Raw genomic sequence first — 57,671 nt, 5'->3', positions numbered from 1 at the left:
AACCGGATCTTTTTCTGCTGTAAACGGCCCCTCTGGTTGCGGAGAAGTAGCCACCCCTATTTTAAAAAGCCCCTGTTTATCTTTTGCAGGGAAATAGAGATAGTAAGTACCCTGTGAAAAAGCCGCATCCGGCGCCCACAGCTGCTGTGAAGCCCAGGGCACATCTTCCACCCGCAAGGCAACACCATGATCTGTTACCTTACCCCCGATGGAATCCATAGAAAGGATATGATAGTCGGCCATCCTGAAGTGATCGCCATTATCATTCTCCACGGTTTTGGTAGCAGTATCGTGAGATGGATAGATAAATATTTTGCCGTTAAAATAATGGGCAGAAGGATCGGCAGTATAGATATGAGACACCAGCGGCTGGGATGCATATTTACCAGCAGCTCCTTCAGTGACCGCGCGTCCGGCATTGGGCGGGCTACAGGCAGCCATATAGAAAACAACGCCCGCTGACAACAGGTACTTAAACGATATTCTATACATATTCTTTGGTTTAGATGAATAATAAGTAGCTTATAAACCTGCATGCTCCTTTCTTCCGGAGATCTTATTGGTAAAAGAAAACCAGTTAACACCCGTTGCTTCCCCGGTAAACTTAAATGTCAGCTGATGTTTCCCCGTGAGCTTTTTAACAGGGATGCTAATGGTGGTGTATTCCTTAGTCAACGCAGCAGGCAGCGTTACAGACGCATAGGGGTTCAATGTATCTTTATCAGCATACACCACAACCTCCCCCTGCCCGGGAGCCACCCGTAACAGGAGATATTGATACCCATTCTCAAAATCCACCTGGTTAAACCTGATCCACGCACCATCGGTTAAATGGGTGATGTCCTGATCACCGGGATGGCTCAAATCCTTGCTGGCAGCTACACGTGCGAGATGGATATCATCATACATCTCTGCCTGAACCAATGAGGAAGCTTTAAAGAGATTAGGCGGCCCCTGACGGGTATTCATCCGGAACCAGTTAAAATCAACATAGCCGCCTGGCCCGACGGTGGCATAATTAAACAGCACAAACCTGTTTCCCGTAAACATCTTCAGGTCAAATTTCATGTTCAGCGTGTCCCCGACCGGAATAAATGCGCGGTTATCAAAACTATAATAAAAATGAGCCTGGTCCTTGATTGTGTTTACTGATGCTTTAAAGAAGATCTTACTCCTTTTCCCTAAAGCAACGCTATCAATGGTTTTCCCGGCATGCTTCATTACAATAAACTTTGCACCTTCCGCAGCCGTAACCCCTATTGAGGCATAAGGAATCTGCAATACAGCAAGACCCGCCATATCTCCCACCTGCATGTGGCTCACATCCAACTCCGTGGTAGCATCGGAAAACGGGCCAAACATCCGTTGCGTTAAAGAATTTCTTGCCTGGGGAAGATCTCCGGCAATACCGCTGGTAGTGAGCCGCAGGTAACCTTTGCGTTTAGTAAGCGACCAGGCGCTGTCGTCCGGATTATGATTCCACGCCCACTGAATGGCTAACTTACCGGCATTAAATTCGTCGCTGGTGGGGAGCACATGTACCGGCGAAACTATACCTGTATTGGGTTTGGCGTGGGTAACTACTGCCCTGCCATCTTTGCCTACCATTGGCCAGCCATCTACCCACTGAACCGGCTGCAGCGTGGGCACTCTTCCAACGCCGCCCCTGTCCTGGAAGATAACACTCCACCATTCTCCTTTTTGTGTTTCAATCAATGCCCCCTGGTGAACGCCCCTGCCATGAAGGTTCATATCGTCTTTCAATACAATCTTCTCCTCATAGGGACCATAAATGTTTTTTGACCGCAGGCAACACTGGTAACCATCTCCACCGCCATAAGTGGCGTAAATGTAGTAGTACCCGTTTATCTTGTAAACATGCGCTCCCTCCAGCCCGGGCCGTTGCACTTTGTCAAATACAACGCTATCCCTGCCTATTGGAGCGAGATTGGCGTCCACTTCTGTTACCGATATCTTAGAATAGCCATGCGCCACATAGGTGCGCCCATCGTCATCAAAAAAGAGCCCTGCATCATAATACGGCCTGGCCAGCTTTCGTATTTCCCAGGGGCCTTCGGCTTTTGTGGCAGTACATAAAAAGCCGCCTTCATTCAGGGTAAGGAAAAGGATGTGGAATTTTCCATTGTGATAACGGATACTACTGGCCCACTGGCCTTTCCCATACCGGTTACCGCCATTTAAATCATAGAAAGGGTGTTGTTTAAACTGCTGCACCGCATTGGAAGCATACTCCCAGTTCACCAGGTCCGTTGATTTAAGAACAGGAACACCCGGGAAAAAATACATGGTGGTGGTTACCATGTAATAGGTGTCTCCAACACGGATAACATCATTGTCCGGAAAATCAGCCCAAATGATAGGATTTGTAAAGGTACCATCTCCATTATCAGACTGCTGCGCCTGAAGAGAAGTACCAATAAACAAGAGGGCCATAACGAGGAATTTTTTCAAACCGTTCGTGGTTAGATCTTTAAGCATCTTCAAAGAATTATACTATCATCTTCTGCCGTTTTGTCCACACTAGACATTTCGTCACTTACGTTACATTCAGCAAAACAAAAATACCCGGACTACCCTTCCGCCAATAGCTCATTTGTTGAAATTGATAGCACAATTGTCTTACAGACAATCATTTTTAGTGGAAGAAACACTTAAGGGATAAGGACAACGCATATATAACACCAGGAACACTTTTAAGATTGCATTACAATACTTAAATTGGGAGATGAAATAGTTCCGGCAAAAGTTCCATGTACGAAAAGTTCAACCAACATCTTGTTTTTAACGACTGCCAAATATGTCTAAATATAAATTCACGTTTCTCTGTTTGTTACTATTCCTGGTGCAGATAAGTCGGGCTCAAACAAAGAAGATAAATTTCACCTCACTGGCCGCAAAAGACGGATTAGTGTCCAATGCGGTGAACTGCATCATCAAAGACCACTACGGCCTTATGTGGTTTGCCACCGACGATGGTCTGAACAAATTTGACGGTACCAACTTTACCGTCTACCGGCATAATCCTGGTGATTCTTCCAGCTTGAGGGCAAACGAGGTATTGGCGCTCCACGAAGACAAAAACGGTAACCTCTGGATAGGTACCAGTGATGGCGGTCTTAGCCTGTACGACCGCAAAAAGGACGCTTTTATTCACTTTCCCGTAAACGCCAACAGCCCCGAACTCCCCCCGAATGCGGTTATCATAGACCTCTGCAGCGATACGACAGGCAGGGTGTGGATAGCGCAGTTCGAAAACCTGTTCCTGCTCGACCCTGCCACCCGTCATATTTCCAGGGTTAAACTTGATACGGGGAAAGACAGCCAGGAAGCCACCAAAACGCTCGGTTGTGTTTTGGCAGATAGTAAACAACAAATCTGGATTGGTACCACGATTGGCCTTTACCGGTATTCCCCGTCAACAGGCAGCTTAAAGCTGATATTTAATACCTCGAAGTTCAGTCCCCTGGACAATGACGTAAATGCTATTGCAGCCGATAAAAGCGGCCAGATCTGGGTGGGCACCTCCACTGGGCTATGCATTATGCAACCCGATGGCTCCGGGTTTACTCCCTACACTCCATCAACCGGGAATGCTTTCATCAACAATGTGCAGGTGAACTGTATTGAGCCCGACGATGATGGCCAGCTGTGGATTGGCACACAGGAAGGGCTGATCGTGCTGAATACCCGGACAAAAGCCGTTGATCGCTATCTTCCGGATAATGGAAATATTTACAGTCTTACCAGTCAGGCTATAAGGTGCACTTATATCGACAGGCAGGGAATTTACTGGATTGGCACCTTTCGCGGCGGTATCGATAAATACGATAAAAACCTGAACCTCTTCAATTTCAAACCCGGTAGTATCTTTCATACATCCGACCGCAAATCATCGATAGTAAGTGCTTTTGCAGAAAAAAGCGAAGAAGAAATCCTGATTGGCACCGATGGCGGAGGTTTGTTCGAATTCAACCGTGCTACCGGGAAAGCCCAACCGGTTAATATTCCGCTGCCGGCAAACAATAACGTGTCTATCATGGCGCTTCAGTATACACGGAACAAAAAACTATACATCGGCACTTATGCTCATGGCCTGCTTATCTCCAACGGCCGTAATTATAAGCACCTGGTAAAAGGAACCGGCCGTGATAACCTGAATGCCAGTGATGTTTTTTGTATAAAGGAAGATAGTAAAGGTAATGTTTGGGTGGGTACCAATGGAGAGGGAGTGAATATATTAAGAAATGAAGAAGTGGTTGCCAGGTTTAGTCCGCACCCAAGACCCGGCATACCGGAAGAAAAAAAGCTCCCGTTTAATGGATACATCAGAACCATTGAAGAAGATGCAGCAGGAAACATCTGGATTGGTTCACACGGTGGCGGCGTTGGCGTGTATCAACCCGCTACCGGCAAATGGAATATCTATACCCAAGGCAACAGCCAGCTGTCGGGCGATAAAGTACAGGTGATATTACGCGACAGCCGCGGAAATATGTGGGTGGGCACCTATGGCGGAGGGCTGAGCCTTTTCGACAAAGCCACCGGGCGGTTTATCAACTACGGGGAAAAAGACGGGCTTCAGAACACCACCATCTACCAGATTATTGAAGATAAAGCCGGTATCCTCTGGCTGAGTACCAACACCGGTATCAGCAGCTTTAATTTCGCCACAAAAGAATTCCGGAACTATACCCATTACAATGGGGTGCAAAATAATAATTTCGTACATACATCCGGGTTACGGCTGTCTGACGGAGATGTTATGTTCGGCGGACTCGAAGGCTTTAATTATTTTACCCCTTCCGGCTTAACGGTTAACAGGAATGTACCTGTTATTCTCCTCACGGACTTAAAAGTATCCAACAAATCAGTGATCCCTGGGGAAGACAGTCCTATTAAAGATCACATTTCTGTTGCCAGTGAGATCAGGCTTGAATACAAACAGAATTTTGCGCTCAGCTTCGTAGCACTGAATTATACCATCCCCAGGAAAAATTACTACGCCTACAAACTGGAAGGATTTGATAAAGACTGGAACTATACCGGCACCATCAACACTGCTTCTTACACGAACCTCGATCCGGGAGAGTATATCTTTCATGTAAAAGCAAGTAATAACGACGGCGTATGGAATACAAAAGATACTACGATAAAGATCTATGTACGGCCGCCTTTCTGGCGAACCATTTATGCTTACCTGTTTTATTTATCCGTTATCTGCGCACTGCTGTTGTATAGCCGGTACCGTGGCATTACCAGGATAAGGAAGAAGTTCCTGGCAGAACAGGAGAAACAGGAGATAAAACGTGTCCGTGAGCTGGACCGGATGAAAATTAAATTCCTCACTAATCTCAGTCATGATTTCAGAACCCCTATTTCATTGATCCTGGGGCCGGTGGAACAGCTAATTACCGATGAAAAAACCGGGAACAGGCTTGAAAAACTGAACATGATCAAACGGAATTCCAGGCGGCTGCTCAATCTCGTTAATCAACTGCTGGATTTCAGGAAGATGGAAGAACACGAACTAAAGCTGCAACTGACCAAAGGAGAACTCGTAACCTTCATAAAGGAAGTGACTGATTCCTTCAGTGATTTTGCCGAAAGGAAAAAAATCCGCTTCACCTTCACCAGCGGTCCAAAATCCCTGTATGCTTTCTTCGACCACGATAAAATGGAACGTATTCTCTTTAATCTACTTTCAAACGCATTCAAATTTACCCTGGAAGAAGATGCGGTAACGGTTGAATTACAACTGCTGGAAAAGCCCGCTGATCCCGGTCTGCAATGGGTGCTCATCACGGTGAAAGATACCGGTATCGGTATCCCCAAAGATAAAAGAGAGAAGGTATTCGATCACTTCTTCCAAACCAACACCAGTTCTGCTATCCTTAACCAGGGCACAGGTATAGGATTGTCCATTACAAAGGAGTTTGTAAAAATGCATGGAGGCAGCATTGAAGTGGAAAGCGAATCCGGGCAAGGCGCTGCATTCTTTATACAACTTCCGTTAAAAATAGCCGAACAACATATTCCGCTCTCATCTCAACCGGAAGAAACCCAGCCCGGAATACCGGAGCAACAGGAGATATCCGGTGTATCTCCCGCGGTGCAAAGTTTCTCAGAGATGTCCACCATTTTACTGGTGGAAGATAACGAAGACTTCAGATTCTATCTTAAAGATAACCTCCGTAACAGCTACAAGGTAATAGAAGCCATCAACGGAAAAGATGGCTGGCAAAAGGCATTGGCGCTGCATCCACATCTGATTGTCAGCGATATTACCATGCCGCAAATGGATGGTATCAGCCTGCTGCAAAAACTGAAATCAGACAAAAGAACCAGCCACATACCGGTAATATTGCTTACCGCACTTACCAATGAAGCGCAACAGATATCAGGACTGGAAACCGGCGCCAACGATTACCTCATTAAACCGTTTAATTTTGAGATACTCCACGCGAAGATCCGGAACCTGCTGCACTTGAACCATACCTTAAAAAATACCTATACCAAACAAATAAAAATACATGCGCCCGAAGTGCAGAAGGAGTCGACAGACGAGAAACTACTAAACAAAATCGTTTGCCACCTTGAAGAGAAGCTGACCGATTCGCAGCTCTCCGTGGAGAGCCTTAGTAAAGAAGTTGGAATGAGCCGGAGCTCCTTATACAATAAATTGCTGGAGCTGACCGGCCAAACACCTGTTGAATACATCCGCTCCTACCGGCTCGAAAAAGCGATGACCCTGATGCAAAAAAGCGACATGACTATTGCCGAAATAGCTTACCAGGTAGGATTTTCCACGCCTAACTATTTCGCCAAGTCGTTTAAGAATAAATACAACATGCTCCCCTCTGAATTTATAGCACGGGTTAAAAAAGGCGATACCGGTGAATAAAACAAGTCCCCGGCTTACATAGCCGGGGACTTGTTATCAAAAATACGATAGGGTTTTACTGTTATTTTGCGTTTGCCTCAAGCGCCTTCGCCACGGCGGCGTAGGAGAGCTTCCGTACAAAAGCCTCTGTCCAAAGCCCTATTGGCTCACCTGGCCGCCAGGAGGAATTCACCCGGCTGTCTAAAGGGCTCCAGATAGTAATACCGTAGCGTTGCTTTGCAGGAATGAGTTCAAAATATTTATCAATTACGTACTTGTACATGTCTGCCTGTGCTTTATAATGTTCAGCAGTAGCCTCCGTTGTTTTTACGCCTACGCCAAGATCCAGTTCAGATACTTTTATCAGTTTACCTGTAGCAGCCAGCAGCTTAAACATCTCGGCTATATTTTCCTTACTGGTAGTAGTGCTGATATGCATTTGTGTGCCAATACCATCTACTTTGGCGCCTTTGCTTTCTATGTAGTTCACATATGCAATCAGGCCACGGCATTTGTCGAGGCTGTACTCCAAATTGTAGTCATTGATAAAATGGATATCCGTTGCGTTGCCATATTGCCGGGCCATTTTAAACGCGGTTACGGCATAGTCCTTACCCAGGTAATCCTGCCAGAAGAAGTCATCCGCTGCTGTACTCGGCCGGCCAGCAGCTGTTTTTAACTCATAAGGGTTATTATCATCCATTGGTTCATTTACAACATCCCATGCTTTCACCGTGGATTTTCCCGCTTCTACCATGCCGTTCATCCATTTATCAAGTGCGGCTGTGAGGATGTACTTTTTTTCTGCTGCAGTTTTTTCCACAATGGTGGTAGTGCCGCCTGTAGCTTTGGCGTTTTTCAGTACCACATCATCGATGTAAACAGTACCGGCAAATTCACCATAGCTGAAAACCAGCCGTGTTCTGTCGGCAGCAGTAGCCGTGGTAGCAACACTTACCTGCTTCCATTCGGTAGTAACCGTCACCTGGCCATATCCATTGGAGGAGTAGTTGGCGCTCTGCAGCTCCGGGCGGATTATTCCTTCGGCGGTTCCTTTTACCCAAAAGCTCAATTCATAAGTTTCCCCGTTATCCAGCGGGGCTGCAAAGTCATAGCTGGTTTGCACATCCCAGTAGTTTGCTGCTTTTGCGGGATTGGTTACATAAAAGGCTTTGCCTTTGTTGCCAACACCCATGCCATCGGCGGTTACGCCACGGGAGGAGCTGCCACCCCAGCCTCCCCAGCCGCTTCCGGATTCAAAATCACCATTGGCAACGAGGTTGTTCACTACCGGTGCGCCTTGCGTATCGTATACATACAAATTGTTTACATCGATGTAATAAGTTACGCCGGCTTTGTATCCGAGGTCGAAATGCAGCTTAATATTGTCTGTCGAGAAATCATCTATCGTAAAGCGGATCTCTTTCCATGAAATCCCCGTGGTAAAGGTGGCTGTGGGCGTGCCTGATTTGGTCCAGTCTACCGAAGGCGTATTATTATTCAATCCTTCAAAAGAGATCCTTCCTTCGCCGGGCACATCTGACTTTATATACATCACTACTTCATACTTATGTGTTTTGTTTATTGCAGCACGCGGAGTGATTAACTGTAAGTCTGTAGCTGCCGACGAGCCTCCTTTTGATACCAGTTTAATAGCTTTGTTTCCGGTACCCATACCTTCGCCATCTGCTACTGAAATACCGGCTCCGGGATTTGCCAGGGTCCAGCCGGCAAGGCTTTTGTCTTTCAGCCCTGCAAGGTTTAAGTCGTTCTGATAAGCCGGAGATGTTACCAGCAAAGGACTGAGCAATCCCTTCAGATAGCTGGCATTCTGATTGGCATGCCACATCAGGGTATGACCGTATACCTGCATCCCTGATTCGGCGGCAGTTTGAAGCAGTGATTTTACTTTCACCAGGTTTAAACTGCCATCGGCCTGCACTACGGCGCCATGTTTCATTTCATAACCCAAAACAATTTCATCGAAGTTCCTGTTGGCCAGGCGGTACATCACTCCTTTATCGAGATAATCCTGTAAACCAAGTGCCACGCCTAACTTAAATCCAGGCTGCGCCACGCGGTTAATGTAGCTTTTCAACGCAGGATAAGCGTCTATATCTTCCTGGGCAGCGATGCTTTCAGGCTTATCCACGTTGAAGTCGAGCGCTTTATATTTACTGCAGGACGTAATGACAACAAACGTAATAAAGCTGGCGGCTATTTTATGAAGTTGATTCATATTAATTACTTTAATTGTATCGGACAGAATAATTATTTACTTACCGGCGTAAATGTTTCCATTGTTACAGCCCGGTCCCTTGATACCAACGTATCTGTGGTAGCCACCTGCATACCCGGTAAGGTTACCTGGTAATTGAGATAAAGCGCATCACGGTCTTTGCTACCCCAGCTGTTCTTCTCTCCTTTTTTTACAAACTGGCCGCTTCCGGTGGCCGTGAAACTCCCATTGGCCGCGGAGATGGTACATTTGCCACTGTCGTCGAACGTAAGCAGCAGTGTACAATAAATATTAACGCCGTCTTTGTCTTTATAGACTACCGGGAATTCCAGTTCCTTCCGGGATCTGGTGTTCAGTTTATTTACCTCATCCGATTCAACATATTCCTTATGCCGCACAATCGTTTGATTTACGCTTCCGGACACCACATCTTTTCCCCTGCGCAGATAGTTTCCGTGCCAGGTGTTCACATATTTGATAGCGTAAAGGATAAAGTCTTTCCCGCTCAAAATGGAGTCCGCACCTGATTTGTTGGTGATACGCAGCGGGATCACATAGGTATTCCGGATGGCTTTTGGATCATTGAAGAATGCATCTGTCAGCTGTACCTCTACTCCTCCTGCGAGGCCGCCTTCCGGGATAACAATTTCGTTTGCTGCCAGTGAATAGTAGCTGGCGGGCATGGGTAAGATTTCGTCTTTACCGGCGCCAAACAGCAACCCGTTTCCCAACAGGGAATTATCTACCGCAATGCCAACATGCAGGTCCTTTTTGCTGTAGTAAACACCACCGGTTGTGGCCATGATCTTACATTTGCCCTGGTTGTCCAGTTCTGTACTGAACACATCTTCCCCGAAAGTAATCGTCCGCACCGGGTACTGGTAAGCAAAATACACCGTCTGGTATTCATAATCCGGGAATACTACCTCTTTGTTGCATGCTGCTGAAACAAAGAGCAGCATGATAGGTATTAAGAACTTTTTCATCTTTGTTAATTTCAAAAATCAAAGAAAAATTATTTAAGTATCAGGAGCATCCTGTTAGCGCCAGCCTTTGTTCTGTTCCAAAGATCCAAACTTGAGGATCTCCCCATACGGGATGGGACCATAGATCATGAACGGCTGGAACTGCCGGTTTTCCACGTTAATAAAGGAGTAATTATTATTGCGGATACTCACACCTTTGGCGGTTTCACTGAGAGGCGCCTTCCAACGGCGAAGGTCCCAGAAGCGAAAGCCTTCAAAGCACAGTTCTATTCTCCGTTCATTCCTGATCAGCGCTCTCATTTGTTCCTTGCTGCCTCTCATTTCTTCGAGATAGGCGTCTCCGTTAGTAGTTCCTACCCCGGCCCTGTTACGGATCGCTTTGATAACATCATAAGCGGAGAATCCGAAGGCGCCGGTGCCTGTTGGTCCCCAGGCTTCATTGGCAGCTTCTGCGTAGTTGAGAAAAATTTCGGTATACCGGATGTGTGGTTTATAATGCCGTTGATTGTTTGCTGAGTTGGGATTCAGGTTAACATCCTGGCGCAACAACTTACGCAGGTAGTAGCCGGTCCGGGTAGAAGTTTCTACCTTATTCAGCGCGTCATTGGTGGGCCCATCTGCCGCAGTGTTGATCACTGTATTATTCGGGCCAGCGGTGCCGCCGTTAACCAGGATAAACATACGCAGCCGGGGATCGCGGCCCACATAGGGATTGGCAGGATCATAACCGCTGGCAGCATCCGTAATCGGAAGCCCATTCGCCATTGGGAAAGCATCTACCAGGTTTTGTGTTGGATTGATGCGGCCATTGCCAAATAAGCTCGGTGGGAAATTAGCCTGCTCCAGATCACGGTTGTCGCCGTAGTTATTTCTCCAGAGTATTTCGGAAGGATTTGCCCCATCGGCCAACCCGGCAATTTCGGAAGCATTGGAATACCAGTTAAGACCATTTGCGGATAAAGCCCCCAGCCCGCCTTTCAGGGCAATTACTTCACCGGCGTAGTTTGCCGCGTCTGCCCAGGTGGTGGAGTTGCCCTCGCCGCTGAAAGCCGGGCTGGCAGCCAGTAATGCCGCTTTCGACCGGATGGCCTTCGCAATACGGCCTGTGAGGAATCCACGGAAAGCGGAACCAAAGGCGCGGTCATATTGTTCCTTCGTTACAGTACCATACTTTGCGGGAATAAGCGCGGCACTGGCAATGTTTTCGTAATCTGTTGGAAGCAGCTGATCGGCCTGGGCAAGGTCACTGTAAATCTGCTTCATACATGCGTCAAAATTGCTTCTGGGCTTGTTGAAATCAGCATTTGGCCCCTGCACTTCAAGATTAATGGGTACGCCAAGTACAGCACCACTTTCAGACATGCCGGCGTGCGCCTGCAGCAGGTGATAATAGAAAAGGGCGCGTAAGCCATGTGCTTCCCCTTTTACCCGCATAGCAAACAATTTGCTCACGGCAGGATCAGCCGCCCATTTCACGGTGTCAACATCCCGCAGCGTGATATTAAGATATTGAATAGCGGCATAAGCATTGGTCCACTGGTTAAGCGGATTATTATTGGCAGTCCACTGACCGTTCGCCATTTTCAGGAACGTATTGTTCTGATCATTGGTTACGGCATCGTCGGTAGCTACATCATTAAACGACCACGAATTTGTAGGGATACGGTTATAACCGTTGAGCAGCACGCCAAACGGGAGCCCTGCATCATTGGGGTTATAATTTCCCGGATTCAGCTCCGGGTTATTTTCAATTTCCGGTGTCAGCAGATCCTTGCAACTGGTCAGCAAAAGAACGGACGCCAGCAGCATGATGGTATATCTTTTCATAAAGTGGAAACTTGATTTAGATTAGAACATAGCTTTTACTCCCAGGTTATATAAGCGGGTTTGAGGTGCACTGCCGATGTTCATCTCCATCAATTTACGTTCGGCAGAAAGCGTCAGTAAATTGAAGCCACTTACGTACACACCCATTTCCTTCACTATTTTTTTATTGCCAATCAGGTCGCTCATATCATAAGAGATCTGCACTTTAGCCAGGTCGATACGGTTAGCCTTGTACAGCCAGAAATCCGAATTGCGGAAATTGTTGTCGCTGTTGAAAGTGGTCAGGCGCGGGTATTTCGCTGACCCGGCTGTTTCTGGTGTCCAGCGGTCCCTTACTACTTCGGAATACTTGTCCTCCCCATCTACCCAGAACCAGGAGGTGTTCTTCATGCCGTAGGAACCGAAGCGGCCCTGGCCCAGCGCAAAGAAAGAGAACTGCTTCCACCTCACACTCACGTTTATGCCTAAGGTAAGTGGTGACCCAGCCCAGCCCCCACGGCCCAGGTACACTTCATCGCGTGTATCAATCACCCCATCTCCATTCTGATCCTTATACTTGATATCACCCGGTTTTACCTGTCCGAAAGTTTGGGAGGGAGAATTTTTAATATCATCTGCATCCTGGAAGAAGCCCTGGTGTTGCAGCCCCCATATCGCATCCAAAGGTTTGCCCTGTCTGTATTGGTAATTGTCTTCATAAGTTTCCGCGCGTTTTGTTGCGGTTGTTTTATAATAAGTACCTACCAGCCCGATGGAATAATTGATGGCAGATAGTTTCTTATTCAGACTAAGGTTGAAATCAACCCCCATCCGTTTATCATCATTATAATTTATATAGGGGATGAAAGAAGATACCGGCCATCCGGTGGTGAAATAAGAAGGAAACAACACGTTGGGCTGGATGATATTACCGGTAATTTTGTTGAGGAAGAAATTACCATCCAGTTTTATTAAGTTATGAAAGAAAGAACCCTCCAAACCGATACTGATCTCTTCCCTTTTCGGAAAACGCATATCCGGATTGGCTCCCCGCCTGGATTCTGTGGCTTGTACACCGGTACCATCCTTCCAGCCAAACCAGCTTCCCTGTGTGTTGGTATAAACACCCTGGTATAAATAGTAATTGTCAATATCCAGATCAGTATGCAGCACACCGGCGGAAGCGGTCAAACGCAGATCATCCACTCCCCTTACTCCACGCATAAACGGTTCGTTACTCAACCGCCAGCCCAGCGACACGGTGGGTGAAAAAGCGGTGCGGTTGCCTTCCGGCAGCTTCGCGCTATGGACTACGGCGCCGCTGAAATCAATATAGTAAGTACGACTCAGGTTGTAGCCCAGCTGTAACCCGAGATTGGCGTTGCTGACACGGTGGTACACAGCGGATTCAGATTGCTGAAAGCCATTCACCAATAATACTGCGGAAAGATGATGCCTGTTGCCGATAGTGTTCACATAGTTGAACTGCCCGGAAGCTGCAATAGTTTGGCGGTACCAGCTGTTGCTTACATTTTGTACGCCGGAAGTGGCATCCTGTCCGTATTGCGTGAGACTGCTGATCAGATCCACGCCGGAATAGTTGTTCCAGGTGGGTGCATACACGGCATAAGTATTATTGAATGCCAGGTTATAGGACGTGTTATAGTCAACAGCAAAGGTAGACCGGAAGGAAAGCCCTTTCAATAAATTTCTCAGGTCTGCATTCACGCCTGTGTTGAACTGGAATTGCCTGCTGATATAACGGTTGTTTCCACCTGCATAGATGGCGGCAAACGGATTAGTTTGATCCAGCTGCGTTCCACCCAGCAAATATTTCCCATCAATAATATGGTTACTGTTCTTCACAAATACGTTGGAAGCTTCATCCGTTGTTTCGATCATATCCAAAGGAATGAGCGGGGCAAAACGATGCGGACGCAAGGTAGCCGCGCTTTCCCAGTAATTGGTATTTACGCCCCTGCCGGTATAGAAAATGGCGGCAGCATCCACATTACAGGAAATATACTGGTTGAGATTAACATCCACGTTACCACGCAAATTAAGGCGATCGGATTTGCCATTGTTCACCGCCTCGCCAAAGTTGAGCAACGAACCGTTGGTCTGGTAACCGATATTGGTGTAATACCGCGCCTTATCATTTCCCCCGGAAATTTCTGCTGTTACATCATATCTGCCAAAGGCGTTTTTAAGATATTTGTCGGAGTAATAATCCACATTAGGATACCTGTATGGATTTTTACCTGCGGCATAATTATAAATCGTTTCGGGGCTATAAAGCTCGGCCAGTCCGTCGTTGCGGCGCGCTTCATTGTAAAGCGTCATGTACTCTGCTGATCCCAGGTAGTGGGGATAGGCTTTGGGAACATTCACGCCGGCATTTGCCCGGATGTCGATCCGCTGATTGCCCGGTTTCCCTCTTTTAGTAGTAATGTACACCACTCCTTTTGCAGCCCTGCTGCCATAAAGCGCTACGGCATTCACTCCTTTGAGAAAAGAGATCTGTTCAATTTCTGTGGGCATTACATTTCCTGCTTCACGGGGTACGCCATCAATGACGAGCAGATAGCTCCCCATGCCCCACATACTATTTCCATTGAAACCATTTACCCAGCCGTCCATATTTTCCAGGCTGTAAGTCATATAGTTTAGTTTCATTTGTGACGCCATGTCTACCGCCGAAACGCCTCCCGGCAGGTCTTTTCTATCCACCTTCCGGAATGCCACCTGTACCCGCTCGTCAGGCATATTGGAGATAGTTTTTGCCGTGGTATCCTGCGCCTGTAAAACCGGTGTCCCGCTCATCAGCGCCGCAGATACTATTAATGCTTTTATCTGATTCATGAATTTTTGAAATTAACAGTAAACGATACATGTAAGGGTTGCACGTTTTACCAACCCGGGTTCTGTGGGAATTCCAGGTACATATTGGCATCCGAATTTTTTAACGGCAGCCAGTAATGTTTTTCGGTATACCTGCGCTCCAGGATCACGGCTTCGCGTAAATTGAGTACCCGGTTGTTCTTTGGATCTGCAGTACTGAACGATGGCGACCGGTCAAACTCCACAGATTTCTTCAGTGTGTAAGGACTTTGGATCAGCAACATCCATCTTCTCAGGTCATTGAAACGATGGCCTTCGAAAGACAGTTCCACCGCACGTTCGCGGCGTACTTCGCTCATGAAGCCATCCAGGGAAGCAGTGAAGCGGGCAGCCACGCGTCCAACACCAGCCCGGTCGCGGATCACATTAATGGCGTCTACTGCTGTTTTAGCATAGTTGCCGGCTTTGCCGGTGGCGGAGCCGTAGCCTTGCGCAGCTGCTTCTGCATACATGATGTATATATCTGCCAAACGCATATAAGGCAGGTGAATGTTAAGCGCCTTGTCGTAAGTCCAGCCATTATCAAAGCGGTTAGCAGTTATCGGAATAAACTTATAAAGCAGGTAACCGGAACGACTGCCGCTGCTGACGTCGCGGTAAGTTCCACCGGTATGAAGATTTGCATAACGGTTTCTTTCGTCGGTAGTGGCGCCCTGTACACATTTAACCCCGTCGAAAACAATATCGTTGTAGAAACGCGGGTCCCTGCCTCTCCATGGGTAAGCCGGGTCGTATCCCGATTCCGGATCGGCCTGTGTAATGTCTTTAATGGGCAGGCCGTTAGCCATGCCATAATAATCAACATAGTTAGCCGTAGGAACGAAGGTGATGGCTTCTTCTGTGATCAAAGCCGGGCCGTATTGTTTGGCGGTACCATAGGTAGAACCATGTGCGCCATAATAAGGACTACGGAAAATAGCTTCCGTACCGCCTGGCATTAACCAGTTCTGACCGGTGCTGTAGAAATTAGTATAGTACTTGGAGAATTCTACCAGCTTATAAGGCGCATCTCCGGACTCGCACAGCTGCAACAACTCACCAAATGCGGTGGCCGCTTTTTTGCAATATTCCGGGTTATATGTTTTGCTGCCGGTGGATACATAATTCATCAACGGACTACCTGCCCACAAATAGTTTTTGCCCAGGTAACCCAGCGCCATGATCTTATTAATACGCAGCTGATTTTTTCCCAGCGTTCTTTTTCCTGCGGTAGTATTATCCCAGTTTACAGGCAGCAGGTTTGCCGCCTCTCTGAAGTCGGCCGCGGCTTTATCTGCACACTCGCTGTATTTGAGACGTGGTAAGGTCAGTTTCTGATCGCCGGGAAGTACCTGGTCGATGTAAGGTAAACCACCAAAATACTGGATGAACATAAAATGAAACCATCCCCTGAAAAACAGCAATTGTCCTTTAATCAGGTCCTTCTCTTCCTGGGTGGCATCTGTTAGTTTATCAATATTTGCCAGGCCCATATTGGCTTTCCGGATACCGTACCATCCCAGTTTCCACATCGATTTTGCAAAGCGGTCGTCGTTGGTGCTGGTATTATTCCGGTCCATCCAACCGGCCTGCCAGCCGTCGAACTGCGACTGCCAGCCCCAGAAATCGCCATTGTCTATTTTTACTATAAAGTGAAAATCGCGTGCGGTAGATTGAATTTCATCTTCTCCCCAGTTCCAGGAATTTGTCCAGTAAGCATTGGTAAAATCCGGTATGCAATGATAGAGTTCTTCGGTAAAGCCCTGAAAACTGATAAAGGTTTTAAATGCATTTTCTTCAGACACGATAGATTGTGGTTCCTTATCCAGGAACTTCTTGCAGGATGCCAGGCCAAGTACCATCACTATCCCGGCAAATGCAAGCAGTATCTTTGTATACTTATTCATAAAGATTATGTTTAGAAAGTAAAATTGGCCCCGAGATTGTAACGCTTCACTGTAGGATAAGCTCCCTGTGATGCCCAGCCGGTACCTGCGAAATTTGATTCGCGGTCGTCCGGCATCTTGCTCCATGCCGCCAGGTTATTGCCGTTAAGATATATTCTCAGTGATTCAAGACCCGCCCGCTTTATAAATCCTTTATCGAGTGTGTAGGCGATTTCAGCATTCTTTAACCGCAGATAGGAACCATCGTACATATATTGGGTACCACGGTAATAACCTGCGGGCGTGGACAGCCAGCGTGGCATCGGTACATCTCCGTTGGTATTATTCTTCGACCAGTAACTGCCTTCGTTATAAACCGTGTGTCCCTGGGAACCCAAACTGTTGAATACCACCTGGCGGGTTACGTTATTCACGCCGTAGAATTGTACAAAAGCACTCAGCCCTTTCCAGTCCACGCCAAAGGTGGCGTTGTAGGTATTTGTGGGCCATCCGCTATGCCCATAGGGGATGTTATCCCTTGCATCGATCACGCCATCGCCGTTGTAATCAACGATGTAATAGTTGCCCGGTAGTTTCTGGTTGTCGTTGGTATTGTGCATGGTGCTGCCATAAAGCTCGTCCCATGTGTTGTAGTAGCCCTGGCTGACATAAGAATACGCCTGGCCAATCTGCATACCTTCTGATTTCTGATAAGCCGGCAGCAGTTCGGGGTTGTCGGCTTCGATGATTTTATTTTTGGTATGGGTCATGTTCAGGTCAGACCAAAGCCGGAGTTGTTTCCTGAGGGGATAGCTGAAGTGCAGTTCCAGCTCATATCCCCGCGACGTTACGCGGCCAAGATTAGCCACCGGAGGAGTGGTGCCGTAATAAGACGGAACAGACGACCTGTTGGCAAGCAATATTTTGGAACGTTTGTCTTCGAAGAAATCCACCTTACCTTTTATGAACCCTTTGAATAATTCAAAATCGGCTCCCACATTAATTTTCTCGGCCTGTTCCCATTGCACATTCGGGTTACCCACGGTAGATTCGCGGTACCAGTTGAACGGGCTTTGCTCAGCTCCTTCGCCGGTGGTACCCAACCGCGACCGCCCGCCATAAGCCCACTCGGTGAGGTATAAGAAACGACCCGCCACGTTATCGAAACCCGTTTGTCCGTATGAGGCGCGGAACTTCAACAGGTCCAGGAATTTTACGTTTTCCATGAAGTGCTCATTGGATAAGATCCAGTTCACACCACCTGAAGAAAAGAAGGCAAACCGGTAATCAGGTGCGAACTTTTCCGAACCGTTATAGGCGCCGTTATATTCGATCGTGTATTTATTCTTGTAGTTGTAGGTGGCACGGAATACCCAATCTTCGCGGTACGAGGGGATCATGCTGCCATTGGCCGTAACATTGCGGTTCAGCAGTCCCATGGCAGTTATATTATGGTCATCTGCAATCGTCTTTGCATAATTCAACTGCAGCTGGTAAAACAACCTCCGTTGATTATCCGTAACGGCGCCTGCTGCCGGCGACCACTTGATGCCTTCCTGGAAATCGAAATTGGTTACGCCATCGAAAGCGCTCTTGTAATATACATTTCCGGTGGCGGGGTCTATCCATTTGCGTTGTACGTCGTGGTAAAGGTCATTCACCCCCCTGTCGCTTTCAACGAAAGTATTATCCATTGAAACAGTGGCATTGAATTTCAATCCGTCCACGAGTTTATCCAGGTTCTGTTCCACCGTGAAGTCGGTGGTAATGCGTGTAGTGGTCTGGTATTGAATACCACCCACTGCGAGGCTCCTTGCCGAGTTTTCTGCGCGTCCTTCATTTGGCGCATAGTAGCCCCAGGAGCCATCCGCATATACCGGCAGGAATACATCCGGCGCTGTAGTATACGCGTCGATCCAGGAGCCGTATTGATTACCCGAAAATCCCCACGGACTTTTCCGCACGCCATATGATCCGGAGAGATTTACCTTAAAGAGTGTAGAGGGTGTTAATTGAAAATCCAGGTTGGAACGGACATTTAATCTTGTAAAACCGAAACCGGGTTTATACCCACGCCTGTTATCGTAAATTTTAAAAAGATCGGCTTCATGCAGAAAATCCGCACTGGTGAAATATTTTACAAAACGGGTTCCCCCGCTGATGTTCAGGTTTGCATTTTGTGACGTTGCATAATCCTTGAATAAGGTTTTTGCCCAGTCCACATTAGGATAACGTTCAGCCTCTTCCAGGTTGGCCGGGTTCCGGTATTTATCCAGAATAGCCTGCGGGTAAAAGTTGTTCCAGCTTTCGGGCTTTAATGCGAGTTCGTATTCTATGGCCTCATTAACAGTACGCAAAGCGTCGTACGAATCTGCCTTTCCAGGCAATTTAGAAGGCGCTTTCACAATATTATTTATGGTAGCGCGGATAGAAGCTTTGCCCAGCTTTCCTCTTTTAGTAGTGATGAGGATAACGCCGTTGGCGCCCCGCGAACCAAATACCGCTGTTGCCGAAGCATCTTTTAAAACCGTTACGGTTTCTACAGAACCGATATCGACACTGGACATTGGCCGCTCCACACCGTCTACCAGTATTAAAGGATTACTGTTATTCCAGGTGCTAAGTCCGCGGATGATCAGTTGAGGATCTTCTTCGCCGGGCAAACCGGTGCTTTGGGCCGTAATAAGACCGGGTACATTTCCGGTGAGTGCAGCGCCGATATTCGACACGCCACCGGCCCGTTCCAATGTTTTACCATTGGTTTGTGAAACGGCGGCCACAACGCTCTCCTTTTTCTGCCGGCCATAACCTACGATCACCACATCTTCCAGACCAAAAACATTGTCTTTCATGGTGACCGAAATATTTGACTGGTTACGGATGTTTACTTCCTGCGGTGTTTTTCCTATAAAACTGAAAATAAGCACGTGTTTATCGGCGGGAACGCGCAGGAGAAATTTCCCATCATTACCTGTGCTGGTACTGATCTTCGTTTCTTTTATCTGTACCGTTGTACCGGAAATGGGCGTCTTTTTTTCATCCAGCACCACTCCCTGTACCACCCGTGTATCCTGAGCCTGTAAGGAAGACCAGGGGAGTGTAGCGGACAGCATTACTGCTGTCACAACAAGCCATTTCCATGACTTTGGAGAAAGAATCATTTTAAACATGGAATTCAAAATATTTAATGTTAGGGCAATAAGGGGTTCTGACAGCCAATACAGAACTATCACACCGGCATACCCGGCGGGAACAATGAGATGTGATAAAAAGCAGGACCCCTAAAGTGATTTATCGGATGCTACCCATTAAGTGATGGAATTGAAAATGATTATAACGGGACGTGGTACCCCGGGGGACATTCAAATTTCATAAGTAATCATTTAGTGTTAAATTGACAATTTTTCATAACGGTATCGTTGTAGCCGTTCAGGTGGAGCTGAAACAAAAAACAACAGACGAATCTACAATAGCCCTGTTTATATGAATGGTACGAATCTCCAAAAGGATGGCAATAATGTCTAAATAACGTACAGATGTCGGTTAGCAACCAGTACGGTCCTTAAAATCGGGACTATTTTTTCCCCGTTCTTAACAAGCGGATACTCTTAATAAATATCTCCTGTGAGGCGCCTGCCGGGAACCTGATAAAGAGGTCATGCTGACCAGAAAGATCTTTATTCCGCAAAAGAGCCCGCCCGGAAAGTTGGCCGGGTTTAACCGGAACGCCGGCAATTTGTTTACCGTTCTCCAGGTCGTCAACCAGCACTTTCAGTTCACCACTTTTAGTAGCAGCAGCCGTTATCTCAATTGCCCGGGCTTCTCCGGCGGTACCGAAATCTACTCCTGATATCATCAGCCAGCCGCCGTGTGCCGAAAAATTAGTGACTACCCAATCATCCCCTCTCTTTACTTTATGTGTACCATATTGATTGCTGCTTCCAATGGCAGGCAAGGCGGAAAATCCATCTTTACAAACAAAAAAATCGAAATCAACCGGGCCATGTTCCGCAAACAAACCAATGCTGGTACCTACCCAACTGTTAAAATTAGGCTGGGCTTTATCCAAAGCCACGGCACTGAGAGGCGCGCCCACTGATGTCCAGTTTTTACCATCCGTACTGAAAAAGCCACTCAGCTGATGCTCCCACCTTTCCAGTTTAAGCCAAACGTTTCCTCCTTTATTATAAGGTAGCTCCCGCAACGCGGAGTTCAACTGAAAAACAATTCTCCCCTGCGTATAGTAAAGGCGGGCATATACAGTTTGGTTGCCATTGGTGAGGTAAATGCCGCCATTTGCTGCCTGCGCATCGGCGTCGAGACGGGTAAAGGCTGAATAGAAATGATCTGTTTCCTTTTGCAGGAGGTGGGTTCTCCCGCTGTCGGGAGACAAACGGATCCAACCTTTCCGGTGCGCCAGGGAATACTGTGCTGCTGCGGGTTTTGTCAGGAAATGCCACCAGGCTCCCAGGCTGTCTGTATCAAAATGATCGGTACGTACACTGCGCCAGGGAGTGTTATCGTTATCCAGTGCGGGCTTCACTACCGGTCCGCTAACCGGTGGCGCTCCCCAGGGACGGTCGCCCTCCCACAGTACCTGGTATAAAGAAGTTTGTCGTCCCATACCAGACCAATCATCCTGATCTCTTTTCTGATAACTCTGCCCGATTGTCCACCAGGTACCATCCGCCAGTTGAACGGGTGCTGAAATATGATTGGGACGGGCAAAAGTATTGTGCGGGTCAGGGCTTGGTTTGAAAAAATTGCCCAGCCGTTCCCACTTGGTGGAATCTGCCGTGAGGGCTGTTGCCCGCAAAACATACTGACCACCGGATACGTCGCCGGCCGGGAAGTAGTAGTAATATCCATTGCGTTTACACATTACGGGGCCTTCTGCCCAGCTGTATTGCAGGTTTGCATTCATCCAATCCAGGTTGATCACTGAATCCGTGAGCTGGCCGTCCTGCCCAAGCGCCTGCAGGCGGTTTACTTTCTGGCCATTTTTAATTACCATGTATGGCTTTCCGTCGTCATCTACAAAAATGGAGTTATCGTAGCCGAGTGGTCCGGTCTGAGGATTATCCTTCACCCGCACCGGGGCTGTCCACGGACCCTGTGGCGCAGCTGCTTTGGAAAACCATTGTCCGCCGGAAGAAAAATAGATCCAATAGGAGCCATAAAAATACGTGATGGCGCCCTGCCATACGCCGGCACCGGGGCGGTCCGCTACCATACCGGTATTTTCCGGCGGCAATACACGGCTGATCACTTTCCAATGTACCAGGTCTTTGGAATGATAAATGGGCAGGTAGGGATTGAAATGAAAAGAAGAGCCACAGTGATAGAAATCGTTTCCCACCTTTAGCAGGGTTGGATCGGGATGATCTCCTGGCAGAACAGGATTGATATAGGTATTCACTGCCGAATAAAAATGTGTGGAATCTGTTTCAGCGGGCGGCTTCCTGCCAGGGCCTCTTTGCTGGGCCAGCCCGTTTTGCATCGTCAGGCTAAAAAATAAAATAACAAAGACAATCGGTTTTAGTAACATTTCGTAAACGTGGTTTTTTGTAGCGGTAAGATAATTCCACGCTACTCCAACCGGCGGGTACAAATGTTGAAATGAAGGGTAAAAATGTTTTATCCGGCAGTCTGCCACTCATTTCTTACAAAAAAAACTCCGCCGGTTAAGTACCGGCGGAGTCAGGAATGTTTTTTTATAAAAACGCCTTACAGGTAATTATTGATGATATTTTCCAGGTACTCCTGTCTGCCGCTTCTTACCGCAGGTTCTCCCTGGGCGATAGCAAAGGCGCGCAGTTCTTCCAGGCCGGCCTTTCCTGATTCAAAGGCTTTTGCTGTATCAACGCTGAAAGAGGCATAACGTTCCTGACGGATTTTGCGGTAGTCGCTTTTCTCCAGGATTTCATCCGCAGTGATCAGGGCGCGGGCAAAGCTGTCCACCCCACCGATATGAGCGTAGAATATATCCGCAGGATCGGTAGAGTTTCTCCTGATCTTCGCATCGAAGTTGATGCCGCCACCTTTAAAGCCGCCGCCTTCGAGGATGATCAGCATGGCCTCAGTAAGCTCGTTGAGGTTGGTGGGGAACTGGTCGGTATCCCAGCCATTCTGGTAGTCGCCCCTGTTGGCGTCCATGCTTCCGAGCAAACCGGCGTCTATAGCTACCTGCAGCTCATGCTGGAAAGTATGGCCAGCCAGTGTTGCGTGGTTCACTTCGAGGTTGAGCTTAAAGTCGTTCAACAGGTCGTACTGACGAAGGAACCCGATCACCGTTTCTGCATCATAATCATATTGGTGTTTGGTAGGCTCGCAGGGCTTGGGTTCAATAAAGAATGTACCTGTAAAGCCATTTTTGCGGGCATAATCCCTTGATGCCTGCAGGAACCTTGCCAGGTGTTCCTTTTCCCGCTTCATATCTGTATTTAACAGGCTCATATATCCTTCACGGCCGCCCCAGAAAACATAGTTCTCTCCACCAAGTGCAATAGTGGCATCGAGCGCCGCTTTTACCTGGGCTGCTGCATGGCTTAATACGTGGAAGTCAGGATTGGTGGCCGCACCATTCATATAACGGCGGTGACTGAACAGGTTGGCGGTACCCCATAATAACTTAACGCCACTCTCCTCCTGTTTCTGTTTCAGGTACTGCGTAAGCGTTTGCAGGCGCTTTTCATTTTCCGCGATGTCGTTTGTGTAGTCAACCACATCTACATCATGGAAGCAGTAATAAGGAAGATTGAGTTTGGTAATCAGTTCAAAAGCGGCATCCGCTTTGTCTTTTGCGCGGGCAACAGGATCTGCGTTCTTATCCCATTCAAAGATGTGTGTTGCTTCGCCAAAGGGATCGGCGCCGGTTCCGTTAAAGGAGTGCCAGTAAGCAACAGCGAAGCGCAACCATTCTTTCATTGGTTTGCCAGCCACTACTTTGTTCTCATCATACCAGCGGTAAGCTAAAGGATTATCGGTACGTGGTCCTTCAAATTTAATGGCATCAATGCCTGCAAAAAATTCTTTCTTTCCAGTAATTATTTTCATATCCGTGTTTTAATAACGCAAATATGACGGGAATTTAAAGGGCTGGCAACCGTTATTTTTGAAAGAAAATATGCTATCTTATCAATAATTTGATAATTTTACCCATTTATATGATAAGATGGGTTATCTTAAGTCTGCATGAAAACGATTCTTCAGAAAATCACCAACGATTCCAGTCAGAGCTTTGCCTGCCGTATTTATGAAACGCCGCAGTTTGAAACCAACTGGCATAAGCATCCTGAATACGAATTGATCCTGATATTAAAAGGCAATGGAACCGCCATGATCGGCGACTATGTAAGCGACTACACGGTGAACGATGTATTCTTTATGGCTGGTAATCTTCCGCATTGGTTCAGAAAAAGTCATCCTAAAATGAAGGGGGCCGCCCTGGTTATACACTTCACCCGGGATTGCTGGGGAGATGGGCTGCTGCAAATGGCGGAAATGAAAACCATACAATCCCTGTTGCAAAAGAACAACGGTATACAGCTGGAACACGCCCTGAAAAAGGAGGTGTCGGAAAGCATGCAGCAGATACACCATGAAAAAGGCTTTGATAAACTGATCCTTTTACTGCAATGCCTGCATAGAATAGGTCATTCAACCCAATATAAAATACTGGCAGAAGATTTCACCGATACAGGCAATGTGCTCAACCCCGTCATCGAGAAAATTATTGATTTCTCTTTTAAACACTATCTCGAAAAAGTGACCCTTGAAGAAGTGGCTGCTATTGCAAACATGAGCGTGCCCAATTTTTGCAGGTTCTTCAAAAAAAATATCAAAAAAACATATTTCGATTTCCTGAGAGATCTGCGCATCAGTCATGCCTGTAAACTGCTTACTGCCACTACGCAGCCGATATTGGATATCTGTTATGAAAGTGGTTATAAAAGCTGGGCACACTTCAGTAAACAATTCAAAGAAGTAAAACAGCAAACGCCGAGTGAGTACCGGAGAACGTATTTGTACGAATGAATCTATTTATCAATATCCATAGGTAAATAAATACAGCAATGACCGTTTTCTTTAAGGCTGCTGATGATATCAGCTGCCTTAAAAAAAACGCCCTCCACCCTCATGATCTTGTCTTCATCTTCCAGATCAAAAGTTATCCTCAGGCATGGATACATCTGCAAGAGATCATTGATGATCTCTTTGGCTACATCTGCTGACTGAACATCTGTTTTGAAAACATTTACCATAAATGCAATTATTTCTTCTTCCCTATCAGGGAAAAAGGATTGAATGATACTCCTACGTTGAAATAAAAAGTTGGATCCGGGGTGGTTTTGAATACCGGTGAGCCGAATGAATCCTCCTTACGGAACATCCTTCCGGATGGGGTTATCCTCATCCCTGTTTTTGCAGTGAACACAAAATATTTTGCAATGAGATGTTCATAAGTTAACCCGGAGTTGATATCCAACTGCCTGTATTCATACTTTTGAGAGGTGCCATCTATATTGTACAGGTAAAAGGAGGTTCTATCCATCTCTGCCCCCAATGATACCCTGCCATTGGTGAATACGGGTTTTCTCAGGTAAACACTTCTGGGGAGAACAACATCTGCGATCAGCCCGTTATTAAATTTATGCTCATAGGAGAAAGTTGGTACGATGGGACTTTGGGCACTCGGATCAATACTAATGAGTATGCCCGCCGTCATCTTTGTGCGTTGATTGGCTTTCAGGATCATTGTACCTGTCGCCATTCCTTTCACCCTTTCAAGATACTTCTCACTCCCATCTACCAAAATACTGGAAGTATAGATGGTGCGTTTATTAAATAAAGTTGAAAAAAAAGTAAAGTTGACAGATGAAAAAAGATAATGAAAATCGCCGTCAACAGTTTTGACTGTTCCTCCAACAGAGGGTACTAAACCAGCTTCCGCAGTGGTATACCTGTAGCCCACAGTAGCACCCAATAGCCAGTTTTTTCTTTTTATAAAGTTGATATTGGCGCTCACTTTAGCCTGCGAGAAACTGTTAATCTTACTATCCGGCAACGACTTCCCTCCTCTTTCCGAAGAAAAGTTATACGGAGCAACATGGGTAAATTCTATATTGAAGGGCCGTGTAATGGCGAATTTGTCGGCCGCATAGGCCACTACCCGTTTGGATATATTCACGCTATCCTTAGCAGCGCCGGGAATACTGTCCCGCGTCTGTGAAAAACTTTCTGCCGATAAAGTCAGCAAACCTAATACTAATGGTACTGCATTTTTCAAAACATCCATCTTCTTTATTTTATACTTTTAATTATAGACCAGGGAAAAAATTATTGTTGGCGAAGTGGAACAAAGAAAGGATTAATACCATAGCAGTTTTCCCTTTTTATACCAAGCCGGTTACATTTTATATTAAATCCTTTCGCGCCGGAATTTGGTATAAGAACAAGGGTGGTTTGTATAATATCCGGTAACTGCCGGATATATCGTTTTATCTTTGTGCAGGTTTAAGAAACCCTGGAATATCATGAAACACGAACACCCGGAGTTAAAGGAAAGGAAGATTATACAGCTGATCGTTGACGACCGGTACAAGTTTTTACGTCATGCGGTGTTGTTACTTGGATCTCTGGCTATCATTTACAATACCAACCCGGTTTTACAATACTCCGGAACCTACAGGTATTTCAAGTTGTTCTGCGTGTACGGAGCGCTGATAACGATGTGCTACATCAACATGAATGTACTGGTGCCCAGGTTTTTCTTCAAGGGTTGGTACATAAGCTACCTGGCACTCCTGGTTTTACTGGTATTGGTGTTTATGGTACTGATGTTCGTATTATTAAATATGTTTTCCTCGTATGCACAATTGCCGCCGAACTTGTATGCCCCTGCCAATAAAATGGGATTCTATGAAGGAACAATCCTCTTAACACCGATTATCCTGGTCACTACTATGATCAAGCTGTTCCAGCGGTGGATGAGGGACAATGAAAGAATTACGGAGCTAAGGAATATCACCCTGACTATGGAACTAAACGAATTGCGGAACCAGATCAATCCGCATTTCCTGTTTAACATGCTCAATGGAATCAGGGCGCTTATGCGCAGCGATCCGGAGAAAGCAGATATTGTTATTATGAAACTATCCGAATTTCTTCGCTACCAGCTTTATGAGAATAATGAGGAAAAAACACTGCTGAGGTCCGAGATCAATTTCCTGTCCAATTTCCTTGATCTGGAAAAAATCAGAAGAGATAACCTGTCGGTCAGTATCGAAAATCATACGGCTGCTTCAGCCCTGAACCATATCTTTTTACCACCTAACCTTTTCACTACCTTTGTTGAAAATGCTATAAAGCACAGTGTAAACATAAACGGGGCGGAATCCTACATCAGGATTGGCATAACCGTTAGCGATGATAAACTTTACTTCCAATGTGCTAATTCGACAGACCCCGGATATATACCCTCCGATGAAAAAAACAGTGGATTAGGCTTAGCAAACATAAAAAGACGGCTTGAACTTTTATATGGCGATAATTGTGATCTTGAGATTACTTCTTCAGAAAATGAATATAATGTAAAACTAACAATACCGTTATGAACTGTATCATTGTAGATGATGAACCACTGGCAAGAGAACAAATGCAGGCATTGATCAAAGAAGTATCCCGGCTGGAGATATTGGGAAAATTCGCCAATGCCCTCACTGCCCTGGACTTCTTAAAAGAAAATGAGGTAGATCTTATTTTCCTCGATATTGAAATGCCGATGGTAACGGGATTGCAGTTTGCCGCACAACTGCCCAGGCAAACGCTTACCATTTTCACAACAGCTTATCCGCAATACGCATTAAAGAGTTACGAGCTGGATGCCATCGACTACCTCCTTAAACCCATAGAAAAATCGAGGCTGGGGAAAGCAATCAATAAAGCGGAGGTATATAGAAAATTGCTTTCAGATGATACCGAAAAGAGTATTATTGAGTCCAATACAGTTGACTTCTTACTGATTAAATCAGAGCGGAAATTCCATAGGATCAATTTTGCCGATATCAGGTTTATAGAGGGGCTGAAGGATTATGTGGTCATGTATGTCGGTAACCAAAAGCTTATTACTGCCATGAATTTAAAAACCATTCACCAGAAGCTGCCCCAGCACCTTTTCCTGCGGGTCAGCAAGTCCTATGTGGTGAATACAAAATATATAGATTCCTTTGATCACCGCAATATTTACCTCAGCGAATTTGAGATCCCCCTCGGCGAGGTGTATAAAAAGGATTTCTTTTCGATTTTTTCAGGTGGCTCGCTCAATCCGGAAGAGTGAGCTGTTTATACTGAGAACCTTTTTAAACGGTGAATACTACAAGATCAATAAAGCAACTGTGTTGCCCTTTATTCTTTAACAATTTTGAGGTCTTTAAAGTATCCCTCTGTGCCCACATCCACCCATAAACCAATACCACCTGATGCATCTGGTCCATGTTTCAGGTCGCTGACAATGAGGGATGGTTGTTTGTTTCCATTCAGAAAAAGCTTCGCCTGGTTTTCTTTTACCACTATTTTCATGGTGATCCATTCATTGAGGTCCATGTCGGCATATGACTCATAAACGCCTGGCGATTCGTTACGAAGGCGGTCATACGTATAATTGGGGTAAGAAAAATACTGTATGGCATGATTCCTCCTTAACTGATCCTCCGCTCGTCCATTAGTGGGCCGTATGTAGATAGCTTCAAACTTATTATTTTCCGGGTTAATTCTAAAGGCAATGCCAATAAAGCCACGCGAAGTCTTCGGGGCGTCTTTCAAAAGTTTGCTGAGCACTTTTACGGTGATCGTTCCGTTCCTGAAATCGCTGTTTTTTACTTTTGCAAAAGTAGGCTCGTCAGCGTCTTTTACAGAAGAGTCTTTGATAACCTTTACGCCGGTTTTTTCTATTGACATTTGTACACTTACGGCCTCCAATGTGTTTACATTCAATGTTGCCGTCTGTCCGCGGGCGTTCCCGGACATAAGCAGTATACCACTTGCAAGTAATGAGAAGATGTATTTCATTTCGTTAGTATTAATTTAGAAGAAAGACGGCCACTGCGATGTTATTCTTTCGCACAAGAACCTGTATATCCGGTATTGTACCAATAAACAATCTTAAGAAATAAATTTAAACTATATTAAGATTATTTTTTAAGATTTTATGATGTTTTAAATTTTCCATGGTTTTCACTTAAAACCGGACCATCAATCACGGAATGGTTTTTTATATTTGTATTTTTCGTAGTCTTCCTATTCACTCATTCATGAAACATTCATTCATCCTTACATTGTCGATAATCCTTTGCCTGACTGCTCTTACCGGTAAGAGCCAGACAACATGGAAAACATTTAACCATAAAAACGGCTTTACAATACAATTACCCGATTATTTCAAAGAAGGTCTGCTGGTAGCTGGCGGTACGCTACAGTGGTACACAACAGACATAGACCACGAAATTTCAGTTACTGTTGAAATGTGGGGCAATGGCACACAAAAAGAACTGCAATCTTATTATGACAATGATCTGAAATCGGACAAACGCGTCGTTTATAAGACGATAAAACCTATGTGGTATGTGATCAGCGGCCACGAAATGGATGGCATCCCATATATCTTCTATCACAAAAGTATTATCAGGAGTGGCTTACTATATCACCTGCGAATCAGGTATCCGGAAAATGAAAAGCTGCTGTTTGATAAAATACTGGGGAAAATATCTGCTTCTTTCAAATAGAAATCTCCAATATCCCCACAGATAGGAAAAAGGGGGTAATATATAGTTACAACTCATCAATATCCGTTGAAGGTTTTATTTATACAGCGATATTTTTGTGTCTATTGTTAACTAACCTGCTATTTATGAAACCTCGTATTTTATTATACGCTATTTTGTTACTTTGCTATCATCACAGTGTTTTTGGGCAAAAAGCATATAACTTCGGAGAGGGTATCATAAAAATCGCACATTATTTTGCAATGGAGAGGAACCTACTTCATCCGGATACTGCAAACAACTTGTTTACAAACTACACCTATTACATCAAAGGCTCCAAAGTATTAAGAAGAGAAGGTACTTCATCCTCTCCTACAAATAGCGACAAGAAAATAACCAGGCAAGGTGATACCGTATTTAAAACGACTCTCACCGCGAAGATGGTAATACCGGAGTACCTGCTGGATTTTCATCAAAATAAGGCATATACCTTTTATACAAAGAAAGATCAGCCGATGATATCTGTAAGCCCGATCAGGGATCTGCGATATGATTTATTTTTCAAGGCTTCTTTATCTTCCAGCAGGAATAATAATTGCATCCTGGAAGCTATTCCAAATCAAAATGGAGATACCTGTGCCATCAATTATGGCTATGGCATTGTGGGCAAAGATTCTGTATTCTTTCAGTTTAGTACAAAACAATACCCGGTTGAATCTCCATTAACCTATTTTTTCCCGGCGGGCACCAGCCCTTTCATTACTTTATTGTGGGCGCCGACACCTGGCACGGGAAAAGATGGTAAGCCATTCAGTGGATTCTCTGTGCTTGTTGTTAAGGATGTCATCGATGTAAAGTTGCCTGACTCCTTATTCACGATTCCTTCTAATGCTATTTTGAAAGAAAATGTTTCTATGATGGAAATGTATGACCCCAATATCCCTTAACAGCTGAACACTTTATTGCTGAGCCCCTTTACCATCACGGCATACCTTTATTATTAACGTATTATTATCATTGCCCTCATGATAAAAATATGCAGAGATAATTTCTAATTTCATTCCATGGAAAACATTGCTTTGTTAAAACAGCTAACCGATAAAACAGCCGGCATTTTATACTTTAGTGAGTCGGAGTATCCGCTAACCATTGAGCAGTGGGGCGTTTTACCACCTGCTAAAGTGCATGGTAAAATAGCGGCATTGCACCATGTTTCACCGGATGCTCTGAAGTCCGTGGAAGAAGAAGCATTTTTTAGCCATATCACCACTGCCGCTGATCCAAATGACGCACCGATTGTTGCCAACGCACAAAAGTTTAAAGCACTCCGGCAATTCCTCCGGGAAAACCTTACGAATATCCAGATAACCCGTGTAGAAGCAGGAGCCAGTATTCCTGTTTATATCACCGGACACCAGGCAGACGGCACCTGCATAGCATTGACTACAACAGCGATAGAATCCTAAGCAATCCGATAATCCATAAAAACCTGCATTATGAAACCCTTCATCAGGCATATCCTTGTTATATGCTTTGGCGGTGTATTGTTCACTTCCTGTAAAAAGGAAGCAACTATCCAACCCCAGGAAACCCTCCCTTCACAACGTAAGGCGACCACAGAACTGACTACCCTGCTGACAGAAAATTTCGAATCCGGCAGTAAAACGGCGTATGCAAGTGGTACGGTAACCTTGTCCAGCGGCTCCTGGACACTGGATGATGCCCTGATTGGCACACTGTCGGCCGATCTGAAAAATGGTACCAAATCAGTACGTATCAGGAACACCGGTACATTAACGACCAACTTTAATATCGCCGGCGGAACAGGTACCGTTACCGTTACGGTTCATCATGGCAGCTATGGGTCGGATGGTAGCAGCGACTGGCAGTTATGGACTTCCGGTGATAATGGCGGAAGCTGGCAACAGCAGGGCAGCAACATTACTACTTCCGGTAACCTGCAGGCAGCTACTTTTACTTTTACTTTTACCGCTGGCGCCAGTCTGCGGATCAGCATCCGGAAAGTTTCCGGTGGCTCAAACAGGATTAACATCGATGATATTTCCATTATGACCGGCGATGGCAGCAGCAATCCGCCTCCTGCAGCGGGAGACAACGACAATATGTTACTGGGCAACCCAAGCAACGCGCTGGCAGATATCTCTTCAGAAAATAATTACCTGATGGTAAAAACTTACTATGCGCTATCATATAGCCGTAGCCGTGGTACCCCCAATTGGGTAAGCTGGCACATACAATCATCCGATCTGGGCTCCGTTTCCCGCAGCGATGATTTCAGGGCAGACAACACGTTGCCCGCCGGATGGTACCAGGTACAAAACAGCAGCTACAGCGGCTCAGGATTTGACCGTGGCCACAACTGCCCTTCCGGTGACAGGACATCCACCACCGAAGCCAACTCCGCGACCTTCCTCATGACGAATATGATGCCGCAGGCGCCTAATAACAACCAGCAGACATGGGCTAACCTGGAAAACTATACCCGCAGCCTTGTTAACGCCGGCAATGAGGTATACGTGATCGATGGTAATTATGGCCAGGGCGGCACCGGCTCCCTGGGCGGTGTTACCAATACCATCAACAACGGGAATGTAACAGTTCCGGCCAATATCTGGAAGGTTATAGTGGTACTGCCTGCAGGCAACAATGACCTGAGCAGGATTAACGGGGCAACCCGGGTGATTGCGGTGAATACACCCAACACCAACAGTATTAACTCCGACTGGACCCAGTACAGGACAACCGTACGTGATATTGAAAATGCCACTGGTTACAACCTGTTATCAAGTCTGCGCGTAAGCTTACAGGATAGCCTGGAAACGAAGATCGATAACCAGCAATAAAAATATTAGCCCTCCATATCAATTACTCATAAACCAGCCTGGCCTGGAAGGTTTATGGGTAATTGATACTCTCTGGCGGTAAAACTGTGTATCAGGTCACTGCTATTGCTTTACCATTGTAAATGTCAGTTTATCGCCCGCCACAATTGAATTTTCCGTATAATAAACCAGTGTTTTACAATCATAACTGGCCACCGTACCATTTAAAGTACCATCGCTGGTTAGTGTATTCCCCTTCATCTGCCAGGCGCCGTGTTTACTTTCCGCCGGGGTGCAAACGGTGCCTGCGTCGTTGTATTCGTACGTACCATCGCTTTTTAAAGTGATAATATCGTCTTTTTCACAGGCGTCCATAGATGCCAGGTAGTCGACAGGCGCCGCAGCCGCACTTGCCTGGTACTTCAATGCCGTCAGTTTATAGGTTCCCGATAACCCCGTCATACTTATACTGCACCCAGGTGCGTTACTTTCTTCTTTCTGACAGGAAAGGATACAGCTTGTGGCGATGGCCACTAAAAACCATTTCATAGTAATTATTTTCATTTATTTTGTTTATTGATAGTACCTCTTTCCCCTTCCTGATGGTTGGCTAAAGTGAAAAAAATATTTTTTTTGATGACTACCCAACCATTGCGGCAAAAAAGAGGGTACTGTTAATGGAATTATCCCGGATGTTAAAAGAAACAAATGAAAAACACTGTATTAATAATAGCTGCGGCCTGTTTAACCAGTTGTACTTCCATCAGGCTGACTATCCCGGACGCCTTCAGACAACAGGCTACTATGCAGCATGTGAAAGGCGCAAGAGGGAATAAAATGTCGTTCGATCATTTTATGACTTCCAGAATAAAAAGAGGCATTCATTTAAGTTATCCCGGGTGGGGCGGACGAGGTTTCTTCCTGGAAAATCTATTATGGAATAAAATTGGTATCCAGAAAAGCGAAAGTGTAACAAAGGAAAAGGCAAAATTCAGTTATACCTTGTCCGATGGGAACCATAGCGTAGAAGTATATGCAGATGAAAAAGAAGTAACAAAAAAGCTCGAATATGAAGTTATTAATGGCCAGGGGCCCTTCAGCGGTTTCGAGCAACTCCAGCAGTATAAATATGTATTTTCAGCGCTCATCGGCGTTGATACCACACAGGAGAGTAAAAACTGGGAATTACTGATGACAAACATCTATGACAGGAAAGCAGAAAATGATAAAAACCCGTTTACTTATATCAGGCAGGAAGATAATGGACTGGCCACAAACGGTATTGATACTATTTTTATCAAACCATTGAGCATCAAAAATACGGCCCTCCCCGATGGCAAAACCGGCAAGCTGCCGTTTAAACTGCTGTCAGGTTATGAACTAAGTACCAGCGACGGCGTGGTAGCCATTATTGATATGATCGACCGCAATATCTGGTTCTACAATGAGCTGGATGCTACCGGAAAATTAAATATCAGTGCCATTGCAACCGCTATTCTGGCAAGGAAAGTACACGATGCAAAGTGGTAATCCGTTGGTGAACCTGATAATATAATCCGCTGGAACAGGAATTAAACAATATCATTATTGAGTGCCGCAATGGAACAAGAAAGGCACAAGAGCAACTATACCGGCTGCTTTATGGATTTGCCATGACTATTGCCATGCGTTACGCCATAGATGAACACGAGGCTGCTGACATCCTGGGACACGCATTTGTAAAAATGTTCCGGAGCATACAAACTTTTGACGCTACGAAAGGAAATTTTCACGGTTGGTTGAAAAAGATCATCATCAATGAATCATTAGACCATATAAAACAAAGGAGCCGTTTCACCAGCCTGCAACTGGATGCTGCAGAAGAGCCAATTATTAATAATGATATCATTGAGAAAACGGATGCAGCCGCCATACTGCAGCTGGTAAAGCAGTTGCCGCCAGCTACCCACGCCGTGTTTGTCTTATATGCTATCGATGGCTACACCCATAAAGAAATCGCCGGGCAATTAAACATCAGCGAAGGTACCAGCAAATGGCATTTAAGTGAAGCGAGGAAAATTCTTCAACAGAAACTAGCAGCAATCAGAACTTAGTGAATACAAACACTCCATATGAGCAGTTAATAGCAACAAAGCTGAACCAGGTTCCTGTGCCGGATATGGCAGACAGTATCTGGGCCAGCATTGAAATGCAGCTGGATGCGGTTACTGAAGTACCGGATAAAAAAACTACGCCTAAATTTAAAGGAAAAAGCTGGTATGGTTTTGCCGGATTAACAGTAGCCGTTACAGCGCTCTGGTGGTATTCCAGCTATACAAATCATACACAGAAAATTGTAACGCCACAAAAGGATTCATCTGTAACGGAAATGCCCTCCCCTGCTAAAAACATCCCCATATGGATTGACAGTCCCGAAAAGAAAATCATACCGGTTATGCCGGCGCCGGTAAAAACAGATAGTATATCACTGGAAGAAACACCCGGAAACCATACCAACATGGATTCGGTGGCGGAGCGAATATTTCCGCTGATTAAACTGGACTCCTCATCTCATAACAACGCCAACCCGCTTGTTGATTCCATATCTATCCCGCCGTCCGTAAAAAAAGCCAAAGGCGTAAAAGGTATCAGCAGTGATGATTACAAAATATCAGCGGAAAAAGATGCTGGCAGGAAATATTAAAGATGGTACTCACATAAACCTTTCCGGATGTCTGCAACGTCATCAGGGCTGCAACTACGACCTCCCTCTATCTCAAGACTAATGAATATTCAGATGCAGAGAGGTAATTTATTTCAAAAGTAGCCATCCATTCTCTCACAAAGGGTTACTCCGGGAACTTGAATAAATTACATCAACATCCCTGTAATAAAAAAAGGCAACAGAAGACTCAAGCTCCTATTGCCCTTAACCCCTTACCTACTCTACTAACGCGTCGTATATCCTCCATTGGCAAAAATGGTTTGCCCGGTAATCCACCAGCCATCTGTAACTAAAAACTCAACCAGCGGAGCGATATCTTTGATATCCGTAAGTCCGCCCAATGCGGAAGCCGCTTTATGATAAGCCACTGCCTCTGTGCTTTCCTGCCCGTAAAAAAACGGGGTATCCATTGGTCCGGGTGCTACAGCCGATACCGAAATACCACGAACACCAAACTCTTTGGATGCGGCACGGGTAAAGTCTTCTACCGGCGCTTTCATTCCGGCATAAGTAGAATAGTACCCGGTAAATGCCGCCAGCAGAGAGGTAACGATGGTACATATCTTACCATTACCATTCAATTTTTTTCCGGCTTCCTGAATAAAGAAATATGCTACTTTGGAGTTAATGTCCGACATACTGTCGTACTCCGCTTCGGTGGTGTCTACATACGGCTTCTTCAAAACCTTACCAACGGTGTTGATGGCAATGTCTATTCCGCCAAATTTATCAATGGCTTCATCAAAGAATTTAGCGATATTATTTACATCAGTGAGGTCAGCCTGAAACAGGAATGCTTCAGCTCCTAAAGCTTCTACATCGGCCAGTGTTTTTTCTGCATCAGCTTTTGTATTTCCACTGTTGTAGTGGATCGCCAGTTTTGCTCCTTTCGCTGCAAAATTACGGCTTAATAGTCCTCCCAGGTTTTTCGCTCCACCCGCGATTAAAACCACTTTTCCATTTAAATCGTTTCTTGCCATATTAATTGTTTTAATTACGGCAAAGGTCTGTATGCTAAATAGGTTTATCGTGGTGAACTTTTCGGAAGTTTCAACCTGGCAGATTATTTTTCCGCCATTGATCCGGGGTTAACCGTACATATTTTTTGAAGAATTTTGAGAAATTGGAAGGGTCGTAAGTCAGGGTCATAGCAATATGTGCAATAGAAGCGTCTGTTTCCTGCAAAAGTTGTTTGGCCTTTTCTATAATTTTCTGATCATAGAAATGACAGGGATGAGCGCCCATTGTTTGCTTGATGGTATCGGTCAGGTGCTTGTGTGAAACGCATAATTCAGAAGCTATTTCATTCAGCTCCATCATTTCTGTCACTCTCCCCTGTACCAGGTCATCAATGTGCTTGTCTAAAAACACAAAGTACTGACTGGTTATTTCCTCACTCCTTTTTATCCGATTATTACCAGTATCAGCCATTATTACTTTTTTACAAATTTAATATCTAAAGATTAGATATCCATACCAAACATTTTTTGGGTAATCGCAACTATTAAACTAGTTTAGGTCAATAGTTCATCGGCGATACTTAATAGTTTGACAGTTATGAAAAAACATCTGGTTATTTTACTTGGCATACTTTCCTTGTCTTCAGTGGTCGCTGCACAGCAACCTAAAACGGCTCCCACCCAGTCTCTTTCTATAAAAGACCTGGAGAATGCTTTCTATGCCGGTGAGAAGGTAAAAGAATACCTGGTAAAAAAGGGATTTAAAACAGATCGCATCCTGAACAACAATGATTACGACGAAGACACTGTCGTAACCAGCAACGGGAAAGGTGATAAGATCCTCCTGGTTTATTATTACGGTCGTGTTACTATGTTACTTTTCCAAACTAATGCTCTATCAACAGCCAAAAAAATGTTGAGCAGTGCGCCGCCCCGTTATCAGTTGACCGACAGCGTAGAACTGGCGAAGGGTCCTGATGCCAAAACATTCTTCCAGAAAAGATATGCTTACCTGGAAAAACGGAATACGCCAACATCTCTTACTCCTCCGCCACCTTATCCGGATGCAAGGTTTGTTTTTTGTTTTACCAACCCGTCTGAAGGAAATGAAAAAAAACAGTACACTATTCATTTCTGGCAAACAAAAACAACAGTAAACACAGGCGACATAGTAGAAATGTCGAATCAGCAGACCCGGCCACCGGAGATCAGCTCCTATGAGTATGACCGTTTCCAGATCGATTCACTTAAAGTGGACCGGTATTTACATCCCACCAAAATCAATCCCGTTGCTCCCGGTGTACCCGGCCAGATGAACGAATTCATTCTTCAACATATCTTTAATGATCATTACCTGCCGCTTCAATTCCTGGATTACTCCGGGGTGCAATCAATTTTCATAAGCCCCAACAATGAAAAACAACGTTCATTGGAATATCAATTTAATACTGCCGGGCAACTGACGGCTGTTCTGTTAAAAAGGCAGCAACCTTCCACTGAAAGAGATTGGGAACAGTATATTCCTTTCGATGCAGAGGCGTATTCACTGGTTACCATCGATAACAAACCCGCAGATTTTGGTTTTGATACCCGGATGCATGCTATAACATACGAACAAACCATTCCTGTTAAAGCCGGCAATGTTTCCCTGGATTATAACATGGACACTGTTATCGCATACAGCCCCAACTGGTTAAGGGTTTATAAAATGCTCAACAAAACCTTTTTCCTGATTGAAGAATACCATCTTTCACCCGAAAGTTACCGGAACAAAAAATTAAATACGGGACATAAATTTACACTGGAAGAAAAAGACGGAAATGTATATTATTCTTGCTATCAGACTGAAAAAGACCGCGTCCTGTTTAAACGCCGCTATTCCAACACCAAATGGGAGCTGCCCTTAACCATCTTTGATTATGATGCCAATCGTGCGGACTACAACCGTTTATTTGAAAGCTACCAACAAAAAGAGCCGGGGCAGATTGTAAAAGAAACCAGGCAAAACGGAACTTATACTTATACCATCGGGCAGTCTCATTTGAAAGAGTTGACGGATTGTAAGGTGATGTATAGAGCGTATTAGGGTTCATGGCTGGTAAAACCGCTAACGCCCTGCAATTAACACTGTAGGGCTTTTTTTATCTTCTTTTCGGTAGCTCCACATAAAAAGTGGTACCATCACCGGCGTTACTTTCAAACCAGATCTTACCTTCATGCGCTTCTACAATCTGCCGGGAAATAGCCAATCCTAAACCAAAAGACTGCTCTCCCGAAGTACCCTGTCTCTTGGCATCTGTAAACATACTAAAAACCCTGTTCCTTAAATTCTCGGGTATTCCTATGCCATGATCGGCTACGCTGATCTGAACAGTATCTTGCTTGTCGACCAGGGCTACATTAATTACAGATCCTTCGGGGCTGAATTTCATTGCATTTACAACAATATTGCTGATCACCCTCCAGATCTTTTCCCGGTTTATAGGAATCACTATTTCTTCGGTATGCAATGTGATCATTTGGTTCTTCTCACTTGACTTGAACTTTAACAGGTCAATACAATAACGAAGCAGAGTGTGTATTTCAACAGGCTCTTTTGTTAAACCTTCTGCGGTGATATTCATATTCAGCAGGTCGGCTATCATGTCCAGGGAATGAAGACTGGAAGTTTTCATCAGCCCAAGCATTTCCCTGTCTGCTGGCTGCAACTCTTCATTTTCAAGTAGCAGCGTGGCGATGCTGACGGCGGCAGCTATTGGATTTCTCAGGTCGTGTGCAACGATCTTCATGATACGGGTATTCTCCTGCTGACTTTGTTCCAGCGATCCAAGCGCCATTTGTAATTGTTCATTTTTCTGGGCCAGCTTATTGTTGAGCTCTTTGGAACGTCTCAGGCTATACCATACCCCTGCGAGGATAACAACCACCATGATAGAAAAAACCACAAACCCGGTCAGATAGCCGGTTTTCAGCTCATTATCTTTTTTTAACAGGGCCAGTTTATATTGCTGCTCCGTGTCTTTGAAGATAGCATCCATGTCAATATCCCTTAACCCGGCACTGACCTTGCTAACAGAGTCCTGCGCCCTTTGATATTTCTTTATAAATGGATAGGCCAGTTGATACTGCCCGGTTTTATCAAAATAATTCCATTTTACTTTATACCATCTCTGGCGAAGATTTTCATTTGTCGGGTTGTTCCCCTCTTTGCCCAGGTATGCTTCCAGCTGATCCAGTAGTTCGCCCGCCTCTTTGAAGCGTCCCTGCCTCACATAAAGCCCTGCCAGCTTCAGCTTTGCCGTTTGGGCATCCTGGAAATCATGATCCGGGCTACTGTTAACGGTGATACTCTCTTTTAAATAGTGTTCCGCTTCCTTGTCCTGGTGCTGTTCTGCATAAACACCACCAAGGTTGCCATACATCACCCCACGGGAGGTTTCAATAAAGTTTTTTCTCTCAGGATATTTATGGGCATTCTGGTCAATAAATGCCAGTCCTTTTTGATAATAATAAACCGCACTATCAGGCATGCCCGCCAGTTCATACGCCAGTGCAATAGCGGTTAATGTGCTTTGCCGGAATGAGAAGTACTTATTGAACCTGTCACCGGTCTTACAGGTCGCATTTTCACTAAGCGCCTGTTTCAGATAGGGAATGGCTTTTAAATATTGTCCCTGGCTATACCTGACCAGCCCCAGCTTACTCGTAAATTCAAAATAACTGCAGCTGTCCAGGTGCTGATGCGCGAAGGTTCTCCCGTCATAATAGTATTTAAAAGCCTCTGCATATCTTCTTTCTGCCAACAACACATGGCCTTTGGTGAAAATGGCATTGGCATATTCGGTTTTATATCTTTCTTCATTACCCTTCAAGATAAAAGTCATGCTATCTGCATTTAACCGGGCTTTTTTCAGGTTAAAATCATAGTTCAGATAGAAATTGACCTTATGGTTATACTTCTCCCACTGATCAATTGGCCCGGGCGCAGGAATTTGCTGAAAAGCAGCGTCAAGGTAATGGATCGACTCCTGGACTTTCCCCACGTTTAACAGGTCATTTGTGCTGTCGAGAATGGCCTCCACCAGTTTTGGATGATCCGGGACTTCCCGGGCAGGCTCCTCCCTGCAGGAACTCAGCCAGCAGATAACCAGGACCGACACCTGCAGCAACAGGGAATAACAACCGGTGGTTTTTACGGACATGGGACGATTTAAAGGGTGATGCTTCCTACAATTTAACAAATTGACAGGAAATAAGATCACTGCCGGGAAATGAGCCCTTTATACCCTGAAAATTTATGGTTAATATGTTAACTTTGTGTATGCAAAACAGAGAATTAGGGGAGGATAAATCGCTGTTATTAAAAGTAGCCGGTGGTGATCAACGAGCATTTCGCCTAATTTTCGATGCCTATAGCAACCGGGTGTTTACATACGCCTTCAGGTACCTGAAATCAAAAGAACTTTCTGAAGAAATTGTACAGGAAGTATTTGTAAAGATCTGGGTAAAAAGAGATGGCTTACCCGAAATAGGCAATTTTGGGGGATTTATCAGAACCGTTACCAATAATCTCACCTTAGACGCCCTGAGGAAACGGGCCCTGGATTACAAAACCATCAATGAAGGCAAACACAAATGGTCTGACCAGGACAATGCCACCGAAGAGGATATCATGCTTAAAGACTCCCGGGCTTATATGGCTATGGCAATAGATCAGCTGCCCAAACAGCAGAAACTCGTTTATCAAATGTGCTACATAGAAGGACTAAAACAAAAAGATGTAGCAAAAAAACTTAATATCTCCCCTTTAACCGTAAAGGTGCATCTCAGGGAAGCTGTAAAAACATTAAAAGCACATCTTAAGGACGGTAATTCCCTGCCCCTGATCTCGCTGGTGCTGCTCGGGATATGTAAATAATTATTTTTTTTCTCCCCCTACTCCTTTTCCAATTTTGGTTCGTCAGATATTATAAAGGGCTTTGAACAACCTGTTCAACAAGAGTTTTATGAAAAAAGAGCGAATCGAATATTTGATTAAGAAATATGCCGGCAACACCATCACCAGTGCTGAAGAGGCCGAACTTATGCAATTCATAGGGCATAAGGACAATGATCTTAATGAAATAAGGGCTTTGATGGAGGAAACCTGGGATGACGGCACAGAGCAATTAGTGTTGGATAATCAGGCGGCCGACCGGATTTTTGAGCAGGTAGTAAAATCAGACCAGCCCTCCCGTATGCGATGGCTCCGGCCCTGGATGGGCTGGGCTGCAGCATTTGTCCTGCTCTGTTTCGGAACCACTTTCTTTTATCCAAAGTATTCCGGCCAACAAAACACCGCTGATCGTTTCCCCGTGGTAAATGCCATTGCCAGATCAGAACATAAAAAGATCGTACTACCAGACGGAAGCACTGTTATACTGAACAACAATAGTACACTGGAATATCCTGAAAAATTTACCGGACCCACCAGAACAGTGACGCTGAAAGGCGAAGGCTACTTTGATATTCTGCACAATCCGGCCAGCCCGTTTATTGTACAATCAGGAAAACTGAAAACAACCGTATTAGGCACCGCCTTTAACATAAAAGCGCTGAATGGCAACGATGAGATTATCGTAACAGTGACCAGGGGCAGGGTCAGCGTGGCCGATGAGCATAAAGTATTGGGAATCCTGGAACCCAATGAACAAATGGTTTTTCATACCGGTGACAAGAAGCCCGACCTGGTTAAAGTGCAGGCGAAAGAAATAGTGCAATGGCAGCAAAACGATTTGTTTTTTGAGAATATTACGATGGAAGAAGCAGCCGCGGTACTTTCTCAAAGGTTCAATACCAGAGTCACCTTCTTAAATGACCAGGGAAAAAACTGTCGCTTTACAGCCACCTTCCTGAAAGGGGAAAGTCTTGATGAAATCATTAAAGTCATTACATCCTTTAACGATGCAGAATATAAAACCTTGCCAGGGGAAATTATAATCTCCGGAAAAAATTGCAATAATTAACAATCAATTACCAACCAACTCACGAATCAACCAATTATCAGGCTGCCAGTCGGCAATTAATCATTATTAACCAAAAGATGAGGAAAGAATTATATCACCTGCGCATTTGATAGAAACTCCCTGTCGCTAAACAGGGAGCTGTAATTGTTTTGCTTCAACGCTAATTGGAGCAAATTGTTAAACAATTTGGAGAATCATTTAAACATTTAAAATTATGAAATTTTCTGCACAACCAGCAGAGGGAGGAAAAGTCTGTCCTGACCTTTCTACTTTTAATAACTCACGATACATAATTCGTCAGATTATGCGTTTAAGCTTGATTACAGCTATTATCACTTTTGCAACGGTTCAACTGATATCGGCGACGCCTGGCAACGGGCAGGGCACCTCCAGGGTAGAAGTGATGGTAGAACTCCATAACGAGTCCGTTTTTTCAGCCATTAAAAAGATAGAACAGCAAACTGATTTCCGGTTTGTATACCGCGATAAAGATCTGGCCGGCCTTAAAGACTTTAATCTCCCACTCGGGAAACGCTCTGTCAGAGAGCTATTAGACCTGCTCTTTGATGCTAAAGATTTCCGGATAACAGAGCTAAACAACAAGATCCTGATTTCCCCGGCAGAGAAAAACCCTGCCGGAACTGCACAGGATATCCGGGTGATGGGAATTGTGATGGATGAAAGCGGAGACCCGATACCCGGTGTTACCGTGCGGGTAAAAAACAACAACAGCCTCAGTACAGCTACCGATCAGAATGGCCATTTTAATATCACCATTCCGGAAACCGGCAGCAGGTCACTTCTTTTTAGCTATATCGGTTATAAAACCCAGGAAATTGACCTGGGGAACCAAACTTCTGTAAGAGTAGTGCTTTCACCGCTTGCAGGCAGTTTGAATGAGGTAGTAGTGATCGGTTACGGCACCTCTACCCGTAAAGACCTGACCGGCTCCATCGCAAGGGTGAACTCAAAAACCATACAGGACCAGCCTGTTGGCAATGTGATCAATGCCCTGCAAGGCAGGATGGCCGGCGTTGAAGTATCCCAGTCCAACGGATTACCTGGTTCAGGCACTTCCATCAAAATACGCGGACAGTACTCTATCAATAGTGGTGTGGAACCACTGTACGTGATAGATGGTGTTCCTTTCAATTTTAGTTTAAGCGTTTACCAAACAGGCTCCAATGGTACCGTAAACCCGCTGAACAGCCTGAATCCCGGTGATATTGAGAGTATAGATGTATTGAAAGACGGAGATGCTACGGCCATTTACGGCGCCAGAGGAGGCAACGGCGTTATTCTGATCACTACTAAAAAAGGGAAAGCCGGTAAAACCAAACTGGATCTCAACCTGAGTTCCGGCATCGGGAAAGTAGGCAATAAAATAGACATGCTGAATGGCGAACAGTATTTAGCCCTGCGTAAAGAAGCCTTTGCCAATGACAAGGTAACACCTACTACGGCTAATGCCCCTGATTTAACCACCTGGAGCCAGACTAAGTTCAGAAACTGGCAGGATGACCTGCTGGGCGGCACCGCGCGCTACACGGATGCACAGGGAACATTGAGCGGCGGCAACGAGGATACCCATTTTGCCTTTAGTACCGGTTATCATCATGAGGGCACTGTTTTCCCCGGAAGTTTTGCGGAAGACAGGATCTCAGCAAGACTGAACATTGACCATACTTCAAAAGACAGGAGATTTTATGCGTTAATATCTGCCGCCTATTCTTATGATAAAAACAATTTACCAACAAGAGATCTAAGCAGTTATTATAATCTTCCTCCTAACTATGATCCTTATACTTCTACCGGGGCATTCAACTTCTCCCCGCTTATACAGTATAATCCATATGCCCTGTTGGCACAGAAATACAAGGCGGCCACAGCAAACCTGATCGGCAACATGAGCCTGAGATACAGGATTCTTCCGGGATTGAGCCTGAAAGCAAACCTGGGCTATACTTCTCTTAATTTTGACCAGAATGCGCAGTTCCCATCTTCCACACTTAATCCGTCGTACTTTGCGGCTGTAAGCAATGCGGTGTTTGGCGCTACTTCCGCAAGATCCTATATTGCAGAACCCCAGCTGGAATACATTAAAGATCTTGGAAAAGGTAAACTGACGGCGCTACTGGGTAGCACTTTTCAATCCAATACCAGCATCACCAACACCACTACCGGTAACAACTACAGCAACGATGCCTTATTGGGTAGTATGGCGGCAGCAGGAACGCTTTCCGCGAGAACCGCCTACGATAATTATAATTTCAGCTCTGTTTTTGGAAGAATCACTTACAACTGGCAGGGTAAATATATTCTGAATGCTACCATGAGAAGAGATGGTTCCTCCCGTTTTGGCCTGAACAATGAATTTGGAAACTTCGGTGCAATAGGCGCCGCGTGGGTATTCTCAGAAGAGCCGTTTGTGAAAGATCAGTTCTCCTTTTTAAGCTTTGGTAAATTACGCGGCAGTTATGGTGTTACAGGCAATGATCAAATCCCCAATTATCAAAACCTGGCTACCTATACGGCCAGCGGATCTACCAGCGGATATCAGGGAATAACGGTACAAAATCCGTCAAGGCTCGCCAACCCGGATATCAAATGGGAAAGTAACAAAAAAGCAGAACTGGCACTGGAACTGGGTTTCCTGAAAGACAGGATACAGTTCACTGCTGCTGCATACCGGAATACAGTAGGTAACCAGCTGTTGTATATTTCAACACCCGGACAAGTGGGCTTTACAAGCTATCTGGGGAACTTCCCTGCCACCATCCAGGCGCAGGGACTCGAGTTTGAGCTGAATACGAAGAACATTGAAAGAAATGATTTCAGGTGGTCTACTTCATTCAATTTCACCATCAACAAATCAAAGATCTCCAAATTCGATAACCTCGCCAGTTTGAGCTTCTATGCCAATCAGTTTATGGTAGGCTATCCCGTGCCGTTTAGCAGGCAGTACATTTTTAATGGGATAGATCCCAATACCGGGATAGTTACCTATCAAACTGCCAATCCAAATGGCATCCCCTCTTACCTGGTGGATCAGCAACCAACGCCTATTGGTAATCCATACTATGGCGGTTTAAGTAATAATTTTACCTATAAGCGCTTTGAATTAGGCTTCTTCTTCCAGTTCAAACATCAGAATGGCTATATCAATGGCGTAGCAGGATCTCTCGGCTCTATGAACAACCAGAACACCACTACACTGGACCATTGGAAACAGCCGAAAGATAATACGCAGTTTGGCGCACCAACGGCCAATTCAAGTAATCCGGCATATAATGCTTACAGCTTCTATTATAACAGCTCCACCGCATTTTATGGCGATGCGTCCTGGCTGAAGCTGAAGAATGTGAACCTGGCTTATAATTTCCCAAAACGTTGGATTACGGCTGCAAAGCTGGCTAATCTGAGAGTATATGCCCAGGCACAAAATGTTTTTACGATATCGAAATACAAAAATGCATTTGATCCTGAAATGGGAGCTGGTCAAGGGGGACCAGGAATGCCGGCACTGCGTACTATTGTTTTTGGTTTGAATGCTTCTTTCTAACACTAAACCTGACATCAACATGAAATTACTTTCCATACATAAGATCTGCCTGGTTGTAATACCGGGAGTGTTGCTCTCCACCGCTTCCTGTAAAAAATTTATTGAGGTAGATGTACCGATTGACCAGGTGAGCGCTGATAAAGCTTTCCTCAATGATGCAACAGCGCTGAGTTCTGTTCTGGGCCTGTACGCCAACGGTAACCTGCTGCCCGCCAGCGGAAGCACGGAAAACTCTTTACTGGGTGCTGCCACCGCCCTCGGTGGCGCAGCGGCGGATGATATCTACCTGAGTTCCGCTACTTACCTGGACGAGTTTAAAACCAATACCATCTCTACCTCCAGCGGATATGTAAACAATACCTGGAACTACGCCTATGCGGTTATTTTTGCGGCTAATTCAGCTATTGAAGGACTCAACAGCTCTACTGGTGTATCTCCTGCGGTGAAGCAGCAATTGCTTGGTGAAACGTATTTTATGCGCGCCTTCACTTATTTCTATCTCACTAATTTATATGGAGACGTACCAAAGGTAACCAGCACTGTAAATAGCGTGAATTTAACATTGCCCAGGGCGCCACAGGCAGAAATATATGAGATGATCATCAGCGACCTGAAAATCGCGCAAAACAACCTGGCAGATGCATATCCGTCCGCACAACGGGCCAGGGCCAACAAAGCCGCCGCCACTGCGCTTCTTTCCCGGGTGTATTTATACATCAAAGATTACGCAAATGCGGAGGCGCAGGCAACAACGGTGATCAATAACAGCGCTTATAAACTGGAAAGCCTGGACAGTGCTTTCCTGAATACCAGCAACGAAGTGATCTGGCAACGTTTTACTTTTTACGGCTACTCTATTTTCGGCCGTAATTTTGTTCCGTCAGGCACCACGCCCAACTATGTGATTTATCCAACACTGGCGGCCAGCTTTGAATCTGACGATCAGCGCATGGCTAAGTGGCTTAAACCACTTCCGATAGGTAATATTACCTATTACTATCCTTATAAGTACAAGCTACGTGACGCCACTGCCGGAAATGAATTTAATGTACTGCTTCGTTTGGCAGAACAATACCTGATCCGGGCAGAAGCCAGGGCGCAACTCGGTAAAGTAACCGGGGCAGGCAGTGCAGCAGAAGATTTGAATATAGTAAGAACCCGTGCAGGTCTTACCGGTACAACAGCCAACACCCAAAGCACCATGCTGCTGGCAATTGAAAAAGAACGGGCGCATGAACTGTTTGCTGAACTGGGCCATCGCCTGTTCGATTTAAGAAGAACAGGCAGGGCTGACGCTGTTCTTGGCCCGCAAAAACCAACCTGGAAGTCCACCGCTGTGTTGTTCCCGGTACCGGCCAATCAGATTTTATACAATAAAAATCTTACTCAAAATCAAGGTTACAACTAATCCGACAGGCATGCTAACAAAAATAAACAGGCAACTACGTTTGCTGACAGCAATCATTTGCTGCACCATAGGAGTACAGGCACAGCAAAGTGATACGAAAGTTAAAATGCTTGGAGAGCCCGCCCCTCCCCTGTACATTTCCAACTGGCTCAAGGGAGATAAGATAACCGCTTTTGAAAAGAACAAAGTATATGTGGTTGAATTCTGGGCTACCTGGTGCCAACCCTGTATCGCCGGGATGCCCCATCTGTCGGAGCTGGCGGAGAAATATAAAAAAGAAGTGACCGTGCTGGGCGTAAGCATCCATGAACGCAAAGAAACCACTTTGCCGATTATAGAAAAATTTGTTGCCGGGATGGGGGAAAAGATGGACTACAACGTAGCCACCGAACAGGGTACCCTGATGGCGGAGAACTGGATGAAAGCATACGGCGAGCGGGGAATCCCCTATTCATTTGTGGTGGACCAGCAAGGAAGGATTGCCTGGGCCGGCCCACCCAAAAATCTGGACAAAGTGCTGCCCCAGATCATTTCAGGCACCTGGGATATTAAAGACGCCGCCGAAAAAAGAAAGGAATGGCAACGGCTGTCAGTCATCGACAACAACCTTGTACCAATTATGAATCCTCTCATGGGGAACCCGGGAAATCCTATTGGCGCCTTAAAAAGAATTGATTCAATTCTTGCCAAAAATCCGGAACTCAAATACTACCCTTATACCGGCCATTATACTTTTTATGCTTTGACTAAAACAAACCCTGAAAAGGCGGTGGAATTTGGAAAGGAATGGCTCAAACACAACGACTATCCTCGATTTTCAACTGTTACAGACGCGGTCACAGGAAAAGACAACCTGCCGGCATCTCTGTATATACTGGCAGCCGACTGTTATCAGTCGCAACTCGATCTTTACCCCTGGAGTATGGACTTTCCGGCCACCTATAAAAAAATGGCGGAACTATATGTAAAAGCAGGGAACAAAGAGAAGGCGGCTCAACTGCTGAAGAAGGCTGATTCTACAGAAGTCAAAAAAACAGATCATTAATTTAATTCGCAGAAAATGAAGTATCTGAAAATATGTTTCTTATTATTGATCACCACAGCTGCATTTTCGCAAAACCGTGGCCCCGTTGATCCTAAACTCACGGAGCTGTTAAACCAGAAAGATTCCGTCCAGCTGGAAAAGAAACTGGAAGCACTTTCTAAAAGCGATGTAGAAGAAGATCTGAATTTATTGGTTTCTTATTACAATACTACACGCAATCAAAATAAGAGAGATTCCATTGCACGGCTTTCTATCCGGAAATTCCCTGACGGCTTTGCCGCTTTTGATGAAGCTTTGGGAGAGATCTATAATGAAACCAATGGTGCTGAGAATGAAAAAAAGTATAAGCTGTTTGTGTCACGGTTTGGATCAAACCCAACGCTTAAAGGACATTTCTTTTTCGATGCGGCTAAATATTATGTAGCGGTTTCTTTCAGAAACAATCCCGGGAAAGTGATGCAATACCTGAACCAGATCCGGGACACTGTTTATAAAACCAAAGCATTCTCATACGCGGCAAGGGATGCACGGAAAGAGTACGTGCTGGCAGAAACCCTGATCAAAAAATCTATTGGCGATGAAATGCGGAGATCCGCCGAAAAGTCGGCTGATTACTATACTTACGCGAGGCAATACGCAGCTATCCTGTATGCCAATAAAAAGTATAAAGATGGCTTGAAATATGCCCGCCAGGTGTATGCGCAGGACGATAAAAAAGACAAGACGTTCAATGACACTTATTTAAATTTATTGGTAGCCAACCGGGAGTTTACCGAAGCCTTCCCCTTAATGGAGGAAAGCATCAAAAACGGGAGGGCTTCACAGGAAGTAAAGGCACAGTTTAAAAACGCCTATATCACGGTAAAAGGAAGTGACCAGGGCTTTGTGGCCTATGAGCGTGCGCTTTATGACGCACTGAAAGAAAAGATTAACGCTGACCTGGCAAAAAAAATGATTAAAGAACCGGCCTTCGACTTTTCGGTAACGGATGTAAACGGGAAAACGGTTTCCCTCTCCGATTACAAGGGAAAAACAGTTGTCCTGGATTTTTGGGCTACCTGGTGCGGCCCCTGTAAAGCTTCCTTTCCCAACATGCAGGCCGCAGTGAATAAATTTAAAGATGACAGCAGTGTAGTGTTTCTTTTTATTCATACCTGGGAAACAGATGCTGATCCTGTGAAGAGTGCAGACAACTACCTGCGAACCAACAAATACACTTTTAATTTGCTGATGGATCTAAAAGACCCGGTGGCTAAAACCAATAAAGCGGCCGCAGGATACAAGTTACAGGGCATCCCGGCAAAGTTTGTGATTGATAAAAATGGTATGATCCGTTTCCGTTCCCTTGGTGGAACTTCTTCGGGGAGCGATGCTTTTGTAGAAGAGATGAGTACGATGATTGATTTGGCAAAGCACGGGTAGCATAAACGGTTATAAATGAAGAAAGAGGGACTGAAAAAATCAGTCCCTCTTTCTTTTAATAGCTTGTGTCTACTTCGCCGGTTGCCTTATTTTAAAAAACTGCAACACCAGCCCTACCACCAGCAGCCCAAGCAAAACCTTAATGCAGGTCTGCACAATGGGAGAAGTAGGTCCGTCGGATAGCGGATGCCCTACCGGCACACGTAATAACGTTTCGTTGACTGCCGGTATCAGGGAAAGGAACAGGGTAAGCGTCATACAAAGTACCTGTATCAGCAACAACCCCCTTTTCCTGGCCGCCTGGCGCCCCAGCAAATAGGCAACCCCAAGTAAAATAAGGATCAGTATCCCGATACCATGGCCGGGATTAAAGCCCCCTTCTTTGGAAAGCCCAAAGGAAGTAACACAGGCGATAACAGTAAGTATACTGTATATTTTGCCCGTGCCGGAAAAAGGATTGATAATACCCTCCTTTATCAATGCCGCTATGGCAAATAATAAAGCAATAACAGCGATAATGGTGTGTACAATACCTAAAATACTCATAGGAAAAAGATCTAAAGGTCAATAAAATGGTAAACTTCTATTTCTGGATTCTTAATAACAGTTTTATAGATGTCCTGGTTCATTCACTGACCTGCCCTACTTAAATAAGTAACTCCCCCCTTTAGCGCGCCCGGTTATGCGCCAAAAATTAATTTGTTTACCTGCGCTATTTCCTGGCGGCTGATCGTATGACCCATATTTTTGTAAATGACTTCAGTTACTTTTGCACCCATTCCCTCCAGCAATATAGTACTTTCTTTCACCCGGTTCACAGGTACATGAAAATCCGGATCACTGCTTCCGATAAAAATCGGCGTACCATCAAAATCACCCTTATAATTGTTGTGGTCAACGTGATCGCCTATAACCCCACCGGTAAAAGCAACTATGCCACCAAATCTTGCGGCATTGGATGCGGCAAATTCCAGTGTAAGACAGGCTCCCTGCGAAAATCCCAACAGGAAGATCTGTGATTTTGAGAACCCTTTTTCTTCAAGATCCTGTACGATATCTTCCAAAAAACTCAGGGATCCAGAGAGAAACGGCTCATTTGCTGCCCTGGGCGCCAAAAACGATTGCGGGTACCAGCTATTGCCTTTCGCCTGGGGAGCAATAAGGGCAAATGCAGCTGTATTCAATTCCGCCGCCAACGATAAAATATCCTCCGCTGAGCCTCCGCGGCCATGTACCATGATCAAAACCTTTTGTGCGGCCTCCAGGGGCTTTCCGGCTTTCAGTATTTCCTGCATAACTTTTTCTTTAACTCAATTTTGGAAGCACTTTTTCTAAATCCTCTCTCAGATGCGCATGTTGGTGAGGCAACATCAAATGGGTCCCCAGCTCATTTAAGGGTTCATCCACTGTGAAACCCGGGTTCTCTGTGGCGATTTCAAAAAGCACCCCACCCGGCTCCCGGAAATACAAAGAGAAGAAATAATCCCGGTCGATTTTTGGCGTAATCTGCAGGTTCCTGCTTAATACTTTCTCCCGGACTTCCATCTGCACCTGTTCATCTTTTACGCGGAAGGCCACGTGGTGGTTCGTTCCTGCCGCGCCTATGCCTCTCTGGCCATCCGGAACTTCCAATAAATCTATGATAGCTGCGGTATCCACGGCGTCTGTAATGAAACGGTGCCTGTTGCCTTCCTGCGAAAGAAAACGGTAGCCCAGGATATCGGTGAGCACTTTCGCGGTTTCGTCAATTTTCCGTAACGTCAGCGTGGTACTGTGGAACCCTTTGGTAGCTGTATCTTTCTTAATCTCATCGGTTTCCCAGGGCGCCCTGTTATCTTCGGTTTTAGGAACAATAAGGCTTAGCGACAAGCCATCCGGATCACGGAAAGAAAAAAACTGCTCTCCAAAACGCTCCGCGATTTCGCTGGTCTTTACCTGCTTCTTTGCAAATCGGTCTAACCAAAACTCCAGGCTTCCGGCCGGAACAGCATAGCCTATTTCGGTAGCCATCCCCACACCTTCGCGTCCCTGCCCGATTCCTTCCCACGGAAAAAATGTAAGGATAGTTCCGGCAGACCCGCTTTCGTCGCCGTAATAAAGATGATAAGTTCCGGGGTCGTCGAAGTTAACTGTCTTCTTCACTAACCTCAGGCCAATGGTCCGGGTATAAAAATTTAAGTTCTCCTGTGCACTACCAGCAATGGCGGTAATATGGTGCAATCCTAAAATGCTGTTGTTCATAATGACACGCTTGTATTCAAGAAGCATACCATCACATATTCCTCTTTAAATCAGCACGTTAATACAAATTAGCTTTTTAAAAAAATACTATATATCGTAAATTTATGAATTCACGTGAAGCACGCTGTTATTGTGTATCAGGCTACCGGCTGTTTTGCGGCAGTTTAGAATTGGTGATCACTTCCTGCGGTATCAGCAGCGTATAACGGGGATCATTGGCAGGCAGCGTATACACCGTTCCATTCACCACGCGGGAAAGATTCTTTGCAAAACGGTTGTCTTTATTCAGCCTTCGCAGATCCGTCCACCTGAGTCCTCTCATCAGTAATTCCTTACGACGTTCCAGAAGAATCTTAGTAAGGACATCGGTTGCGTTACTCACGGTAAAGCCGGGGTATGTTCCGCTCACCCAACGGGTAGCGAGTAAAGTATTCATGTCGTTTACGGCGTTGGCGGTTTGTCCCGCGCGGGCATAACATTCTGCCCGTACCAGGTATAACTCATCTACAGCAAGCCCATTAAACAAGGCAGATGAACCCACTGCACCCTCGTAGTTGCCAATAAAGCGGTAAGTGCCTGAAGGCACGGGCACGTCCAGGTTTTCCTTAACGAGCAATTGCTTCCGCAGGTCATCGTTTTGATAGGCACTGATTATCACCGGGTCAATCAATGCTTTATTTTCGTCACCAAAGCCCACTTCGAGTACACTGTTTTGGTGATCAATAACCGCATGGAATATTACTTCCTTATTGAAACGCGGGAAAGGATTATAGCTGCCCAATTCGAGTGTATTATAATCAAGCAGGTCGCTTTTGAGCTTCAGCGCGGCATCTGCAGCGGATAAGGCATTGGGATAATCTTCCATCGACAAATAAACACGCGCAAGCATGGCCAGTGCGGCCGCTTTGTTGGGCCGGGAAGAGATACTGGAGGTATTGCTGAGCAAACCGGCTGCCTGGGTAAGATCATTTACAATGGCGTCATATGTTTCTTTGACCGTTCCCCTGCCCGGAACATCGTTGATATCTGAACGGGTATGGATAGGCAAACCCGGTTCCTGCATGGTAGCGGCGCCATAGGGCTTAATATACATTTGTGCCAGCGGCCATAAAGCATAGGCACGCAGAAATAAGGCGCTACCCTGCAGGTTGCTGATCACTGCCGGCTGATCTGTTCCCTTAATTTTCTCCAGCGCTTCCAGCACCAGGTTACAGTGATAGATCTTATTATAAGATGCTACCCACTGTGTCGACGCTGCACGGATCGCGTTAGGCTGCCACGTATACAGCGCTTTATCTTCCAGTGTAATCACATCTGAATTATAACGGTTATCATCCAGGTAATAATCATCTGCAGCAATCTCCCCGTCTACCGGGTAGTTGATGTTGAACAGATCATAATTATCCAGTATCAGCTGGCAATCTTTTGTTGTTTCAATAAAAGACTGGGACCCGCTTTTCTTGATGTCTACATACTTTTCACAAGCGGTAACAGTCAGCACACACACAATAAGAAGAATATATTTTTTCATGACTCGTACAATTAAAAGTTAGTTGAAAATCCCAGGCTGTAGGTACGCGGTAAAGGATAATCGAATACTTCCGGGTCTATCCCTTTATCATTGGCGCGCCAGATGATACCCAGGTTGCTGATATTGGTATACACCCTCGGATCTTTGATACGGCTGCCGGGCTTTACTTTCAGGGTGTAAGACAGGTTAATCTCCTGTAATCTTATATGATCCCCTTTCACCACATTGATGGCGGAGTAATAGTAAAAATTGTCCCGGTTGGGGTTACCGGTCGACATAACGGCCGACGGTACGTTGGTACCCGTTTCATCGCCCGGGCGCTGCCACCTGTGGTTATATTCTTCTCCCTGCAAACTATTACCGGAATACAGGTTGCCATAGTTAATCACCTGCGCTAAAGGCCGGCGTACGTAATAACCCAGCTTGTAAAGCAGGTTGGCTGATAAAGCGAAAGAAGCGTAACTAAAAGTATTTCTGAAAGAACCATAGTACACCGGAACAGCACTGCCAAAATACTTCAGGGTGCCCAGCGGCGCATTTTGAATAGCTTTATAATTGTTGTCGCCTTCAATAGAATTGGATATAGTTACTATGTTACCATCCAGGTATCCACGCGGGTCACCGGTTTTGGGGTCCAGCCCTGCCCACTGATAACCAAACAACCGCGATAAATCATAGCCTTCGTTATAGGAACCAGTACTGTTGCTTACCGCGGCGCCAGCCTGACTGGTAGCCGTTGCAAACAGCTTCGTCACTTTCACCCGGTTGTAGGCAAACAACAGGTTGCTGTTCCATTTGAATGAGCCTGCGCTCACGTTCAGCGAGTTGAGCGTAAGCTCCACGCCATGCCCCTGCAGGTTGCCGGTGTTGTAATTGATATTGGTATATCCGGTGCTCGGGTCCAGCGCGCCACCGGCAATCAGGTCGGTTGTTTTTTTGTTGTAGTACTGGATATTACCGGAAAGCCTGTTGCCTTTGAACTGAAAGTCTACACCGATATTGAGCACGCCTGTCCGCTCCGGACGCAACTGGCTGTTGGTGATGCCGGTGCCGAAGGAGGTATATGCATACGGAAGATTATTGGTGCCATTAAGTGTAGAATAGGTAATCAATGGCCTTGCAATAATCAATGGGTTTACGTTTCCATTATAACCATATGTGGTTCTCAGGGTCAGCGAAGGCACCAGCTCCCAGTGGTAAAAACTTTCATTATGAATATTCCAGGCGCCGCCTACAGAATAAAATGGTGTCCCTTTCTGATTGGTACCGCGGCCAAACTCACTGGAGAGATCTTTACGTACACTTGCTGAAAAGGTATACCTGGCATCAAACGTATAGGCTGCATTGGCGTAATAACTGAGGGTACGCACTTTATTGTCAATAAACCCGGTGGAAAGATTGGGAATATATTCACCATTATACCCGCTGAAGTCTTCTGCAAAAGCGATCGGTATCATGGTTTTAAAATCCAGTTTATTATTGGTGTATAAAGTGCCTTCATCATAGCCGTAGTAACCGTTGGTGCCGGCAAGGCTGTAGGACTGGGCCATATCGAAACCTGCAATGGCCGACAACTGGTGTTTTTCTTTCCAGGTATGGTCAAAGTTTAACTGTCCCCGGAAAGTATGATTGCTGGAAGTTGTTTGCAGGATGGTGTATTGGCCGCCTAAAGGCAGCTGGCGGTTATAGGGCTCCACCGGTTCCAGCGTCCTCGGGTCTACAGAGGCCGGCGAAGTGGTGAAATAATTGATCATATTCCTCATATAAAATGAGTTTTGGCGATAGAGGGTATTATCATTATTTCTGCCGGTGTTATAATTATAGGTGAGCTGTGCGGTAAGGCCGTTTGCTACCCTGTAATTGGCGTTGATGCCCAGGTTCAGGTTCTGCGATTTCAGCCTGTTGTATCCTTCATTGATATCGTTAAGCGGCACATAGCGATAGCTTAAAAATTTATCGCCATACTCCTTTTCCACTGCGGCGGCAAAACCCTGGCGGTAAATTTTGGCCAGTTCCAGGTAATTCCCCTGGTCATCGGCTAAGCGTGAGTAGGGATAAAAGGTAGCGTCAGTGGCGCCTGTTATCCTGTTCTGTGGGGCCTGTTCATGGTAGTTCTGAACATTATAAGAAATATTGCCCTGCAGTTCGAGTTTTTTAAGAGGTTTAACGGACATGGAATAACCGAGTGCGATCCGGTCGTAATCAGAATTTTTTGTATTGTTGATCGTCTTGTCCCATCCGCCGGACAGGCGGTAGTTAAAGCGTTCGGCGCCGCCGTCTACTGCCAGGGAATAACTTTGGGTAACGGCATTGCGCAGAAAATATTTATCATAGTCCTTCCTGATATCATTCTTTCTTAAAGCATCCAGTTGTGCATTTGCCTGCGCATCGGTGAGTGTGTGTTTAAACTTCCAGGCATCCACAATCTCTGCTACGGGCGATTTTATTTCCTGGCCATATAGGTGGGAGATACTCAGGTCAGGCAATGGCCTGTTCTGCTGTTCAAAATAAGCCGCCTGCGCATCTATATAATCAGAAACGCTCATCGTTTTATTATAGAACAGGTCTACCTTCTCCGTGATGTTAATGTTGCTGTTGAAGCTAACCCGCGGTGCACGGTTGTACGACCCGCGCTTCGTTTTAATAACAATAACGCCGTTGGCTGCACGGGAGCCCCAGATAGAGGCAGCGGCGGCATCTTTCAGGATGGTTACGCTCTCCACATCATTAGGGTTTACCCGGTCGATAGAATACGGGCTGGCAATACCATCGATCACCACCAGTACCTGGCCGCTGTAGTTGCCGTTCAGGTCTGCGCTTACTGCATCATTCAGGGTATTTTTACCACGAATGGTGAGGTTAGCCAGCGGAGATTGCCTCGCATTGGGTGAGGCCGAATTGATGGGACGAAGGTCGTTACGGAAATCAAGTGACGTGGTAATCCCTTCCAGGCGCCGGATCAGGTTTGGATCATTACTGTGTTGCAGCTGTTCTTTGGAAATAACTTCAAAAGATCCTGTGGCCCGCTCCCTGGGCAGTTCCTGCAAACCTGTTGAAACGATGGCCACGCCCTTCATTTCAATGGAAGATTGTTTTAACAGCACATTGATGGCTGTTCTGCCTTTTACAGCAATGGTATCGGACTGGTAACCGATGTAAGAAAATATCAGGTGGCCATCATCGGGTACCCTTAGTATTTTGTAAAGCCCACCCTGGTCCGTTGCCACGGATACCTGCGTACCTGTAAGCCGGATGGTTGCCCCGGGAAGGCCCACACCCTGGCTGTTGGAAACGAAGCCGGTTACATCCACAAAATTGATGCCCTGTGCCGGCGAGGCTGCCGGCTTTTCTCTCAGTATGATGGTGTTGTCATCAATAGTGTAGGACAGCGGCTGGTCTTTTAATACAAGATCCAATACCGTTCTGATATCAGCAGCCTGTATGTTGATACTTACTTTACCCGTATTTTTCAATAGCTGGGTAGTATACACAAAATCATAATTGCTCTGCTGCTGAATTTTTGCAATGATCACCCGGAGAGCTACTTCTTTTTCCCTGAGTGATATCTGTTGCGCAAAGCTGGCCGATGCACTAAAGAGCATAATAAACAGTAAGCATGACGTCAATCGCATAGGCCGCCGGAGTTTACGGGCATGCAGATGATGCATACCGGATTTCATCGCATAATTTTTATACATTTGTCGTGTTTGGTTGATAGTTGATACAATCAGGAATTTTATTGACAATACTGCCAGGCGCCAGCCAGTTGTGTGCAACCACATCTGGCTATTTTTTTAACCCCGCAGCGGTTTATTATTTGGTGACGATAATTTTTCTTCCCACAATTTTAAAATGTACCTTATTGGTCAGTTCCAGTTTTCTTAATACCTGTGAAACATAGGCACGGCTGCTTACCCTTCCGCCAAAATCATCTGTTGGCAGCTCCCCTTCATACACCACTTCCATATCATACCAGCGGCTTATTTTGCGCATGATCGACTGGATCTTCTCATCCTGGAAAACGATATAATTGTTTTTCCAGCCGATGGCCTCGCCTGTATCTACCTGGATGGTTTTAATCCCTGCATCGCTTCGTTGCGCCTGCTCTCCGGGCTTCAGCACTATGTTACCGATACGTATGCTGCCTTCCAGCAGGGTTGTTTTGGTAAGCGCTTCATCGGCATAGCTGTTGATATTGAAATGTGTTCCCAGCACTTCTACTTTTTGTCCGCGGCTTTTTACGATAAAGGGTTGTGCTTTATTTTTTGCCACCTCAAAGTATCCTTCTCCCTGCAGCTCCACCTCCCGTTGCTGTTGCCCCCTGAAGCTGGAAGGAAACACCAAACGCGAAGCAGCATTGAGCCAAACGATGGAGCTATCGGGCAATATCAGCCGGTAGGTGCCTCCTTTGGGTGTTTGCAGGGTCAGCATCCGGATACTTTCACTTAAAGCGGCATCTATCTTTGTATTATCATCATACCTCAAATCGTCG

The 57,671-nt window shown here is 45.6% G+C and carries 41 protein-coding genes (2 of these 41 only partly in view); 18 read left to right on the top strand and 23 right to left on the bottom strand.

Translation table 11 applies throughout. The annotated features are described in order from the left end of the window. Together PV783_RS16590 and PV783_RS16585 are read right to left on the bottom strand one after the other, a co-directional pair. Positions 1 to 492, bottom strand: partial view of a glycoside hydrolase family 43 protein gene (locus tag PV783_RS16590; RefSeq protein ID WP_363435647.1) — the start only. The gene continues 582 nt to the left of window position 1, outside the view; 492 of the gene's 1,074 nt are visible here — the first part of the coding sequence; its start codon is at positions 490 to 492; its stop codon lies beyond the left edge, outside the window. A 30-nt stretch (positions 493 to 522) separates the two neighbouring features. Further along, complete coding sequence (locus PV783_RS16585) at positions 523 to 2,499, bottom strand: family 43 glycosylhydrolase (protein ID WP_420988815.1); 1,977 nt, start codon at positions 2,497 to 2,499, stop codon at positions 523 to 525. Positions 2,500 to 2,818: 319 nt separating this feature from the next. Between PV783_RS16585 and PV783_RS16580 the strand changes: the two genes are divergently transcribed. Continuing rightward, a complete protein-coding gene (locus tag PV783_RS16580; RefSeq protein WP_420988814.1) occupies positions 2,819 to 6,922 on the top strand; it encodes a hybrid sensor histidine kinase/response regulator transcription factor in 4,104 nt (1,367 codons plus the stop codon). Between the two features lie 61 nt (positions 6,923 to 6,983). On the opposite strand, the gene PV783_RS16575 is transcribed toward PV783_RS16580, so the two are convergent. The 8 genes from PV783_RS16575 to xylA all read right to left on the bottom strand — a co-directional run bounded on the left by PV783_RS16575 (position 6,984) and on the right by xylA (position 23,754). Beyond that, a complete protein-coding gene (locus PV783_RS16575; RefSeq protein ID WP_420988813.1) occupies positions 6,984 to 9,140 on the bottom strand; it encodes an endo-1,4-beta-xylanase in 2,157 nt (718 codons plus the stop codon). Between the two features lie 32 nt (positions 9,141 to 9,172). Then, complete coding sequence (locus PV783_RS16570; RefSeq protein WP_420988812.1) at positions 9,173 to 10,126, bottom strand: DUF5627 domain-containing protein; 954 nt, start codon at positions 10,124 to 10,126, stop codon at positions 9,173 to 9,175. Positions 10,127 to 10,180: 54 nt separating this feature from the next. Then, complete coding sequence (locus PV783_RS16565; RefSeq protein WP_363435633.1) at positions 10,181 to 11,953, bottom strand: RagB/SusD family nutrient uptake outer membrane protein; 1,773 nt, start codon at positions 11,951 to 11,953, stop codon at positions 10,181 to 10,183. A 21-nt stretch (positions 11,954 to 11,974) separates the two neighbouring features. Continuing rightward, positions 11,975 to 14,794, bottom strand: a complete 2,820-nt coding sequence (locus PV783_RS16560) for a SusC/RagA family TonB-linked outer membrane protein (protein WP_420988811.1) — start codon at positions 14,792 to 14,794, stop codon at positions 11,975 to 11,977. 47 nt (positions 14,795 to 14,841) lie between these two features. Further along, on the bottom strand, positions 14,842 to 16,719 hold the full coding sequence (locus tag PV783_RS16555) for a RagB/SusD family nutrient uptake outer membrane protein (protein ID WP_420988810.1): 1,878 nt from the start codon (positions 16,717 to 16,719) through the stop codon (positions 14,842 to 14,844). Between the two features lie 11 nt (positions 16,720 to 16,730). Next, positions 16,731 to 19,868, bottom strand: a complete 3,138-nt coding sequence (locus tag PV783_RS16550) for a SusC/RagA family TonB-linked outer membrane protein (RefSeq protein ID WP_420988809.1) — start codon at positions 19,866 to 19,868, stop codon at positions 16,731 to 16,733. A gap of 404 nt (positions 19,869 to 20,272) precedes the next feature. Then, complete coding sequence (locus PV783_RS16545) at positions 20,273 to 22,246, bottom strand: family 43 glycosylhydrolase (RefSeq protein ID WP_420988808.1); 1,974 nt, start codon at positions 22,244 to 22,246, stop codon at positions 20,273 to 20,275. Positions 22,247 to 22,425: 179 nt separating this feature from the next. Further along, positions 22,426 to 23,754, bottom strand: coding sequence for a xylose isomerase (xylA, locus tag PV783_RS16540; RefSeq protein WP_079467844.1), 1,329 nt, complete (start codon positions 23,752 to 23,754; stop codon positions 22,426 to 22,428). 138 nt (positions 23,755 to 23,892) lie between these two features. On the opposite strand from xylA, the gene PV783_RS16535 reads away from it, so the two are divergent. Then, a complete protein-coding gene (locus tag PV783_RS16535) occupies positions 23,893 to 24,735 on the top strand; it encodes an AraC family transcriptional regulator (protein WP_079467845.1) in 843 nt (280 codons plus the stop codon). A gap of 2 nt (positions 24,736 to 24,737) precedes the next feature. Here PV783_RS16535 and PV783_RS16530 read toward each other — a convergent pair whose 3' ends face one another. After that, on the bottom strand, positions 24,738 to 24,962 hold the full coding sequence (locus PV783_RS16530) for a hypothetical protein (protein WP_111578576.1): 225 nt from the start codon (positions 24,960 to 24,962) through the stop codon (positions 24,738 to 24,740). 8 nt (positions 24,963 to 24,970) lie between these two features. Continuing rightward, positions 24,971 to 25,996 carry a hypothetical protein gene (locus PV783_RS16525; RefSeq protein WP_420988807.1) on the bottom strand — a complete coding sequence of 342 codons (1,026 nt, stop codon included), beginning with the start codon at positions 25,994 to 25,996 and terminating at the stop codon, positions 24,971 to 24,973. Positions 25,997 to 26,234: 238 nt separating this feature from the next. Between PV783_RS16525 and PV783_RS16520 the strand changes: the two genes are divergently transcribed. Together PV783_RS16520 and PV783_RS16515 are read left to right on the top strand one after the other, a co-directional pair. Beyond that, on the top strand, positions 26,235 to 27,314 hold the full coding sequence (locus PV783_RS16520; RefSeq protein WP_420988806.1) for a sensor histidine kinase: 1,080 nt from the start codon (positions 26,235 to 26,237) through the stop codon (positions 27,312 to 27,314). Continuing rightward, on the top strand, positions 27,311 to 28,036 hold the full coding sequence (locus tag PV783_RS16515) for a LytR/AlgR family response regulator transcription factor (RefSeq protein WP_420988805.1): 726 nt from the start codon (positions 27,311 to 27,313) through the stop codon (positions 28,034 to 28,036). The genes PV783_RS16520 and PV783_RS16515 overlap by 4 nt, the downstream gene beginning before the upstream one ends. 68 nt (positions 28,037 to 28,104) lie before the next feature. On the opposite strand, the gene PV783_RS16510 is transcribed toward PV783_RS16515, so the two are convergent. Further along, positions 28,105 to 28,767, bottom strand: a complete 663-nt coding sequence (locus tag PV783_RS16510; RefSeq protein ID WP_420988804.1) for a family 16 glycoside hydrolase — start codon at positions 28,765 to 28,767, stop codon at positions 28,105 to 28,107. A 242-nt stretch (positions 28,768 to 29,009) separates the two neighbouring features. Here PV783_RS16510 and PV783_RS16505 point away from each other — a divergent pair, with 242 nt between their 5' ends. The 4 genes from PV783_RS16505 to PV783_RS16490 all read left to right on the top strand — a co-directional run bounded on the left by PV783_RS16505 (position 29,010) and on the right by PV783_RS16490 (position 32,323). Then, positions 29,010 to 29,480, top strand: coding sequence for a hypothetical protein (locus PV783_RS16505; protein ID WP_420988803.1), 471 nt, complete (start codon positions 29,010 to 29,012; stop codon positions 29,478 to 29,480). 104 nt (positions 29,481 to 29,584) lie between these two features. Then, entirely contained in the window at positions 29,585 to 30,406 is an 822-nt protein-coding gene (locus PV783_RS16500) for a hypothetical protein (protein WP_420988802.1), read from the top strand. 117 nt (positions 30,407 to 30,523) lie between these two features. Then, positions 30,524 to 30,925: a nuclease A inhibitor family protein gene (locus PV783_RS16495; protein WP_420988801.1), complete on the top strand. Its 402-nt coding sequence runs from the start codon at positions 30,524 to 30,526 to the stop codon at positions 30,923 to 30,925. 30 nt (positions 30,926 to 30,955) lie between these two features. After that, positions 30,956 to 32,323 carry a DNA/RNA non-specific endonuclease gene (locus tag PV783_RS16490; RefSeq protein WP_420988800.1) on the top strand — a complete coding sequence of 456 codons (1,368 nt, stop codon included), beginning with the start codon at positions 30,956 to 30,958 and terminating at the stop codon, positions 32,321 to 32,323. Between the two features lie 102 nt (positions 32,324 to 32,425). Here PV783_RS16490 and PV783_RS16485 read toward each other — a convergent pair whose 3' ends face one another. Continuing rightward, on the bottom strand, positions 32,426 to 32,851 hold the full coding sequence (locus tag PV783_RS16485) for a lipocalin family protein (RefSeq protein WP_420988799.1): 426 nt from the start codon (positions 32,849 to 32,851) through the stop codon (positions 32,426 to 32,428). A gap of 159 nt (positions 32,852 to 33,010) precedes the next feature. Between PV783_RS16485 and PV783_RS16480 the strand changes: the two genes are divergently transcribed. The 3 genes from PV783_RS16480 to PV783_RS16470 are packed head-to-tail and all read left to right on the top strand — an operon-like array spanning position 33,011 to position 34,985. Further along, positions 33,011 to 33,832, top strand: a complete 822-nt coding sequence (locus tag PV783_RS16480; protein WP_111578584.1) for a hypothetical protein — start codon at positions 33,011 to 33,013, stop codon at positions 33,830 to 33,832. Between the two features lie 29 nt (positions 33,833 to 33,861). Then, positions 33,862 to 34,395: an RNA polymerase sigma factor gene (locus tag PV783_RS16475; protein ID WP_079467855.1), complete on the top strand. Its 534-nt coding sequence runs from the start codon at positions 33,862 to 33,864 to the stop codon at positions 34,393 to 34,395. Continuing rightward, positions 34,395 to 34,985 carry a hypothetical protein gene (locus PV783_RS16470; RefSeq protein WP_420988798.1) on the top strand — a complete coding sequence of 197 codons (591 nt, stop codon included), beginning with the start codon at positions 34,395 to 34,397 and terminating at the stop codon, positions 34,983 to 34,985. The genes PV783_RS16475 and PV783_RS16470 overlap by 1 nt, the downstream gene beginning before the upstream one ends. A gap of 245 nt (positions 34,986 to 35,230) precedes the next feature. On the opposite strand, the gene PV783_RS16465 is transcribed toward PV783_RS16470, so the two are convergent. Together PV783_RS16465 and PV783_RS16460 are read right to left on the bottom strand one after the other, a co-directional pair. After that, a complete protein-coding gene (locus PV783_RS16465; protein WP_420988797.1) occupies positions 35,231 to 35,986 on the bottom strand; it encodes an SDR family oxidoreductase in 756 nt (251 codons plus the stop codon). A 70-nt stretch (positions 35,987 to 36,056) separates the two neighbouring features. Beyond that, a complete protein-coding gene (locus tag PV783_RS16460; RefSeq protein ID WP_420988796.1) occupies positions 36,057 to 36,437 on the bottom strand; it encodes a helix-turn-helix domain-containing protein in 381 nt (126 codons plus the stop codon). Positions 36,438 to 36,563: 126 nt separating this feature from the next. Between PV783_RS16460 and PV783_RS16455 the strand changes: the two genes are divergently transcribed. After that, positions 36,564 to 38,051, top strand: a complete 1,488-nt coding sequence (locus tag PV783_RS16455) for a hypothetical protein (protein ID WP_420988795.1) — start codon at positions 36,564 to 36,566, stop codon at positions 38,049 to 38,051. Positions 38,052 to 38,106: 55 nt separating this feature from the next. On the opposite strand, the gene PV783_RS16450 is transcribed toward PV783_RS16455, so the two are convergent. After that, a complete protein-coding gene (locus PV783_RS16450; RefSeq protein WP_420988794.1) occupies positions 38,107 to 40,167 on the bottom strand; it encodes a tetratricopeptide repeat-containing sensor histidine kinase in 2,061 nt (686 codons plus the stop codon). Between the two features lie 119 nt (positions 40,168 to 40,286). Here PV783_RS16450 and PV783_RS16445 point away from each other — a divergent pair, with 119 nt between their 5' ends. From PV783_RS16445 to PV783_RS16420, 6 genes are all read left to right on the top strand, one after another. Next, positions 40,287 to 40,883 (top strand): RNA polymerase sigma factor, encoded by a 597-nt coding sequence (locus PV783_RS16445; RefSeq protein WP_159454166.1) that lies wholly within the window; start codon positions 40,287 to 40,289, stop codon positions 40,881 to 40,883. An 88-nt stretch (positions 40,884 to 40,971) separates the two neighbouring features. Beyond that, positions 40,972 to 41,970 (top strand): FecR family protein, encoded by a 999-nt coding sequence (locus PV783_RS16440; protein WP_420988793.1) that lies wholly within the window; start codon positions 40,972 to 40,974, stop codon positions 41,968 to 41,970. 304 nt (positions 41,971 to 42,274) lie between these two features. After that, positions 42,275 to 45,532, top strand: coding sequence for a SusC/RagA family TonB-linked outer membrane protein (locus PV783_RS16435; protein WP_420988792.1), 3,258 nt, complete (start codon positions 42,275 to 42,277; stop codon positions 45,530 to 45,532). A 19-nt stretch (positions 45,533 to 45,551) separates the two neighbouring features. After that, a complete protein-coding gene (locus PV783_RS16430; RefSeq protein ID WP_420988791.1) occupies positions 45,552 to 46,940 on the top strand; it encodes a RagB/SusD family nutrient uptake outer membrane protein in 1,389 nt (462 codons plus the stop codon). Positions 46,941 to 46,950: 10 nt separating this feature from the next. Next, positions 46,951 to 47,985, top strand: a complete 1,035-nt coding sequence (locus PV783_RS16425) for a thioredoxin-like domain-containing protein (RefSeq protein WP_420988790.1) — start codon at positions 46,951 to 46,953, stop codon at positions 47,983 to 47,985. 15 nt (positions 47,986 to 48,000) lie between these two features. Beyond that, positions 48,001 to 49,407: a TlpA family protein disulfide reductase gene (locus tag PV783_RS16420; RefSeq protein ID WP_420988789.1), complete on the top strand. Its 1,407-nt coding sequence runs from the start codon at positions 48,001 to 48,003 to the stop codon at positions 49,405 to 49,407. Between the two features lie 69 nt (positions 49,408 to 49,476). Here the strand turns inward: PV783_RS16420 and PV783_RS16415 are convergent, their stop codons facing one another. The 6 genes from PV783_RS16415 to PV783_RS16390 all read right to left on the bottom strand — a co-directional run. Then, a complete protein-coding gene (locus tag PV783_RS16415; protein WP_420988788.1) occupies positions 49,477 to 49,953 on the bottom strand; it encodes a hypothetical protein in 477 nt (158 codons plus the stop codon). 134 nt (positions 49,954 to 50,087) lie between these two features. After that, complete coding sequence (locus tag PV783_RS16410; RefSeq protein WP_420988787.1) at positions 50,088 to 50,702, bottom strand: alpha/beta hydrolase; 615 nt, start codon at positions 50,700 to 50,702, stop codon at positions 50,088 to 50,090. A gap of 10 nt (positions 50,703 to 50,712) precedes the next feature. Further along, positions 50,713 to 51,648, bottom strand: a complete 936-nt coding sequence (locus PV783_RS16405; RefSeq protein ID WP_420988786.1) for a ring-cleaving dioxygenase — start codon at positions 51,646 to 51,648, stop codon at positions 50,713 to 50,715. A gap of 142 nt (positions 51,649 to 51,790) precedes the next feature. Beyond that, entirely contained in the window at positions 51,791 to 53,179 is a 1,389-nt protein-coding gene (locus tag PV783_RS16400) for a RagB/SusD family nutrient uptake outer membrane protein (RefSeq protein WP_420988785.1), read from the bottom strand. A gap of 11 nt (positions 53,180 to 53,190) precedes the next feature. Then, positions 53,191 to 56,811 (bottom strand): SusC/RagA family TonB-linked outer membrane protein, encoded by a 3,621-nt coding sequence (locus PV783_RS16395; RefSeq protein ID WP_420988784.1) that lies wholly within the window; start codon positions 56,809 to 56,811, stop codon positions 53,191 to 53,193. A gap of 181 nt (positions 56,812 to 56,992) precedes the next feature. Then, a protein-coding gene (locus PV783_RS16390; protein ID WP_420988783.1) for a FecR family protein crosses the window boundary here: on the bottom strand, positions 56,993 to 57,671 show its 3' portion. The gene runs 437 nt beyond the window's last position; 679 of the gene's 1,116 nt are visible here — the last part of the coding sequence; its start codon lies beyond the right edge, outside the window — the gene reads right to left on this strand; the stop codon is at positions 56,993 to 56,995.

It is taken from the genome of Chitinophaga sp. CC14 (assembly GCF_048957795.1).
Taxonomy (GTDB): domain Bacteria; phylum Bacteroidota; class Bacteroidia; order Chitinophagales; family Chitinophagaceae; genus Chitinophaga; species Chitinophaga ginsengisegetis.
The sequence above is the reverse complement of the archived record's forward strand: the minus strand, read 5'-3'. Positions and strand labels throughout refer to the sequence as shown.

Excerpts from the sequence above, each read along its gene's own strand:
- PV783_RS16400 (WP_420988785.1), bottom strand. The coding sequence starts at position 53,179 with ATGAAAAAATATATTCTTCTTATTGTGTGTGTGCTGACTGTTACCGCT.
- PV783_RS16465 (WP_420988797.1), bottom strand. The coding sequence starts at position 35,986 with ATGGCAAGAAACGATTTAAATGGAAAAGTGGTTTTAATCGCGGGTGGA.
- PV783_RS16570 (WP_420988812.1), bottom strand. The coding sequence starts at position 10,126 with ATGAAAAAGTTCTTAATACCTATCATGCTGCTCTTTGTTTCAGCAGCA.
- PV783_RS16580 (WP_420988814.1), top strand. The coding sequence starts at position 2,819 with ATGTCTAAATATAAATTCACGTTTCTCTGTTTGTTACTATTCCTGGTG.
- PV783_RS16395 (WP_420988784.1), bottom strand. The coding sequence starts at position 56,811 with ATGCGATTGACGTCATGCTTACTGTTTATTATGCTCTTTAGTGCATCG.
- PV783_RS16410 (WP_420988787.1), bottom strand. The coding sequence starts at position 50,702 with ATGCAGGAAATACTGAAAGCCGGAAAGCCCCTGGAGGCCGCACAAAAG.
- PV783_RS16515 (WP_420988805.1), top strand. The coding sequence starts at position 27,311 with ATGAACTGTATCATTGTAGATGATGAACCACTGGCAAGAGAACAAATG.
- PV783_RS16565 (WP_363435633.1), bottom strand. The coding sequence starts at position 11,953 with ATGAAAAGATATACCATCATGCTGCTGGCGTCCGTTCTTTTGCTGACC.
- PV783_RS16450 (WP_420988794.1), bottom strand. The coding sequence starts at position 40,167 with ATGTCCGTAAAAACCACCGGTTGTTATTCCCTGTTGCTGCAGGTGTCG.
- PV783_RS16510 (WP_420988804.1), bottom strand. The coding sequence starts at position 28,767 with ATGAAATACATCTTCTCATTACTTGCAAGTGGTATACTGCTTATGTCC.
- PV783_RS16420 (WP_420988789.1), top strand. The coding sequence starts at position 48,001 with ATGAAGTATCTGAAAATATGTTTCTTATTATTGATCACCACAGCTGCA.
- PV783_RS16560 (WP_420988811.1), bottom strand. The coding sequence starts at position 14,794 with ATGAATCAGATAAAAGCATTAATAGTATCTGCGGCGCTGATGAGCGGG.
- PV783_RS16550 (WP_420988809.1), bottom strand. The coding sequence starts at position 19,868 with ATGTTTAAAATGATTCTTTCTCCAAAGTCATGGAAATGGCTTGTTGTG.
- PV783_RS16445 (WP_159454166.1), top strand. The coding sequence starts at position 40,287 with ATGCAAAACAGAGAATTAGGGGAGGATAAATCGCTGTTATTAAAAGTA.
- PV783_RS16520 (WP_420988806.1), top strand. The coding sequence starts at position 26,235 with ATGAAACACGAACACCCGGAGTTAAAGGAAAGGAAGATTATACAGCTG.
- PV783_RS16555 (WP_420988810.1), bottom strand. The coding sequence starts at position 16,719 with ATGAATAAGTATACAAAGATACTGCTTGCATTTGCCGGGATAGTGATG.
- PV783_RS16415 (WP_420988788.1), bottom strand. The coding sequence starts at position 49,953 with ATGAGTATTTTAGGTATTGTACACACCATTATCGCTGTTATTGCTTTA.
- PV783_RS16525 (WP_420988807.1), bottom strand. The coding sequence starts at position 25,996 with ATGGATGTTTTGAAAAATGCAGTACCATTAGTATTAGGTTTGCTGACT.
- PV783_RS16530 (WP_111578576.1), bottom strand. The coding sequence starts at position 24,962 with ATGGTAAATGTTTTCAAAACAGATGTTCAGTCAGCAGATGTAGCCAAA.
- PV783_RS16425 (WP_420988790.1), top strand. The coding sequence starts at position 46,951 with ATGCTAACAAAAATAAACAGGCAACTACGTTTGCTGACAGCAATCATT.
- PV783_RS16405 (WP_420988786.1), bottom strand. The coding sequence starts at position 51,648 with ATGAACAACAGCATTTTAGGATTGCACCATATTACCGCCATTGCTGGT.
- PV783_RS16480 (WP_111578584.1), top strand. The coding sequence starts at position 33,011 with ATGAAAAACACTGTATTAATAATAGCTGCGGCCTGTTTAACCAGTTGT.
- PV783_RS16505 (WP_420988803.1), top strand. The coding sequence starts at position 29,010 with ATGAAACATTCATTCATCCTTACATTGTCGATAATCCTTTGCCTGACT.
- PV783_RS16585 (WP_420988815.1), bottom strand. The coding sequence starts at position 2,499 with ATGCTTAAAGATCTAACCACGAACGGTTTGAAAAAATTCCTCGTTATG.
- PV783_RS16490 (WP_420988800.1), top strand. The coding sequence starts at position 30,956 with ATGAAACCCTTCATCAGGCATATCCTTGTTATATGCTTTGGCGGTGTA.
- PV783_RS16460 (WP_420988796.1), bottom strand. The coding sequence starts at position 36,437 with ATGGCTGATACTGGTAATAATCGGATAAAAAGGAGTGAGGAAATAACC.
- PV783_RS16430 (WP_420988791.1), top strand. The coding sequence starts at position 45,552 with ATGAAATTACTTTCCATACATAAGATCTGCCTGGTTGTAATACCGGGA.
- xylA (WP_079467844.1), bottom strand. The coding sequence starts at position 23,754 with ATGAAAATAATTACTGGAAAGAAAGAATTTTTTGCAGGCATTGATGCC.
- PV783_RS16440 (WP_420988793.1), top strand. The coding sequence starts at position 40,972 with ATGAAAAAAGAGCGAATCGAATATTTGATTAAGAAATATGCCGGCAAC.
- PV783_RS16495 (WP_420988801.1), top strand. The coding sequence starts at position 30,524 with ATGGAAAACATTGCTTTGTTAAAACAGCTAACCGATAAAACAGCCGGC.
- PV783_RS16485 (WP_420988799.1), bottom strand. The coding sequence starts at position 32,851 with ATGAAATGGTTTTTAGTGGCCATCGCCACAAGCTGTATCCTTTCCTGT.
- PV783_RS16535 (WP_079467845.1), top strand. The coding sequence starts at position 23,893 with ATGAAAACGATTCTTCAGAAAATCACCAACGATTCCAGTCAGAGCTTT.
- PV783_RS16575 (WP_420988813.1), bottom strand. The coding sequence starts at position 9,140 with ATGAATCAACTTCATAAAATAGCCGCCAGCTTTATTACGTTTGTTGTC.
- PV783_RS16435 (WP_420988792.1), top strand. The coding sequence starts at position 42,275 with ATGCGTTTAAGCTTGATTACAGCTATTATCACTTTTGCAACGGTTCAA.
- PV783_RS16455 (WP_420988795.1), top strand. The coding sequence starts at position 36,564 with ATGAAAAAACATCTGGTTATTTTACTTGGCATACTTTCCTTGTCTTCA.
- PV783_RS16545 (WP_420988808.1), bottom strand. The coding sequence starts at position 22,246 with ATGTTACTAAAACCGATTGTCTTTGTTATTTTATTTTTTAGCCTGACG.